Genomic DNA, 57,671 nt, shown 5'->3' on the forward strand with positions numbered 1-57,671 from the left:
CAATGTAAACCCCTTTGTGACAAATTAATGAAATTAATTCCTAACCACAGCCAAACAACTCAGCGCAAAACCAGTACTGACGCGGGGTTGTTGATAAATGGGGTTGCTCAGGAAATTTTCAAGCGCCGGCCCTGGCTGCAGGCCGGGGTCAGGTGTTCAGACTTTTTGTAGGCTTTGCATCTGTTGATAAGCCATTGGCAAGGCATACTGCATGCCAGACATGCCATCAACAAAGCGACCGGCCAACAACTCGCCCCGGGCTTCCAAGCGCTGCAATTCAAATGACACCTGGCGCCACTTGATCGGCATCTCTTCCCAATTCCAAATGTCGTAACTCAAGACCCCATAACGGTTGATCATCATGGTCAGGTAATCTTGGGTACTGGCGTCTTTCTGCGGTATCACGCTCCAGCGCCCCATCATCTCCAAGTAGCCGAGGTTGCCAGCATGCTTTTTGGCCTTCAGCAATTGCCGGCGTCGCTCGGCCGGAGACAGCACAAAAACCCGCAAGGCTTGAAAACCATCGGCCACCACCAACCCTTGTTTGATCAATTGAATCAACACCTGTTCCAGCTCCACCGGCAAGAGGCCGGTGGCTTGCAACAACTCGCGGAAAAATTGTGCCCCACCGGCCTGCATGGTTTGCAACACATGTTGAGACTTGGGGTTCAACATGGCAGCTTCGATGGTGGCTGGGAACAGATGGGCTTGCCGGTTCTCCAAAAAAGTGAAAGCAGTTTTTTGGATGGTCATTTGGTTCAAATCGCTGGACACGTATTTGTCTTTGGCCCGCTTCCAAATGAACTGACCGCTTTGGCACAACATGTCCAGCATCATGCCATGGTAATCTTGCACCCGTGGTTGCAGCACCTCCTGCTCCCACTGGGGGGCCAAGGTGGCATAGCCTTGCCATTGTTGCAACACCCGGGACAAGCCTTCCACCCCACTGACCGGCGCCGTCAAAAATTGCCAATCGGCCAGAAAATCACCATAGGCATCGGCCGACAAGGTCTTGACTGCACGCCGCAGCCCGCGTTGTTGGGTTTGGCGCAAGCGGGCCAGGTGGTGACGCTCAATCCAATGGTCGGCATACACCCCATCATCAGTCCAGTGGAACGCCACCCCTTGTACTTCCAACAGCATCAAGGTCTGTTGTAACAGACTGGCCCCCAAAGGCAGGCGTTGGCGCAATTGTTCAAAGCCAATCAAGCCACTGATGCTCAAGCGGTGGCTGACCAAACTGGCCCAATCTTCGGGGCCCAACTGGGCTGGATCGGCTTGCCAGCGGTCCAATAGATCTTGGTGGCGTGGGCTGTGAATCACGGTTTGGTCTTCGATGGTGCGGCTGACCAGCCGTCCGGCCGCCAACAATTGTTCGAGGTCGTGGGCATGGGGCTCGGCCTCGTCAGGCCACACCAAGCCATGGAAATAAGCCCATTCTTGTAATTCGTCCAAATCCCGCACCGGTGGCATGGCGGTGGCGTTGAATTGTTGCAAATCGGCATCGTGCATGCGGGTGGGTGCAAAGGACTGATCCAATGACTGGCTGTGGATGGCCAGTGTGCGGCGCTCTTCTGCGGGCGCCTCGTCCAGAAAGGCGTAGTTGCGGGCATTGATGATGGCCAGTGAAGTGGGTGATGGCGTGTGGCTGTCGACAAAGTGCATGTTGACCCGACCCGCCTCAATGTCGGCCAACAGCTGGGCCAATCCGGTTATGTCCATGATGCCTTCGGTGCAGTCCCATAAGGTTTGTTCCACCAACGGGTGGTCAGGCACTGTTCGATTACCAGCAATGTTTTCAGCGCAAGCAATTTGCTCAGGAAAAATTTCAGCCACCAAGTCCTCCGCTGCATTGCGTTGGAATTGGGGCAACACCTTTTTGTCTCCGCGGCGGCGTTTAACGGCCAAGGCCACCGACGCATTCCAACGCCATTGGGTGACAAAAAAGGGGGTGTCCAACAGGGCCTGGATCAAAGTTTCTTTGACGGTATCCGGCTGCAAGTATGATTGCACGGTGGGTAATTCAAAACTGTGCGTTGAACTTAATGACAGAATCAAAGCATCTTCCAGGGCCGCCGCTTGCAATTCAAAATTAAACTGACGGCAGAATTTTTTGCGCAGCGACAAGCCCCAAGCCCGGTTAATCCGTGAACCATAGACCGAATGGATCACCAAATGCATGTCGTTGTTGCCGTCAAAGAACCGCTCCACCACAATGTCTTGCTGGGATGGGAACAGGCCCAATACGTCGGCTGTCTTGGCGGCGTAATTGTGCAATTGAGCCACGCCGGACTCATTGACTGGTAAGTCTTGCCACCAGTTCTGGTCATCGGACGACTGATTGCACTCCTGGCGCAAATCAGACACCGCCTGACTCAATTCATCTGAGCGCCACATTTGCACCCCAAACCAAAAGGGGATGTTGGGCGGTTGCCCGGCGGCGTCTTCCACAAACACGGTGCCGGTTTGTACTTTGAGGATGCGGTAAGAATGGTTGCCCAATTGAAAGATGTCACCGGGGATGCTCTCGAAGGAAAAGTCTTCATTCAAAGTACCGATTTTCAAATCCTCAGGTAACAGCCGCACATCGTAGTCAAACTGATCCGGGATGGTGCCGCCATTGAGCAAGGCTGTTAATGCTGCCGCTTTGCGGGGGCGGATTTCTGCCAATGTCTCATCATAAAACAGCAAGGCCCGCTGAAAAGTGGCGCGACCCGAATACCCCTGATCCAACATGGTCACCACTTGCATGAATTTGTCTTCGCTCAATTCGCGGTACAAAGAAGCGGTTTTGAACAAGTGATACAGTCGTTTGACCGGCCAAGGTCGTTGCGAAACTTCGGCCACGATCTGTTGTGCCAAGACATCCAAGGGTTGATGCGGAAATTCAGTGTGTTCCAATTGATCGCGGTCAATGGCCCGCCGCATGGCCGTGGCCTCCAACAAATCATCGATGGTCAACGGATACAAACGCCCTTCGGGCACCCGATTCACGCCATGGCCTGAACGCCCCACCCGCTGCAAAAAGGCTTGAATGCTGCCGGGCGATCCCAATTGACAGACCAAATCCACATCACCGATGTCGATACCCAATTCCAAGGAAGCGGTGGCCACTATGGCTTTGAGCTGGCCGGCTTTGAGGGCCTGCTCGGCTTGCAACCGGTGTTCTTTGGCCAAGGAGCCATGGTGGGCCGTGACGGCCTCTTCACCGAGCCGCTCGGCCAGGTGCTTGGCCACCCGTTCGGCCAGTCGGCGGTTGTTAACGAACACCAAGGTGGTGCGGCGCTGGGCAATGACCTCAGCCAGCATCTGGTAAATTTCTCCCCACTGTTCATTGGACATGATGGGGGCCAATGGACTGGCCGGCAACTCGATGGACAATTGCATCTCACGCTTGTGGCCCATATTAACGATGGCCGCATGCTCCGCATGAAGAATGTAATCCCGCATTCGTTCCAACGGTCGCTGGGTGGCCGAAATGGCGATGCGTTGTGGCCGTCGAATACTGAGTGCTTCCAAGCGCATCAAACTCAACAACAAATGGGCCCCGCGCTTGTTGGGCGCCAAGGCATGCACCTCGTCAATGATGACCGTTTGTACCGGTGGCATCATCGCCCGACCGGCTTTGGAAGTGAGGATGTTATATAAGGACTCCGGTGTGGTGACCAGGATGTGTGGTGGTTGCCGTTTGATTTTTTCCCGTTCGTGGCTGGGGGTGTCGCCAGTCCACACCGCCGAAGTGATGGCGCCACCGACCTGTTCATTGATCGCGGCCAAGGGTTGCTGCAGGTTGAGGTTGATGTCATTGGACAAGGCTTTCAGCGGTGACACGTAGATCACTTGCAAACCCAGGTCAGCACCACCACCCAATTCCAAAACCTGGTTGATGGCTGACAAAAAAGCCGCCAAGGTTTTGCCCGAACCGGTGGGGGCTGAAATCAACACATCCAAGCCTTGACCGATTTCCTGCCAAGCGGCTGCTTGGACGGGCGTGGGCTCTTTGAATTGAGCCGCTAACCACTGGTTGATGATTGGATTAAACATTTGGCAAAGCGGGCCTTAACAATTATAATGCGGCGGTTGAACGTTAATTAGCATACACAGGATAATTCATGAGTGATCAAGATTCGATATTTTTCAGAAACTTTTCCATTTTGCTGGCCGCTTTGGTGGTCTTCACCATCTTGCTGATTTGGTTTGGGGTGGCGATGCAAAATAATCTGGTGGCCAATGTGCAAGGCCAAGCCGATCGCAGCTCGATCCAAGAATTGATCAAACCCGTGGCCGCTGTGAACACCGACCCCAATGCCGTTGCTGCTGCACCGGTTGAGGCAGTCATCGCCTTCGATGGTTCATTGGATGGCGAAATGATTTACAACAACGTCTGTATGGCTTGCCACACCACCGGTGCTGGCGGCGCCCCCAAATTGGTGGCTGCCGAATGGGAAACCCGTTTGGACAAAGGCATGGATGCGGTGATTGCCCAAGCCATCAACGGCTTCATGGGTGAAGCGGGCTTGATGCCAGCCAAAGGCGGTCGTGCCGACCTCAGCGATGAGCAAGTCAAAGTCGCGGTCGAATTCATGACCTCACATCTGGAATGATGCCATTCAAACACAGATCTGAAAAAAGCGGGTTCTCCCGCTTTTTTTGTGCCCATTCACGTCAGCTTGTACCCAGCTGACACCTCTGTTCAGGCCATTTGAGGCTGAGAACCAATCATTGCTCTCATCGCCAGGCAACTGGCCGATGCTTTTTATCCCCACCCGCCAGATTGTGGTAACATGAATGAACAAAGGGGGTGGCTGGTTGATTCTGTTGCGACCAAAGACAATCACCACCTGTGTGTGAAACATCGATGTTGGTTGGGTGGCCATGCGGCTAATGACTGAAACAGACCGGGTGCGAAAAGCTGCCGCCATGCCAGCGGCCAGTCGCCGTCAGCGGCCGTCATGGCAAGTTTGGTGGCTGTTGTGTTTGACTGGTTTGTTAACCGGCTGTGGCTTGGATTACCACAGTGATGTCAAAGTGCCTTTGCAGATTGAAATGGCCTGGTTACCGGCCGCCGCGCAACACCATGACCGCTCATTGAGCCCATCTTCTTTGGACACGATGTCATTCACCGCGTTCAATGCCGACCAGTTGTTGCCATTCAGCACGGATCGCTCCCAAGTGCTGCTCAAGATCACCCCATTGTCATCACCGCCAGGGGTCACTGAGTACACGCTGTCGGCCTACCCCAAGTACCTCAGTCAAGTCGACCATTTCTACCAGACAATAACCGGTGAACGCTCTGAGCGCCACACGCAGTTCCGCAATCGCCACACCGACAGCCGCCATTTTTCGAGTCAAAAGTTTGCTTTCAGCATCGACGACTCGGCTTTGGAAAACACCCACTACTTGTTGATTCAATCGGAAAATCCGCGTTATGTCAAAGTTGAATTGAGCGACGCCCCCTCCTACATCCAGGCCGATTCTCAATGGGCCCAACTCACCACCTTCTTGTACAGCATCATGGTGGCGATGATCTTGTTCAATGCCATTTTCTATCTCTACAACAAAGACCGCTCGTATTTGTTATACACCTTATATATGTCCACAGCGTTGTTGGCTTTGCTGTGGCAAGAAGGCAAAATCAATGAATACAGTTGGTTCGCTTGGGAGCTGATGGGACCGCGCAGTGGTTTGATTTATTTGGCCTTGGCTGACTTGACCGCCAACGCCTTCTTCTATCGTTTCATGCGCCTGGATTGGCGGCGCAGTTGGCTGGTCAAAGGCGTGCTGTTGTGCGTGCTGTTGCGGCTGGCTTTGGTGACATACGCCCTGGTGCAATACCATGGCATGGGCGAGTTAAATTACCCATCGGTCAGCGCCTGGTTCAACGTCAGCATCCTGCTGTCCAGTTTGCTGGTGTGGATCATCATGCTGCGTCACACGCTGGCTGGTCAACCTCAGGTGAAGTATTTGTTTGTGGCCTGGACCGTGTTGATCGCGGCCGTCAGTTTGCGCATTTGGTTCTCCACCAACCCCCACCCCGACTTGATTTGGATGGCCCACAGCTATGAATGGGCGGTGATGTTGGAGGGCTTGATTTTGGCTTTCGCCATGGCCAACCGAACCTTGAAGGTGCGTGAACAAAGGGACCAGGCTGTGAGCCAAAAAAACCAGGCCGAACGGTCCATACAGCAACACGAAATGATCACCCAATTCCAGCGTGAAATACAGGAATTGGTGAAAAACCCCACCTTGGAGGCCGATGAGGTGACAGAAAAGATCAACATCAAATTTCACCTGTTGATCAACCGAGCCTTCCCGGTGAAAAATTCTTTGTTGCACGTGGATCAAACCCTGCAAGGATTCTGTACCACCGGCTTAAGCAACCAAGATTTGGCGTTGCTGGCTTTCAAATTCAATCAGGTGTTCACCACCAATGACCGCAACCAAATCAGACAACACGTCATCATGAGCCACAAACAACAGAAGATGATGCTGCTGTACCTGCCTTTGGACCCCAGCAAATATGCCGACACCCGCTTTGTGTTTGGCCTGAAGAAAAACATGCCAATCAGCGCGGTGATGATACAAGACCTGCAATCCTTTTGTGAGGATGCTTATGCGGTTTTGATGCAAGCCAAGGAAATGCACGATGTGGCCTTGGCCGCGAACCTCGACAGCATGACGGGTTGTCACAACAGCAGCAGTGTGAAGAAAATCATCAATGAGTCATTGCGCCATGCCAGTCGCACCACCCTGGCCTACATCGATCTGGACAATTTGAAATCGATCAACGACCAGCACAGCCATGCGGTGGGTGATGAATGCATCATTGACTTTGTGGGCTTGTTGCGTTTCCATTTGCACGAAAAAGCCAAGCTTGGACGCACCGGCGGCGATGAATTTGTGGCCATTTTCTCAGATGTGGCGTTCGAAAGCTGCGAACAAATCATGGAAGACTTCATCACCCAACTGGCTGCAGAGCCACTGAGCGACCACGATCTGCAGGCCACCTGCAGTGTGGGTTTGGCCGAATCCAGGTTACACGACACCCAAGAATCCTTGTTGCACAAAGCCGATACCGCCATGTATCAAGCCAAACAACAAGGGCGCAATCAGGTTTGTGTGTACGAGGCAACGATGGAACAACCGACCGCACAAAAGGCCTGAGCCAGTTGCTCAATCACAGGGCTGTGGTCCAACCATGCAAATCTGGGCTGAGCCCATGTTGAATGCCGGTCAAAGCATCACGCAACTGCATCGACCGGTTGCCGACCCCGCCATCACCCACTTGATGGGGTTGCCCTTGATAGACCAAAGTACCAACCGGCGACAGCACCGCAGCGGTGCCCGACAAGAAGGCTTCGCTGTCTGGGGCCCAAGACAACAACTCGGCAACTGTGTAGTCAATTTCATGCACCACCAAACCCAGATCCTGGGCCAGTTGCAAGATGGAATTTCGGGTGATGCCTGGCAAAATTGAACCGTCGAGTTTTTTGGTGATCAAGTCGTTGCCTTTGATCAAGATGAAATTGGCTGCACCGGTTTCTTGCACTTGGCCACCCGGACAAAACAACACCTGGTCCGCCCCATGCTCAGCCCGGGCACGGATGACCGAACCCAAAGAAGCGGCGTAATTGCCCCCGGTTTTGACTTGGCCAAACTTGGGTGTCGACCGCATGTTCTCATCGTCAATCAACAATTTCAGCGGCCGCACCCCACCGGCAAAGTAATCACCGACAGGTGAGGTGATGACATACAACAACGCCTCTTTCGACCCGCGGCCAGCGGCGCCAATGTGACTTTCGGTGCCAATCAAAGTGGGTCGAATGTACAGGGCTCCAGGCAAGGCTGGGATGTCATCGGTCACCGCCTGAACGGCGGCCAAAATGGCCGATTCCAACAACTCGGCACTGGGCACCGGCAAGCACAAGGCTTGGGCGCTGTTGCGCAGGCGTTGGATGTTGTCCTGATGGCGGAACAAGTGGATTGAACCATCAGCCCAACGGTAGGCCTTCAAGCCCTCAAAGCAGGTGCTGGAATAATGCAACACATGGGTGGCTGGGTGCAAACTGAATGGACCCAGCGGCTGGACTGCCACTTCGCTCCATTGCTCATGGGTAAATCGTGATACCGCCATTTGGTCGGTGAAAGTTTGTCCAAACTCAGCCATGGGAAAGTGTCCAGTTCAAAGAGAAGGGGTATTGTACCTGAAGCGTTTTCTGGTTGGAACTGTAGACCAGGCAGATTCACCCACGGTGGCCGCAATCGTCCACATATCCGATTATTTTGAAATCAGTTTTTGCCGTATTTGTTGATCAATTGAATCCATTTTCCTGACAGTTTTGAAATTTTATGACCGCCATTTAAGCATGCCTAATCATCATCGAAGTTGTCTGCTTCAAGCAGCACACAGTGCAACTTTTCATATTCCATGACCTTTCGCTGATTGAGTTGAAAATCATCACAGGTTGTTTGGTCTCGCTCTTAATAAACAAAAGTTCTGGCGACTTCTAATTCAGTTTCATGCCGGTCATGATGGATTTCAAAACCGATCACTTGGTTGCTGTACGGAACAGTCGAAGTTTTGACGCCGTCAATCACCAAATCCATGATTTGTTGATGACCCAATCCGGCGGCATCTGGTACCGACACTTCATGACAACTGGCCACCTCAATTTCGATCAAATGATCCACTGGTTCACAGCACATGCAAAGCAATCGCTCGGCTTTAACTGTGCCTGAACCAACGAGCAACAACAAGCCACTGTACACCAGATACTGCACCGATTTTAGCCATTCAAACATGTCTGTCCTTGCTGGTCGCCAGGGTGAATCTTGGCCTCAAGCCGCGTGCTCGAAGTTTTCTTTTTGGTGGGTCTCGGCGTTTTTCAAACTGCTGATTTGGTTTTGACTGTCAACAAACACCAAGTTGGGTTGGTGGGTCTTGGCGGCTTCGGCATCCATCGAGCAGTAAGCGGCCAGGATCACCAGGTCACCGGCTTGGTTGTGACGGGCGGCGGCACCGTTCAGACAAATTTCACCCGGACCCCCTTCGATCACATAGGTGGTCAGTCGCGAGCCTGAGTTGCAATTGAGCACGTCGATTTGTTGGTTGATCAACAAGCCTGCGGCTTTGATTAATTGTGGACAAATTGACACCGAACCCTCGTAGTTGAGGTTGGCATCGGTCACCGTGGCGCGGTGAATTTTGCTGTGCAACATGGTCAAGTTCATGAATTTTTCTCCTGATTGATTTTGGCTGCCAGATAGAGGCCTTTGAGCACCAGATCTGGAATGATTTCGTTGAATATGTCGGCATTGCGGAACACAGAGGTGAAGCCACCGGTGCCGATGATGAGTGGTTTTTTGCCTTTGAATGATTGGGCCGATAAACCGGCGATGATTTCGCGCATGGCCCCTTGGGCCCCGAAAAACAAACCCGACTGGATGCTTTCATGGGTTGACCGCCCCAACACCTCATGGCGCTGGACGATTTCCACCGCACTCAATTTCGAGGCCCCAGACTCCAGCGCTTTCATCGACATTTTCATGCCGGGCAAGATCACCCCGCCCATGTACTGGCGCTCGACCGAGACGGCACAAAAGGTGGTGGCGGTGCCCAGGTCGATGATGATCACATCCTGACCCGGGAACAAATGCGTCACCGCTATGGCGTTGGCGATGCGGTCGGCGCCCACTTCCAAAGGATTGCGGTAGCCGATTTGCAAGCCGGTTTTGACCCCGGCTTGCAAGATAAAGGGTTCCAAATTGAAATATTTTTGGCAACAGGCATTGATTGGGTACTGCACTTCGGGCACCACCGAACACAAAGCGATCGATTCGATCTGCTGATGGTCAATGTCGTTCTCACGCAACACGCTGCGCAAAAACACCCCGTATTCGTCGGAAGAGGCGCCGGTTTTGGAAGCCATTCTGAATTGCACCAACAATTCATCGTTGTCGAACACCCCGCCGTGCATGTGGCTGTTGCCAATGTCCAAACACAGCATCATGCCACTGCCTCCAATTGCTGCAAGACCACATCGGCCAACGCGCGGATGTCCACGCAAGAGGTGTGCTCACTGGATTTTTGGTGCAAACAGAACCCGTGTTCACAATCGTTAAACTCATTCAAATCATTGTGTGCCACCAGATCAATCACCGCTTGACCCAACAATTTGTCGATGGCTTTTTGGCGCACCGCTGGGTCCAAAGAGTTGGTCAACTTAAAGGCCACCACCAGTGTGTTGGGGTTCTTGGACCAGTGTTTGATCTGTGAAACCAATTTCGGTTGTTTCTTCAATTGCAGCTGCATGGTGTCGGCGGTGGGCAATTTGACGTCACGTCCGGCGGCCAATTGTTGACCGTCCAGAATCACGGCATCGACTTTGAAATCACTGACGGCGGCGGCTTGGAACACCGCATCGTAATGCTCGTTGGCCAAGGCTTGTTGCATCGCTGCAGACAAATCATCAAAGGTTTCGTAAGGCACCCGTTTGCATTCACGCATCGGCTGGATGGCGTTGCGGGCACCAATCCACGTCACCTGATGGCCCAACTGGGACAAATAATCCACCAGTTCAGCGCCGGTGCGGCCGCTGGAGCAGTTGCCGATGTAGCGCACCCCATCGATGTATTCTTTGGTGCCACCGGCTGTGACCAGTATGTTCATTGCAATGTCTCCATGAATTGGATGATGTCCGCCACTTCAGGCAGACGCCCTTCACCTTGTTCGCCACAGGCCAAATCGCCGGCAACCGGCGGCATCATTTTGACCCCCCAAGTCTGCAGCTTTTGGACCGCCGCTTGGGTGGCCGGATACTGCCACATCATGGCGTTCATGGCCGGCACCAGCACCATCGGTTTGCCCAGGCTGTGGGCCGCGACCCACACCGTACTGACCGCATCATCGGCAATGCCAGCAGCCAGTTTGTTGATGGCGTTGGCGGTGGCCGGACACAACACGATTTGATCGGCCCAACGACTGACGTGGATGTGATCCATCATGGCCCCGGCTTCGTATACTTGGGTCATCACGGTTTGGCCGCTGAGGCCTTCCAGCGTGGCCAAACCAACAAAATTCAGGGTGCCTGGGGTACACACCACTTTTACCTGATCACCTTGTTTCACCCATTCGGAGATCAAACCGGAGGCCTTGGCACAGGCAATCGAACCAGTCATCAACAGCAAACGATTCATGCGCCTGCTCCTGCCAGGAAAGGCACGTTGTCGATCAAACGGATCTCGCCCAATTTGGCCGCCACCAACAGGCGGTCCTGATACACTTCCAGGTAATCCAGGTCAAAGCCCAAATCGGCCAAGCGCTGTCTTTTGTCAGCCAGTGAGGTGTCGGCGGTTAAGGTGGCATACAGCTGTGGGGCAATTTTGCGTTCAATCGGCGACAGCCTGAGGTTGCGGGAACTCATGGCCAAGCCATCACTTTCACGGACCACTGGGCAAGGCACGATTTCAATCGGCAGGAAAAAGGCCTGCACCATGCCTTGGATCAAGGTCAGTTGTTGGAAGTCTTTTTCACCAAAGTAAGCCCGCGTGGGTTGCACCAGGTTGAACAGCTTCATGACCACCGACAAGACCCCATCAAAATGGCCGGCGCGGTGGGCACCGCAATACAAGCGACTCAATTCATTTTCAGCGACTTGGTAACGGTAATCATCGGGATACATGGTCTCTTGGTTGGGCAACAACACCGCCGTCACTCCGACATCTGCCAACTGTTGCAAGTCTTGTGCCAACGTGTTGGGGTAATGGGCCAAATCGCTGGCTTGGTCAAATTGGGTTGGGTTGACAAAAATGCTGACCACCACTTGGTCGTTGTTGGCCAAAGCGGCTTCCACCAAAGTCAGGTGCCCGCGATGCAAGGCCCCCATGGTGGGCACAAAGCCCACAGTGCCTTTGGCGTCTTGGCGCCAAGCTTGTAGGGCTGAAATGTCAGTCAATCGTTGCATCTGTGGGATCCTCAGTATTGTTCCTCAGGGCCCGGAAACTGCTGTCCTTTGACGTCCTTGGCATAGGCATTGAAGGCATGCAAAAACAACTGTTCGGTGTCTAGGTAGCGGCGCAAAAACTTGGGACTGAATTGCGATGAAAACCCCAGCATGTCCTGCAGCACCAAGACCTGACCATCAACCGCGGCCCCGGCACCGATGCCGATGGTGATCAGCTCGGTGTGTTTGACCAGTTCCCGGGTCAAGGCATCGGGCACGCATTCCAGCACCACCGCAAAACAACCCAATTGTTCCAGGGTTTGGGCTTCTTGAATGATGCGCGCCTGGTCATCGGCCGATTTGCCCTGGACTTTGAAACCACCGAATTGGTTCACCGACTGCGGGGTCAAACCAATGTGGCCCATCACCGGAATGCCAGAATTAACGATGTGTTCAATCAACGCTTCATTGCCTTTGACCCCTTCCAGTTTGATGGCATGGGCACCGGCTTTCATCAGCGCTTCGACCGCCCGCATGTTTTCATCCAATGATTTGCGATAGGACAGAAATGGCAAATCACCAATGATGAATTTATCGGGGGCTCCTTTGGCCACGGCGCGCACGTGTTGGGCCATGGTCTGATAATCAATTGGCAAAGTGGAATTTTCACCGTGCATCACCATGGCCGCCGAATCACCAACCAAGATCATTTCCACCGCTGACTGGTTCATGATGCGGGCGGTGGAGAAGTCATAACAGGTCAGCATGGAGAGTTTCTCACCGGCCTGTTGCTTGGCGATCAATTGCTTGATGTTGCTCATGACTGCCACCGTTGTTGCTCACTGGGTAACTGATGCCAGTCGTAAAATGATTGGTAAATGTCGCCCAAGGGGTGGCCTTTGAGGGCTTGCAGGTGTTTGTTGATGGTGTCGACATCACCACGGACAAAGGGGCCGGTGGCCGAATGCACCGGATCATTGATGAAGTTTTCGGTGTTTTGCCGCAGATAGGCCGACATCAGATCTGCTGGCAAATCGATGGCTGGCAAGGCTTCGCCGATGTGTTTCCACAACATTTGGCTGAAGTTTCCGGCCATCACACAATAGGCATGATAGATGGCTTTGTGTATCGGCTGGATGCTGTGTACGGGGTTATTGAATTTGGGGAACACGGCTTTGAACTCGACCCCTTGGTCCACCACAAAGGGAATGGCTTGATACACCGACAAATCATAGGGTTTGGCGCCAAAGGTCATCAATGGATGAATGCCCTGGGCCAGGGTGGTGACCAAAGATCCGGAAAAATGCACACATCGTTTGTGTTGTAAGCAGGGGTTGTTGCGGATGAACGATTCGATTTGGTCATCTGGCAACAAAACCACCACCGTGCGAACATCTTCGACCACCGCAGCCAAGCTGCGTTTGGGTTGGGTTTGGATCAATGCTTTGAGTTTGCGCTTAAAATTGGCCAGGCGTGAGGCCGGCTGGAAGCCAGACCGTGGGGCGGACGCCGAGCGGCGCCATTGAATGTACGGCTGCTTCACCAATTGGCAATAATGCATCAGGTGACGCGCCATTTTGCCATCCCCGATGATGGCGATTGTTTCAGGTACCTGTCGATTCACAGATCAAGTCCTCATGTGTTGGGCGATCAAGTTGGCACCCGGTGCCGCTCAATCGAAAAGTTCAGTCACTGTTCACCAAGAATCAGTGCTGTGCTTATTATATGTGCCCGAAGCTGAATATCAAGTGAATCACAACCGAAGTGGTCGCCCTGATCAGGCCACCGAAGCCAAAAACTCGCGGATCGCATCCAAAAACATCTGCACCGCAATGGCAATCAAAATCATGCCCATCAAACGCTCGATGGCAATCATGCCATTTTTACCCAAATATTTTTGCATGGCGGTGGCCGAGAACAAGATGACGGCTGAGATCAACCAAGCAATGAACAAGGCAACGGCCAACACATCGAATTGGTCCGGGTGTTTGCTGGCCAGCAGGATCAAGGTGGCGAGGATCGAAGGTCCAGCCACCAAAGGAATGGCCATAGGCACCAAAAACGGCGCCTCATCCACCGCCTCTTCTTCACCGTATTGTTTGCTGGCGGGGAAAATCATGCGCAAAGCAATGATGAACAGGATGATGGCCCCGGCCAAGGACACCGACACCTGCTCCAAATGCAGAAAATCAAGCATCTGTTTGCCAAAAAACAAAAACAGGAACAAGATGACCAGGGCCAACAACAACTCACGGGCCAAGACCCGGTAACGGTGCTCGACTTTTTCCAATTGCGACAAAAAGATGGGGATGTTGCCCAATGGGTCCAAAATCAAAAACAACAATATGGTGGCAGATAATATGTCCATCATTGACTCCATTAAATAAAAAGACCGGTTGCCAACAAGTCAGCAACCGGTCGTGTCAGGTGTTGCTGATCGGCGGTATCAGAAGGGCCAGAGGTCACGCCACTTCAGCACATCGGTTTCCAGGTCAATCTTCCCGTTTTGTAAGTAGCTGTGATTGGGGAAATTGGTGCTGAGCATGGCATAACTTTGATTCGCCAGCTCGCTTTCATCCATCTTTTTATAGGACTCCACCATCAAAGCCAGGGCATTGCCCACAGCTGGGGTGTCCTGGAAAGATTCCAACACAAACTTGGCACGATTCACTGCCGCAATCGGCGCACCACGGCGCAGATAATATGACGCCACCTGTACCTCATAGGCCGCCAATTGGTTCTTCAAATAAACCATGCGCTTGCGGGCATCGGGGGCGTATGAACTTTCTGGGTAACGTTCAATGAAGTTTTTGAACGCGGTGAAGGCATTGCGGATGTTGTCCTGGTTGCGGTCTGCAGCTTTGTCTGGATTGACCCGCTGCATGTAACCCCGGTCACTGTCAAAATAAATCAGACCTTTTAAATAATAGGCATAATCCAAATTCTTGTGGGCTGGGTAGTTCTTGACAAAGCGATCCACGGTCGAGACGGCTTGCTCCATCTGATACATTTTGTATTGGGCATAAGCCAATTCCAGATAGCCTTGTTCGGTGTAATGTCCGAATGGGTAATGCGAACGCAAGGCTTTGTACTTATCGGCTGCCGTTGACCAAACCCCGGCATCCAAGGCGCGTTTGGCCCCCAGGTACATTTCCAAAGCGGACAATTTGGTCACTTCCACTTCTCTGACGTCGTCTTTTTTGCCACAACCTTGCAGCACCAACAAAGCCAACATCAACACAGCGGTGAATTTCATAAAACGTCTTTTGTTGTGATCCAACATATCGATTCCTCTTTCCAGCACGGGCCCGATGGGGCCAGCGCAAAACGGACACCTTATCCGTCAGTGGTTTAAATAAATGTTAAAACGCAAAAATTTTCTTGGTTTAACTGAATTGGGTCAAGTTAAAATAGCGCCATGGATGACACAGACCACAAAGTGCAGCGGCAGTTTCATGTCACGGCCGAATCTACAGGATTGCGACTTGATCAATTTTTGACCCAACAATTCCCCGATCACTCCAGAGCACACATACAACAATGGATCAAACAAGGCGGGGTTAAAATCAACGGCCATAATACCAAAAGCAAAACCCTTTTGAAAGGTTTTGAAGTGATCGACCTGGAAGTCGTGTTGGAGCCAGCGGTCAACGATCAGCCAGAAGCCATGGCTTTGGACATCGTGTATGAGGATCCGCACCTGTTGATTGTAAACAAACCAGCCGGCTTGGTGGTGCATCCTGGCAGCGGCAATCCCAATGGCACCTTACTCAATGGTTTGTTGGCTTTGGGTGAACAACAGGCCATGCTGACCCGTGCTGGGATCGTGCATCGACTGGACAAAGACACCTCCGGCTTGATGGTGGTGGCGAAAACGTCTGAATGTCAATTGAAACTGATTGAGCTGCTGAAAACCCATGACATCAAACGCCAATACTTTTGTGTGGCCAAAGGCCGCATCAAACAAGGTGGAACGGTGCACAATCAACTGGGCCGCCACCCATCACAACGCATCAAAATGGCGGTGGTGCTGAATGGCAAAGAAGCCATCACCCATTATGCACCCCATGAGCAGTTTGATCATTACACCAGTTTACAAGTGAACTTAGAGACCGGTCGCACCCACCAGATCAGGGTCCACATGCACCACTTGGGTCATCCATTGGTGGGCGATCCCTTGTATGGCAACCCCAAACGGGTGGATGCCGAAGTCGATGCCGAGCTGAAAACCCTGATTCGCGAATTCCCACGCCAAGCCCTGCATGCCGAGCGGCTGGAGTTTGTACATCCCATCACAAATAAGCCCATTGAGGCCCATGCCGAATTACCTGACGATTTGTGTCAACTGATCGATGATTTGGCATTTTTAGACCAAAAACACTCAGATTTTGACGAATTTGAGGTGGAATACGTCGAATAATTGAATAAATGTGAGCATTTGCTCGCATTTTCCGCTAATATTTACTTATTGGAAAATTATCTAACGGGGTCAATTATTCAATTCCTAGATACTTGTGGCTTTACTCCCTCTTCCACATAACTACTTCGATTGGCCCTTTCTTTTTCACCCCGACCTGACAGTTCACCGACCATTCTGATGACTGATTTGATTGAACCTTGGTCACGTCCAGCGCACGTGGCGGCCCTGCAAACCACCCGCACGTGGCAGCAGAACCCAAATTTCAGCGCACACCCTAAGCACAGCCAAGCCTCAGATTTGCAACGATTGGTCGAGCAATTCGCATTGCCCCATGAACCGCGGTATCTGCACCAAGTCCACGGCCACCAAGTCATCGAATACAGCCAACCACAACAACAATCTTTGGCCATCCAGGCCGATGCCTGTTTCACCCGCGAATATGGGGTGGTGTGTGCGGTGATGACGGCCGATTGTTTGCCAGTGCTGTTGACCGACACCGAAGGCTCTTTTGTGGCGGCGGTGCATTGTGGCTGGCGCAGTTTGTACGCCCAAATTTTGACCAACACTTTGGCTCAGATCCAACCACCAGCTGACGTTTTGGCTTGGTTGGGCCCTTGTATCCAACGACCCCAATATCAAGTGGACCTGGATTTTGTGGCACACTTTTTGCAACGGCACCCCCATGCTGAAGCCGCCTTTGACCCACCTGACTCACTGGGCAAATGCCGGGCAGACTTGGTGGCATTGGCCCGCATGGAATTGCAGGCATTGGGCGTGCGACAAATCACCCAGGACCCAACCTGCACTTTCCTGAGCCCCAAGCACCATTCCTGGCGGCGGGACCAAGCGCCCGAACGCATGGCCAGCCTGATCTGGCTCAACCACCCCAGTGGTTAGGCGCTGTGACTTTCGGCACAGACAATGTGTGGTGGTGATTGATACAATTTAATCATTGTACCTGCCCTGAGATGTCCTCATGAAACTGACAGAAGCCTCCTTATCCAATCGCGTAGCAGTGATGGTGGCCATCATCCTGGTGGTCATCTTTGGTGGCATCAGTTTGTCCCGCTTACCGGTCCAAATGGCCCCCAATGTGGAACGTCCCACCATCAGCATCACCACCACCTGGCCAGGCGCCGCGCCTGAAGAGGTGGAATCTGAAATCCTCGAACTGCAAGAAAATGTGTTTCGTGGCATGCCAGGGGTCGAACGCATGTCGGCCACTGCCAGTTATTCTTCGGCCAACATCAACATGGAGTTTGATGCCGATGTGGACATGCAGCGTTCCTTGTTGGAAGTGATCAATCGGCTCAACCAAGTACCCGCCTACCCTGTGGATGCCAATGAACCGACCTTGCAAATCGGCGGCAATAACTTTGAGAAAGTGATTGCATGGTTTGCCATTCGGCCCAATGCGGATAACAGCCGTGACATTGTGACCTATCAGGATTTCATCAATGACAATGTGCTGCCCAAGTTTGAACAGATCAACGGTGTGTCATCGGCCAATGCCTTTGGTGGCCGGGCCTATGAAGTGCGCATCGAATACGACCCCTATCAAGCGGCGGCCTTGGGTGTGGACCTGACCCGCCTGAATGCCGTCGGCGGCAATTTCAGCAACACCTCAATGGGCACCAAAGACGTGGGTAAGCGCAAATACACCATGCGGTTTGAAAGCAAATACGATTACCAAGCCCTGGCCGATTATGTGATCGAGTGGCGCGATGGTTTGCCCATCTATCTGAAGGACATCGCTGAAATCAAATTTCAATTACAAGACCCCAGTGGTTTGATCATCCAAAACGGTGGACCCTCAATCGCCGCCAACATCATTCCCGAAGCCGGGGTTAATTTGTTGGACTTGATGGAAGACATCAAAATCAAAGTGGCCGAGGTCCAAGAATCGGTGTTGACCCCGGCGGGTTTGAACATCAAACAAGTATACGATGAATCGATCTACACCAAAGGCTCGGTGAGCATGGTCAGGAACAACCTGATTCTGGGCATGTTGTTGGCCATCTTCATCCTCTGGGCTTTCTTGCGCAAAACCACCCCGGCCTTAATTGTGGCCGTGGCCATCCCGATCTGTTTGATGGGTGCCTTCATCTTGTTGGATGCCTTTGGCCGCACTTTGAACATCATTTCATTGGCCGGCTTGGCTTTTGCCACCGGTATGGTGTTGGATGCCGCCATCGTGGTGTTGGAAAACATCATTCGCCATCGCGAAATGGGTAAACCCGCCAACGAAGCAGCACAGATTGGGGCGCAGCAAGTCTGGGGCGCCTTGTTGGCTTCCACCGCCACCACGGTGGCGATCTTTCTGCCGGTGGTGTTCCTCAAAGACGAAGCCGGTCAGTTGTTTACCGACCTGGCCTTAACCATTTCCATTTCGGTGATCTTTTCCTTATTGGTGGCCATCACGGTGTTGCCAGCAGCCACCGTGAAGTTGATCCACCGCAGTGACTTTGATGACAAACACACCACCTTATGGCGGACCATCACCAACTTCCTTGACCGCATGACCGGCACCCGCAGTCGGCAAATCGGTTGGGTGGCTGGTTTGGTGCTGGTGCCCTTAACCGTGGCCTATTTCATTCGACCACCGGCCGATTATCTGCCCGAGGGCAAACGCAATTTTTCGTTTGGCGGCATCCAAGCCCCGCCCGGCATGTCTTATGCCGTGGCGCGCGATGAATTGGCCGGGGTCGTGGCCGAGCGTTTGATGCCCTATTACGAGGGCACCCAATCCCCCAAAATTGAAAACTTTTTCTTTGGCGTGTTTGGGGGCGGTGGCTTCATGGGCTTCAAAATGGAAGACCCGGCTGAAGTGGACAACATGCTCAGAATCGTCAACTTTCAATTGCTGACCGGCATCCCGGATGCCCGTGGCTTCGCCGGCAGGGCTGGGGTCTTTGGTGGCGGCTCGAGGACCGGGCGCAGCATCAGTGTGGACATCCAAAGCGATGATTTCGACCTGTTATTGTCAGTCGGTCAAGAAGCCTATGACAAAGTGCAGCAGATGATCCCCCAAGTGCGCTTGAACACCACCCCGGGGCTTGAATTGGGCGCCCCTGAAATCAACATCAAACCCGATGACCGGGCCATTGCCGAAGCCGGCTGGTCGCGCAACCAACTCAATGCCGTGCTCAGGTCCTTGGGCACCGGGGCATTTGTCGGTGAATACTTTGACGGCAACAAACGCATGAACGTGGTGCTCAGGGCCGATCACTGGGACACCCCGGAAGAACTGGCCGCCACGCCCTTGTACACCGCCAATGGTGATGTGGTGCCGTTGGATGAATTGACTTTGATTCAACGCACCGCCGGCCCCACCCAAATCTTGCGCGTGGACCGAGCCCGGACCCTGACCCTACAAGTTACACCACCGTCTGACATGCCGTTGGAGTCAGCCATTGCCATGCTGAAACAAGAACTCACCCCATTCATTTTGGATCGCTTACCCAGTGGCAGCAGCGTGTCGTACCGCGGCACGGCCGAGGCCTTGGATGAGGCCTTGTCCAGTTTGTCCGGTTCTTTCTTGTTGGCCATTGTGATCTTGTACCTGTTGATCAGCGCCATGTTCCAATCTTTCAAAGACGCTTTGTTGGTGGTCACCACCCTGCCCATGGCCACCATCGGTGGTTTGTTGGGATTGCGCACCTTGGACTGGTCATTGCGCACCTTTGCCGAGTCCAGCCAATCGATGGATTTATTGACCATGATCGGCTTTGTGATCTTGTTGGGTTTGGTGGTCAACAATGCGATTTTGTTGGTGCTGCGGGCCCGTGACGCCGAAAAAATGGGCATGAGCACCGAAGAAGCCGTGGCCAATGCCGTGCGCTTGCGCCTCCGGCCCATCTTCATGAGCACCTTCACCAGCATCTTTGGTATGCTGCCGTTGTTGCTGATGCCCGGTGCCGGCACCGAGTTGTATCGCGGCTTGGCGGCGGTGATCGTGGGTGGTATGCTGATCAGCACTTTGTTCACTTTGTTGCTGTTACCCAGCTTACTGAAATTAACCGGCCAAAACAAACAGGAGCCTCAACTTGTTAACACGTAAATGCAAAACTGTCTGGACCGTACTGGCCTGTGCCACCGTGGTATTCAGTGCCTGGGCCCAACAGGGACCACCGACTTTTGTCAAAACCACCACTGCGGTGGCCATGGAAATGGCCCCCACCCGACTGGTAGCGGCTTACTCCAAAGCCCGTTTCATCACCACCATTCAAGCCGAATCCAGTGGTCGGGTGATTGAATTGGCTGACACCGGTGAAAGCCTGTTACAGGGTGAAGCCATGGGTTTGATTGCAGACGAAGCCTATGCCTTGCGATTGAGTGAACTGAGGGGCTCGATGGCCAGCCAGCAAGCCCAAGTCGATTTCCTCAAATCCGAATCGGTACGGCTCAAATCCTTGGAGAACCAAAACCTCACATCCGGCACAGCACTGGACCAAAACAAGGCCGATCTGAAAACCGCCCAAGCCGACTTGGAACAAGCCCAGTCTCGGTTCAAGCAACTGGAAAGTGACATCAGCAAGCTCACGCCCAAAGCCCCGTTTAACGCTTTTGTGACCCGACAAATTGCCCAGCCTGGCCAATTCCTGTCCAAAGGTGCTGACCTGTTGGAAATCATGTCGGCCGATGAAGTGGAAATCCTGGCGCAGTTACCATTCAAACTCAAATCGGTGATTCAAGTGGGCGACGTATGGCAATACATCGATGAAGCCGGAAACCCTCACCAAGCCCAAGTGGATCGCTTCATTCCTGCTGCCACCAGCAACAGCCGGCAAATCCAAGTGCATTTGGCCGATTTGTCAGGCGACTTATTGCCGGGCGAACCGATTCAATTGATGGTGCCAGAAAGCCTGCCCCAACCCGTCACTGCCGTACCCCGCGATGCCTTGGTTTTGCGCCGTGGTGGGGCCCATATTTTCACCATCAATGATGCCGGCCTGGCCACCAAAGTCTCCGTCAACACCGGTTTGGCCCAAGGCGATTTGATCGCGGTCGAAGGGGCCGTGGCTGCTGGCGACCAAGTGGTGATCCGGGGCAATGAACGGTTGCGCGACCAACAAACGGTGCAGGTGATGAATGGCGGGGCCCAAGCACCGGGTCAATGAGCCAGGGCCTGTTAACACCAATCAATACAGATTGATTTTACCTTCCATCGCTTGGATCACGGTGTCACCGAGCATTTTGAATTCTTTGCTGCGCGTGCTGCCTTTGCGCCAAGCCAATCCGATTTCTCGATAGGCATCAAATTCCAAGGCATCCACTTGGATCTCTTCGCGGTTGAACAGCGGTATTTTCAAAGCCATCTCAGGAATGAAACTGACACCCAAGTCTTGTTTCACCATTTCCACCAAGGTCAACAAACTGCTGGCAGAGAAGTGGCTGACTTTTTCGACGTTTTTGATGTGACAAGCACTGATCGCATGGTCGCGCAAACAATGACCATCATCCAACAACAGCACCGAACCTTCGCCGACGTCGTCGATGTCAAATTTTCTCCCATGTAACCATTTGTTGTTGGGCGATGAAATCAAACGAAAACGGTCTTTGAATAAGGTCAGTGTTTCGACACTGCGCATTTCATAGGGCAAGGCCAACAGAATCACGTCCAACTGACCACGCATCAAGCGGTCATAGATGTCAGATGATTTGCCCTCATGTATTTCCAGGTCCAAATCGGGGTAGTTGCGGGTCAGTTCTGGCAGCCAATCGGGCATCACAAAGGGACCAATGGTGGGGATCATGCCGACCGACAATTGACCGGATAATGGCAACAAATTGCCTTGGGCCAAGTCCAAAAGCTTCTTCATCTCGGCCATCACCGCTTGCGATTGTTGATAAATTTCATGCCCCAGATTGGTCACGGTGACGCTTTTGTTGGTGCGATCGACCAAACGACCACCCAAGGCATTTTCCAACTCTTTGATGGCCACGCTGAACGCCGATTGTGAAACAAAACAGCTGTCTGCGGCTTTGCCAAAATGATTGTGTTCGACCAAAGCGTTGAAGTATTTGAGTTGTTTGATGGTTGGTAAGTGCATGGTTCAGCCACTGGTTGGGTTCGAAGACTGGGTGAAGGTTTGCGCAATCATTGGATGTTCAATGGGTCGTTTGCAAGGCCCGGTCGACGATCTCATACACATTGGCAGACAAGGACACCACCCCATGGATGCGTTGCAATTCTTGCCGCATGCGCTGTTGGGTGTCCAGGTCGTGTTGTCGGTAATCATTGAACAAACTGACCAACCGGGCCGCTATTTGCGGATTGATGGCATCCAACGCAATCACCTGATCGGCCAAAAACGCATAGCCACTGCCATCCCGGGCATGAAACTGGGTGATGTTGCCGGCACAAAAAGCCCCGATCAAGCTGCGCACCACATTGGGGTTCTTCAGCGAGAAAACCGGTAACTCCATCAGTTGTTTAACGCGTTCCAAGGTGTCTGCCGCAGGGATGGTGGCTTGAATTGACAACCATTTGTTGATCACCAAGGCGTTGTCTTGCCACTGGGTGTAGTGCGCTCCTAACAGGTCCTCAAATCCATCAACTTGCTGGTGGGTCAAGGCGCTCAGGGCGCTGATTTTATCGGTGTAATTGTTGGCTTGGTGATATTGTTCTTTGGCCAAGCCGGCCAACTCGTTGACGCCGGGTGCCGGTGCCTGCAACAAATACCACAGGCATTGGTTTTTCAACCGGCGCTGCCCCACCTGTTCAGGGTTGACTTGGTAGTCTGCCGGCAAATGGTTTTGGTGATAAACACTGAGGAACTCCACTTGAAAGCGCTCTGCCAACAAGCGGATCATCCACTCTTTGGCTTGGTACAACTGGATCACATCCACTTCTTTCATGGACAGCATCAAAGCCTTCAATGAGGGCAAGGTGATCGCTTCAGCAATCAAAGCCGGATCCGATGAAGTGTCCAACAACACATGGCGGAATGAATCCAACAGTTGTTGGGGACATTGATATTCATCGGACTGCTGCAAAGCCTGGTAGCGGTTGACGATGACCTCCCCTTGCATGCGCTGCGCGGCGTCCCAGCGATTGAATGGGTCGGCATCGTATTTCATCAAAAAAGCCAATTGATCCAAACTCAATTGGCGTTGCACCACCACCGGTGCTGAAAAACCCTGAAACAAGGAACTGACCGGTTCATGGTCGATCTGATCATAGACCCAGGTTTGGGTCTGTTGTTTGAGTTGCACCACCTGACTGGTGCTGCCCTGGTCATCCAAAGCAAAGGGCACACCATCCTTGCCATACAAGGAAAACTTGACCGGGATGTGCATGGGTTGCCAGTCCTCATCGCCTTGATAACTGTCTGGTGCCTGTTGACTGAGGGTCAATTGATGTTGTCCTTGCTCGGCATCATATTGTTCTGTGACCGTCACCACTGGCGTGCCGTTTTGGGCGTACCACAGTTCAAATTGGCTGAGGTCAGTTTCATTGGCATCGGCCATGGCATGGCGAAAATCATCACAAGTGACGGCTTGGCCATCGTGCCGTTGAAAATACAGCTGCATGCCCCGTTGAAAACCGGCCTCACCCAACAAGGTGTGGTACATGCGCACCACTTCGGCCCCTTTTTCATAAACTGTCAAGGTATAAAAGTTGTTGATCTCCATGTACGAATCGGGTCGCACTGAATGGGACATGGGTGAGGCGTCTTCGGCAAATTGGGCAGCCCGCAAATACCGCACATCCTCGATGCGCTTGATGGCCCTGGATTGTAAATCTGAGGTGAATTCTTGATCACGAAACACCGTCAACCCTTCTTTCAAAGACAACTGAAACCAATCGCGGCAAGTGACCCGGTTGCCGGTCCAGTTGTGAAAGTATTCATGGCCAATCACCGCCTGAATGTTGATGAAATCTTGGTCTGTGGCGGTTTCAGTCTGGCCCAAAACATATTTTGAATTGAAGATGTTCAAGCCTTTGTTTTCCATCGCTCCCATGTTGAAGTCATCGGTGGCCACGATGTTGTAAACTGCCAGGTCATAAGCCAAATCAAAGCGCGTTTCATCCCACTTCATTGATTGTTTCAATGATTGCATGGCGAAATCACAGGCCGCGATGTTGTTGGGCTCGGTGTAAATGTTTAAAGCCACCTGATCGCCGGTTTGGGTGGTGAATTGATCGGTCACCACTGCCAGATCACCGGCCACCATGGCAAACAAATAACTCGGCTTGGGATGCGGATCCAACCATTTGGCATAGTGCCTACCCTGACCCAAATCACCGTTGGCCACTGGGTTGCCATTGGACAACAAGATGGGGTAGTGCTGTTTGTCCGCCACCACCGTCACCATGAATGGGGCCAACACATCGGGTCGGTCCAAATAGTAGGTGATTTTGCGGAAGCCCTCGGCCTCACACTGGGTCAGAAAAAACTGCCCCGACTGATACAAGCCTTCCAATGCGGTGTTTTTATGCGGATAAATGCGCACCGTGGTTTTCAATTCAAATGCGTCTGGTAACTGCTGCAAGGTCAAACCCACCGAAGACAATTCATAATCCCCTTCGGCCAATGGCTCGTCATCAATGGCAATCGACTCCAAGGTCAAATCCACCCCATCCAGGAACAGGTCACGACCCGGCTGGTCAGGGTTTTTGCTGAAATTGATGCGGGCTTTCACCAGGGTGTGATCCGGTGATACCATGAAAGCCAGATCAACAGACTTCACCCAAAAGTTGGGCGCCTGATAATCGCGGCGATGGATGACTTGTTTTTTGGCACTCATATCAGTTTGCTTGGTTTGCTGTGGCAGCTGAGTCCATCAACCTGCCTCGGTTTTTTTGTTTTTCTTGCGCAGCGCTTTGCCCATGAACAGACCGAATTCAAACAAAATCCACATGGGTATGGCCAACAGCACTTGAGAGCTTGGATCTGGCGGGGTGATCAACATGGCAACCACCAAGATCCCAATGATCACATAGGGTCTGGCGGTGGCCAGTTTGTCCGCTGTGGTCACCCCCATTGAAATCAACAGGATTACGGCGATGGGTATTTCAAAGGCCAAACCAAAAGCAAAAAACAAGCGCACCACGGTGTCCAGGAAGTTGGTGATGTCTGGCATGTAGGTCACCCCTTCAGGTGCCACACTGGGCAGAAACACAAACAAGATGGGGAACACCACAAAATAGGCGAAGGCACAGCCCAAATAAAACAGGATGATGCTGGAGATCAAAATCGGTAAAGCCACCCGCTTTTCTGATTTGTACAGACCGGGCGCGACAAAGGCCCAGATTTGATAAATGATGATCGGCATGCTGATGATGACCGCCAGAATGATGATCATCTTAAAAGGGGTCAAAAACGGTGCCAGCACCCCGGTGGCAATCATTTCAGTGCCTTGGCTGAGGTTGTCCAACACGGGCTTGGCAATTAAGGTGAAGATTTTGCCGGCAAACGGGAACATGGCCACAATCAACAGCAGCACAGCAAGCACGGCTTTGAGTAAGCGACTCCTCAATTCCACCAAGTGGGATACCAAAGGCTGTTCCTGATCTTGCATTTACGGCTTGTTGTTGGCTGTGTTGGTTGGGTCTGTTTTGGCTGACTCACTGGGCTTGGACTCACCAATGGTGTTTGCCATCGTTGCTTTCAACTCTTTGGCTTCAGCCAGCAGGGCATTTTCTTTCAGTTGGGCTTTGACGGCCTCAATTTCCAGTTCTTGTTCCACTTCGTTTTTGATCGATTGGAATGATCGGCGCATTTTGCCGATGTATAAACCAATCTTGCGGGCCACTCCAGGCAGGCGTTCTGGTCCCACGACCAACAATGCGACCACAAAAATGACCAGCAATTCGGTGAAACCAATGTCAAACATTATTTTTCGACGGGGTCTTTTTTGTTGGGGTTGGCTTGGGCCACTTCATCGGTGGTCGTTTTGTTTTGCAATTCTTGGGTGTCCTCGTCGGCAATGCCTTTTTTAAAGCCTTTGACGGCACTGCCCAAGTCGCTGCCGATGTTTCTGAGTTTTTTGGTGCCAAAGATGAGTGCCACCACCAATAAGATGATGAGCAATTGCGGCATACTGATTCCCATGACGGATTCTCCAAACAATTAATGAATAAAGCCTATTATAACTTGAATTATCGACGGTGAGTTACCCAGCCATTCAAGAAACCTGAACAATATAGAAGATCAAAGATTAAATATCCGTAAAGACCCACGACCAGGGTCCACATCTGTGATGCAGCCCAAAAAATAGGGGATCAATGTCTTGCTCAGAAAGTTCGGCGCAAAGCCATTAAGCCCACGCCCAACAGCAACAACAGCATCAAAGATTGGGTCAAGGTGTTGCTGGCTGGCACCAAGACTGGTGTGCCCTGGGGCGCATTACAGCCACCGGGACCCGCAATGGCCAAGGATTCGATGCCCACCAAGGTTTCAGACACCAGGCTGGCTTCACCGGTGTCGGTGTTGATGCTGAAAATTCGGGAGGGAAATGGATTCAGCGGATCGGACAAACGCAGGTTAACAGCCATCCACAGATCGCCGTCCTCATCAAAGGCCAAGCCTGATCCGGCCAATTCGATGTCGCCGCCCAAATCACCCAACGAGCCAACCACGGTGGCTGCTGCGGTGCTCGGATCGACTTGATACAGATTGAAATCACCCGAGGCCACGGCAAACAAGTCATTGCCCCAAGCAGCCAAAGAGGTGAAATTGTGACCGGTGTTACCAATCAAAGTGGCGGCCCCCGTGACGGTATTGACTTGGAACAACTCTTGGGTGTGTTTCACCACCATGTACAGGTTGTTGTCACAAGCAAAACTCATGCCAAAATCATAACTGTCTGGAATCGAGCCAAAGCCCAGGTTTTGGTTGGCATTGGCCACTGGAAAGGCGCGTCCTTCACTGGGATTGATTTGCACCAAGGTTTTGGTGTTGTCATCAGCGCCGTACAAGGTGCCATTGGCAGAAATGGCCAAACCTTCCAAAGCGATGTAAGGATCGGCAATTTGGCCCATGCTCTGATATTCACCGGTGGTCAAATCAATTTGTACCAAGTGATCAGGCATTTCGAAATTATCATCGGCCACAGAATAAGCCATCACTGCTGCATAGGAAGAGGAGCAGATCGCCGTCAGCATTGTTGTTATTATCAGGCGCAGCATGGCATTATTATCAGTATCAGGCTAATTTATTATCGTATGTCAGCAGATGTTAGCAAATAAAGCCCCATTAAACAATAAACTTTTGATGACAATTTTGCTGCACGATCAGTGGTTTGTGCTGTGAGGAATCAGCTGCGAAGCCACATACTGGGCATAGTTTTCAATGTTTTCTGAATCTTTGAACTTACCGTGCAAGGTTTTGGCCATGTGCAGGTATCCGACATACACCGAATAGGCCAACAAAGCCTGTTGTTTGGCACTGGCTTCTTCATAGCCAATGCCTTGGTAAGATTTTTGTAAGTACGCCAGTCGCTCTAAAGTCACTTCCTTCAACACTTTGGCCACAAAATCATGTTGTCTGTCGGCCAACAAAGTGGCGTAAATCAAGTGACTTTGCAAGGGTTCTGCACTCAAGGAAAACCAGGCTTTGAGACGCTCGTGGGGATCCGGAATGGACCAAATTTTTTCTTTAATCACCGCCCGATCATCTTCCTGCCAACGTTTCAATGCCGACACGATCAAATCCTTGCGATTGGCAAAGTGCCAATAAAAACTGCCTTTGGTCACACCCAGTTCTTTGGCCAGATTTTCCACCGCCACCGCACTGACCCCTTGGTGCGCAATCACATTCAGGGTGGCCAGCTCCCAGTCAGCGGGGTTCAATGATTTTCTTTTTGGACTGTTTTTCATCTTGAGTTCATGCCGTTTGCGCTATTATCATACCTTTATCTGGTGCCGGGTCAAACAGAATTTAACACTTTCCATACGCAAGCGTATTGACATTTATTGAAACCGGCACCATACTATACCGTATGTTAATGCATTTCAGGAAACAACCATGACATTTTTGACCCTATTGGCCGTGATTTTGGCCGCCACCCTGGTGGCTGGTTACTTCAGAATGAGTGTGACCAGCTGGACCGCCATGACTGGTGTGGCCTTGATCGCTGGCATCGCCTATTTTGATGCCGGATTTTTTGCTTCATTCTTTGCCATTCTGCTGTTCGCCGCCCCAGCGGTGTTCTTGAACTCCAAAGGCCTGCGCCAGCAGTATTTCACCAAGGGCTTTTTGAAATTTTATCGCAAAGCTTTGCCCGAGCTGTCGGAAACCGAAAAGGTGGCCTTGGAAGCCGGCACAGTCTACTGGGATGCTGAATTGTTCAGCGGCAAACCCGATTTCAAGAAGCTGCACGCCATCGCCCAACCCGAGTTGAGCAGCGATGAAAAAGAATTCCTGGCCGGCCCGGTGGCCGAATTGTGCGCCATGTTGAATGAGCATGAATACAACCACGACAAAGGCGACATGCCCGAGCACGTGTGGGAATTCATCATGAAGAACAAATTTTTCGCGATGATCATCCCCAAGCAGTACGGTGGCCTGGGTTTCTCAGCCTTGGGTCATTCTGCGGTGTTGCAAAAAGTCTCTTCACGCAGCGCCGTGGCGGCAGCCACCCTGGCGGTACCGAATTCTTTGGGCCCCGCAGAATTGTTGTTGGAATATGGCACCGAAGAACAAAAGAACCATTATCTGCCGCGCCTGGCACAAGGCAAGGAGATCCCTTGTTTTGGCTTGACCGGTCCTTCAGCCGGTTCTGACGCCACCTCCATTCCCGATACCGGGGTGGTCTGTAAAAAGAAAATCAATGGCAAAGAGGTGCTGGGCATCAATCTGAATTTTGACAAACGCTACATCACTTTGGCCCCGGTGGCCACGGTGGTGGGTTTGGCCTTTCAGATGATGGACCCCGATAATTTATTGGGTGACAAAAAACAATTGGGCATCACCTTGGCCCTGATCCCTCGCGACACCGCCGGCATGGAAATCGGACGCCGGCACCTGCCTTTGGATGTGATGTTCATGAACGGACCCATCCGCGGCAAAGACGTGTTCATACCGATGGATTACATCATCGGTGGCCAAGACATGATAGGTCATGGCTGGCGCATGTTGGTCGAGTGTTTGTCGGTGGGCCGGGCCATTTCCCTGCCCTCATGCTCCACTGGTGGGGCCAAGATGGTGGCCTTTGCCACCGGCGCCTATGCCCGCATCCGCAAGCAATTCAATTTACCCATCGGTCGCTTTGAAGGCATTGAAGAAGCGCTGTGTCGCATCGCCGGCAAAACTTATACATTGGCCGCCACCTCCACCATGACGGCCCTGGCCGTTGACCGTGGCGAACGCCCGGCGGTGCCATCGGCGATTGCCAAAATGCACACCACCGACATGGCCCGCAGCATGATTTCAGATGCCATGGACATCCATGGCGGCAAAGGCATCATCTTGGGCCCCAGTAACTATTTGGGCCGGGCCTGGATGGGTGCCCCGATCTGGATCACGGTGGAAGGTGCCAACATCCTGACCCGCAGCATGATCATCTTTGGCCAAGGCGCCATTCGCTGCCACCCATACGTGTTGAAAGAAATGGAAGCGGCCTACCTGACCGATCAAGAAGAGTCGCTGCAACAGTTTGATAAGCTGCTGTTTCAACACATGGGTTATTCGTTCCAAAATGGCGTGCGTTCATTCTTCCAAGGATTGGGCACCTGGCGCTTGGAGCGCAGCCCCGGCGACAAATTCACCAAACAGTTTTACTCCAAAATCACCCGTTACAGCGCGGCCTTTGGCTTCGCCGCTGACGTGTCCATGCTGACCTTGGGTGGTTCGTTGAAGAAACGCGAAAAAACATCGGCCCGCCTGGGCGATGTCCTGAGTCACTTGTACATGGCCTCAGCGGTGTTGAAACGCTACTTGGATCAAGGTGAACAAAGTGCCGACCAACCGATTGTGGCCTGGGCCATGCACCACCACTTTTATGAAATTGAGCAGGCGTTGAAAATGTTGTCCTACAACTTCCCCAGCAAAGGCGTTGGTTTCTTCCTGCGTCGGGTGATCTTCCCCTTGGGTACGCATGAACTGCCGCCAGGTGATCGCTTGGGTCACAAAGCCGCCAGCTTGTTGCTGTCACCCAACGAGACCAGACAGCGTCTGACCGATGGCATCGACAAAGATGAGTCGGAACACCATTTTGTGGCCAAGATGAACCACGTGCTGGCCAAAGTGATCGACACCGAACCACTGGAACGCCGTGTGCTGAAAGCCATCAAGAGCGGTGAGATCGATGAGATTGATCCTGTCAAGCAACTGGCCCAAGCCCTGGACAAAGAAATCATCAGCAAGAGTGAATTCAACTCGCTGACCAAAGTCCGGGCCCAAGTGGCCGAAATCATCGCCACCGACGATTTCCCCTTCGACGCTTTCGATCGCACCATCGCCCAAGGCGAGGACGAGCACAGCAAAGTGGCCTGAGGGGCCTGTTGACCGCGAGAACCAGACCCGGTTGGTCAGCCAACCGGGTCTTTTTTTGGCCGCCAATAAAGAAGCTGAGACGGATCCAATAAGCCCAGGTCGAGCAACTGCTGCTGTAAAGTTGACAGGTCTCTGGAGTGCATCAATTCGGGGTGTTGTTGGCTGTGATTCAGCACCCCGCCCAACACGGCAAATTCGGCTTGGTGGGCTTTACGGGTCTGGTCATCGGCGCCGGCTGCCAGGGCCAACTTGGCTGCCATGTTTTGCAAGTCCTGATCAACCGCCAGCGGCTCCCGATCCTGCTGCAACACCCGTTGCCGCAATGCTTCAAACCAGGCTTGCTGTTCGGCCGTACCCACCAGGGTTCTGGCTTTGACCAAAGCCGCATGTTCCCAAGTCCACGCTTGTTGGGTCTGGTAGTGTTCGAATTGCTGGCGGGTGGTGACCAACGGACCGGAGTTGCCGTTGGGTCGCAATTGCATGTCCAAAGCATACAACGCCCCATGATACAGGGAGCTGGTCAGGTGATGGATGATGCGTTTGACCCACTTTTGGGTGAACACCGCCGCATCAGGATTCGCCAATGAATCATCCACCACAAACACCAAATCCAAATCCGACTGGGTGTTCATTTGTCCGGTCGCGGCTGAGCCATAGGCAATCACCACCAAAGCCTCACGATCTATGGCAGTCGCGGGCGCTTTGGCTTGGATTTCACGCCAGGCAAATGGCACCACGGCTTGCAACACGCATTGGGCTAACCAGGTCAAACGCTGTCCCAATTCGGCGTTGGACACGGTTTGTTCAGTCCAGGCCCGCACCAGATTGAACTGCTGCACCAACTTAAAGTACCGCAAATCTTCCATCCATTGTTCCACGTCCTCGACTGATGGCCGTACCGACTGCCATTGCTGTTGCATCTGGGCAGCCGTTGCTGGCAGGTCTTGGGCTTCAAACAACTGCTCCAGCAGCACCGGATAAGCCTGCAAACTGGCCCCAAAATACGGGTGCCTTTGAAACAACTGCAACACCATCGACAACAAATTGCGTTCTTTTTGCAGCATCAACAAATAGCTGGGACGGGTGAGGATTTTTTTCAGCAATTCGGCCAAGGTTTCGACCACAGACACCGGAACCAACTGCAGCGCCCGCCCCAACAATGCCATTACCTGCTCACGGCGGTTGGCGGGCATCCGCGCCACCGGGAAACCAGCCATCAGCTCCGACAGCGCGTCTTTTTGTGGCGGCGCCAGGGCACTGGGCGCATCCTCGATCACAAACACCTCATCCAACAAGGCCACCACCGTCTGGCGATGCCCGTGCAATCGCTGACACAGTTGTGGCCAATCACTTTGCCCCATGGCCGTCACCAACACCGCTTGTACCGCGGGATCTTGAGGCAGTTCATGGGTCGCTTGCTCGGCCACCATTTGTGCCATATTTTCAATTTTGCGCAACCACAACCAGGCTTCATGCAAGGCGGCGCCTTTGGCTTCAGACAATTTACCGGCGGCCACCAAAGCATGGATCTGAGGCGCTATGGATTGGCCTTGTAATGAAGCGTGGCGACCACCAAACACCAATTGCATGCTTTGCACAATGAACTCCACGGCCCGAATGCCGCCGGTTCCCAGTTTCAAGTCATCGGCTTGGCGGGAAACTTGTTGCGCAATTTCGGCTTTGATTTGGGCCAAAGCCCCAAACACCGCGTAGTCCAAATGGCGGCGATATAAAAAGGGCTGGATGCCAGCCATCACCTCTGTACCAGCCGTTGCAGGCCCCGCCACCAGACGCGCACGCATCCAGGCAAAACGCTCCCAGTCACGCCCTTCGACCACCAAATACTGCTGGAATGCGGCGACGGAACAGGCCAACGGCGCGGCCGAACCAAATGGACGCAAGCGCATGTCCACCCGATAGACCTGGCCATCGGCGGTGTAGTGATCCAAATATTTGATCAACTTTTGGCCCATGCGGGTGAAGTAAGACAGGGCATCCAAGGGGCGCGGACCATCCGATTGACCTTCGGCCTCATACAAAAACACCAAGTCCACATCCGATGCATAATTCAACTCACTGGTGCCCAATTTACCCAACGCAAAGACCATCAGTTCCACCACTTGTTGGTTGGCGTCACGCAACTGTCCGTGGCGGGTTTGCATCTCTTCACTGGCCAAGGCATGGGCTTGTTGAATCATCAAATCGGCCAGATCAGCCACCCGCTGCATGGTCATGGTGTGCGCGCTCAGTGGCAAGGACAAGTCCAGATACGCCATATAGGCCAGACGCGAGCGTTTGAACCGGCGCAAACAGGTAAATGGGTCGGGGGTGGGATGGGCTTGCGCAAAGGCGTGGCTGAACTGCCGCCAGTCTTGCTGCAAATCGTGGTCCGCCAGTGCTGGCTGCGCTTGGACCAAGGTTTCGATGTCAGCCCATTGCGAGACCAGGTATGGGAAAGCCGTCAGCCGAGCGGGCGGCTCACTCATCGGGCCTGCAGGTATGCCAACTCAGAGATGTTGAGCCAATTTTTGGTCTGGGCTGCAAACGATTGATAGGACTGGTAAATTTCGGCCGACAAGGCACTGTGCTCACTGAGCTCCTGCAACACCTCAGTGGCATAACCTTTGAATTCAGTCAGCACTTCCGCTGGAAATTGCCGGATTTCCACCTGATGCTCTTTTTGCAAGGTATCCAGCGCCCGTTGGTTGTTGGCCACGAATTCTGACAACATGTGCTGATTGGCGGCCATGGCGGCCATTTCAACCACGGTTTGTAAGTCTTCCGGCAATTGTTCAAAAGCCGCTTGATTGACCATGGCTTCGATGCAAGCAGTCGGTTCATGCCAACCGGGGTAGTAGTAAAACTGCGCTGCTTGATACAAGCCGAAGGCCAGGTCATTGTAAGGTCCCACCCATTCGGTGGCATCAATGGTGCCGGTTTGCAAGGCGGTGAACAGTTCGGCACCGGGCAGCGCCTGAGGCGTGCCACCGGCTCTGGACAACACTTCGCCCCCCATCCCCGGGATGCGCATGACCAAGCCTTTGATGTCCGCTTTGCTGTTGATTTCTTTGTTGAACCAGCCACCCATTTGCACCCCGGACTGACCCGCTGGAAAGGGTTTCAAACCAAATGGCGCATAGGATTTTTGCCACAGTTCCAGGCCGCCACCGTGGTACAGCCAGGCATTCATTTCATTGGCATTCATACCAAAGGGCACGGCGCCGAAAAACTGTGCCTCAGGCAATTTGCCTTTCCAGTAATAAGCCGCACTGTGGCCCATTTCGGCGGTACCTGCTGACACCGCATCAAACACCTCGAAAGCCGGGACCAGTTCACCACTGCCATAGACTTTGACTTCCAAACGGCCGCCAGACATGTTGGTGATGGCATCAGCCAGGAATTGTGCCCCGGTACCCAAGCCGGGAAAATTTTTCGGCCAGGCCGTGACCATTTTCCACCGAATCTTGGCCGCCTTTGTGGTGCCAGTCTGGCTGCTGTTGCCGGCTTCAGATGGGTTGCGACAGGCACCCAAGCCAACGGCTGCCGCCGACGCCATGGCGGCGGTTTTGATGATCTTTCTTCGGTCCATGCGCTGCCTGCCGTTTATTGACAATAACGCCGGATGGCTTGTTGCGCGGTTTTCATGGCATTGACCCGCTCATCATCGGTCATGCGCACGATTTCGCCCTCGGCGTTTTTGCGGGTGACCCGTACAGTGGCATTCAAAGCCGCCAGGTTTTGTCGGGCCAAATCACATTGCTTGCGGCGGTTAATGCGATCGGCTTCAGCCAATTGCTCGCGGGCTGCCGCTTCATCGGCCGCATCTTGGGCATCTTGGGCTGCCAGTTGCTCCTCAACCGACGGCACCTGATCAGCCGCCTCTGGTGCTGGCTCGGCAGGCGGTGGCAGTTTGGGACCTTTCCTGATTTTCACCGTCTCAGCCGCTTGATTGGGGGGCTTTTGAGCTGAATAGTGGATTTGCCCGTTTTCATCGACCCATTTGTAGATTTTTTCAGCCCATGCCAGGCTGGTAAACAACAACAGGATCGTCAAAGCGAATGACTTAGACATGATATTCTCCGACGTTTTGGCATCATGATAGAAATTTTACCACCAAATATCAAGCGACTGTTAATCCAAATCAAGTACAATGAAGCGGACTGATAACCACAAGAAATGATGACCAAACTGGACACCGCCAAACGCAAAGGCATTTATTTACTGCCCAATCTGTTCACCACTGGAGCCTTGTTTGCGGGCTTTTATTCCATCATTGCCGGGATTCAAGGCAAATATGAGATGGCTTGCTTTTGCATCTTCATTGCCGCCCTGTTGGACGCCTTGGATGGTCGCGTGGCCCGCTTGACCAACACCCAATCGGAATTCGGCGAACAGTATGACTCATTGTCAGACCTGGTGTCTTTCGGGGTGGCACCCGGCTTGTTGATGTACAACTGGTCGTTGCTTTACCTCTCCCCAGTGCATCCCGTGCTGGGCAAGATTGGCTGGTTGGCCGCCTTCATTTACACCGTCAGTGGCGCCTTGCGACTGGCCCGCTTCAACACCCAAATTGGGGTCATTGACAAAGCCTATTTCCAAGGCCTGCCTTCACCGGCTGCGGCCGCGGTGGTCACCTCATTTGTCTGGATCAGTGTTGATCTGGAACTCAATGGGGCGGATTTGAAGTACATCGCGCTGCCGCTGACCATCATCACCGGCTTGCTGATGGTCTCACGCATCCGTTATTATTCATTCAAAACCATTCCTTTCAAAGAGAATGTGTCGTTCATCTGGATCTTGTTGTTGGTCTTGGTGTTTGTGTTGTTGACCATCAAAACGGCCTGGGTGCTGTTTGTGGTGTTCACCGGTTATGCCTTGTCTGGCATCATTTGGACCATGGTCAGCGTCAAACGCAAACGGGCGCTGCGCAAAAAGACCGACAAAACCGCCAAACCAGCCACAGACGAAACCCCAGAAGCCCGTGATGAAGACTGAAAGTAACTATTTCCCACAGACCCAAATCGACCCCACCCAAGAGTCGGCCGGCACCCTGGAACAACTGTCGCTGCTGGCTGATTTGAGCCAGGACTTTGTGAAGTCGATGGACATCAATGACATCCTGCGCCGGGCAGTCAAACGCATCAAAAGCTACATGGACGCCGAAGCGGCCAGCATCTTTTTGGTCGATGCCAACAAACAAAACCTGATTTGTCGCGCCAGTGCCGGACCGGTGGACGTCACCGACATGGCGATTCAGGTGGACAACGGCATCATCGGCCGCACCTTCACCAGCGGTGAAAGTCAAATCATCATCGATGCCAGAAAAGACGCCGACTTTGTCTGTCACGTCGACACCCTTACCGGCTTTCAAACCCGCTCGGTGCTGTGCACCCCCTTGATCACTCAAGGCGATACCATCGGCGTGTTGCAGGTGCTGAACAAACAAGATGAACAGCTGTTCAAAACCCGCGATTCCGACATCCTGCGCTTGTTGGCCACACCGATTGCTTTGGCCGTAGAAAATGCCCGCTTCACCTTGAATTTTGTCGAGCAGCGGCGCATCAAAAAAGAATTGACCCTGGCCAGAAAACTGCAACGCTCACTGTTACCGGGCCGCTTGAAACCGCCGTTTCCGGTGGTGGGCTCCAACATATCAGCCAATGAAGTGTCGGGGGATTTTTACGATTACTTCGAATTGAGCGATGGCACCGTGGGCTTTTTGATCGGAGACGTGTCGGGCAAAGGCATCGATGCCTCCATGCTGATGGTGCGGGCCAGCAGCCTGCTGCGCTGGATTGGCAAAGACCACTTGCCCCCTGGCCAATGGTTGGCCAAAGCCAACAAAGAACTGTGCGAAAAAGCCTCCCGCGGGCTGTTCGTCTGTGCCGCGGTGGGCTATTACAACCCCAAAACCGACATCGCGGTATGGTCCAATGCCGGACTGCCACCGGTGATCTACAAATGCCCCCAGTGCACCATCAAAACCTGGACTGCCGATGCCCCACCCTTGGGCATCAAAGCCAGTGATTTGTCATTCGACCAACAAACCATGAAGCTCAACAGCGGTGGTTTGTACTTCCTCACCGACGGCTTGACCGATGCCCGCAACGAACACAACGAAAGGCGGGAGCTGGACGGCATCATCGAAGCCATCAAACACACCGAATCCGAATCGCCGGAGGTGCGCATCGGCAAAATGATCACCTCGGCCAGGCGGCATAAGCTGAACGACGATGCCACGGTGTTGCTGATTGAAAAACGCGATCATTTGCAGGAAAACACCCTGTTGGCCGAACAGTTCAAAGCCAGCCCATGTCAGCTGAAAATGATCCGCCACAAAATCCTCGACGTGTCCAAACAGGTCGGTTTTGACGATGATTGTTGCCAACAAATCATCCTGTCTCTGGATGAGGCCATCACCAACATCATCCGCCATGCCTACAAAGACGTGGTCGATGGTGAGATTGAAATCGAAATCAAAACCCAAAACAAAACCCTGGTGTTTTATTTGCGTGATTTTGCCCCCGAGGTCTATGACAGCTCCATCAAGCCGCGCGACCTGTCCAAACCCCTGCCCGGACAAATGGGCATCAACTTCATCGACAGCGTGATGGACTCTTGGGAGTTTGCCACCCCCAAAGACGGCTACGGCAACCTGCTGATCATGAAGAAAGAGATTGCATAACCCCCCATTCATTGCATAAAATCACTGGTCTTAATTTCCGAGGCGGTGCATTTGAGCGTATGGACCACCTCACCCTCCGGTTCAATCGCGGTCACCACACAGCGCTTGGACTCAACCACAATTTGATCAGGAACCATCATGAAATACATTGCCATGCTATTGCTTGCTTTCTCAATGACTGCAGCAAGCAAACCCGCACCCATTGAACACTTTGCTGCCAAAGCGGCCTTCGTCAACATGAAGATCTCCCCCGACGGCAAACACTTGGCCTTCACTTATGAAGATGAAGACCAAGTCAAACTCGGTGTCATGAACATGAAAACCAAGAAAGGGGTTTACTCATTCAGCATGGGCCCCAATCGTGAAGCGGCTCAGTTTTGGTGGGTCAACAACAAACGCCTGATGATCCAAAGTCAACGCATCACTGGCTGGCTGGACGGTCAACAACCCTACCCCGAATTGTTCACGGTCAATTACGATGGCAAGAAACGGGAGTTGATGTGGGATTTTCAACGGGCTTACATCAGACCCGTGTCCTTGTTGGATGATGATCCCGATCATGTGTTGGTCACCAAGCACCATTTCACTGATAATTTTTCCGGTAAATTGCAACGATTGAACATCAACAACGGCAAAATGAATTACATGGAAGACACCCCCAAAATGAAAGGTGGCTCAAAATCCAGAATCACATTCATTGGCGTGGATAACAACGACGTGCCGAAGTTGGCGGTCGAGCGCGACCCCATGGACGAAGATGATTTCTATGATGACGTGTCCTATCTGCATTACAAAAACCAGCAAGGCGAATGGGCCCATTTGAGCCTGCCTAAAATCAGAAAGGATCGACCCACCTTGAGCCCGCATGGTTTCAGCTTGGACAACAACAAGTTCTTCTTTTCCAGCAACCACGACTTGGACCACAATGGCAACACCGGATTTTTTGAATTCGACTTCAAAACCAATGAAATCAAGTTGCTGTTCCGACACCCTGATGTTGACATCGCCGGCACCATTTATGGCAAGGACGGCGAAGTCATCGGCGCCACTTATGAGCCTGGCTACCCCGAATATTACTACATTGAAGACGAAGTGGCGCAGCCAGAAATCACCTTACACAAACAATTGCGCTCCAGTTTCAAAGGACAAGAAGTGCGGGTTGGCTCGTACACCAAGAACAAAAAAATGACCACTTTGTACGTCTACAGCGATCAAAATCCAGGCACTTTTTACCTGTTTGACCGCAGCAATAATAACGTGGAATTCATTTCCAAGCGCATGCCAGACATCGAGCCCAGCCAAATGGCCAAAGTGGAGCCCTTCACCCTGGAGGCCAGAGACGGGCTGAAAATGTATGGGCAAATGACCATCCCACCGGGCAAAGAGCTGAAAAACCTGCCCTTGATCATTTACCCCCATGGCGGACCCTATGGTGCGATCGATACATGGGGCTGGGAAAGCCGTCCGCAATTGTTTGCCAGTCGCGGTTACTTGGTGCTTCAATTAAATTACAGGGGATCTGGCGGTTATGGCGAGGACTTCCAAGAAGCCGGTCACACCGAGTGGGGCGCCAAGATGCAAGATGACTTGACTGACGCCACCCTGTGGGCCATCAACCAAGGTTATGCCGACAAAGACCGCGTGTGTATTCATGGGGTCAGTTATGGTGGCTATGCCGCCATGCATGCCGTGGTTCATGAGCCTGACTTATACAAGTGTTCGATTCCTGATGCCGGGATTTATGAGGTTGAATTGCAGTGGAAAAAAGCCGACTCGTTCAAAGGCAACCCCAAAGCCCGCAAAAAATACTTTGACATCATGTTCGGCACCCATGAGGATGAAGCGGTGCTGAACGCCCGATCACCAGCCATGAATGCCGATAAAGTCAAAGCCGCTTTGTTGTTGGTGCATGGCACCGAAGATGTGCGGGTGCCCATTGACAACGCCTACTTCCTGGAAGAAAAGTTGCAAGAAGCCGGCAAGCCTTACGACAAGATTTACAAAAAAGACGGGCACGGTTTCCAAAAAATCCCTTACCGCATTGAGCTGTATGAAAAAATGCTGGCCTTCCTGGACGAACACATCGGTCAATAAAACACACGGCCCCGTTGGCTAACAGCGGGGCTTTATTAATGGTTTATGTACTCTCTATCCTGGCCGGTTTAACGGTCATGCGCTTCACCTTTCGTTGGTTCTTTGACGATTGGCAGGACCTGGCCGAAAACCTCCGACACTGGTTCACCCCAGAAGTCATCAGCGTGATGCGCGGTGAATGGGGAGACAGCCTGTGGGCAGAATTGCGGCTGTTCATTTGGCTCGGTCTGGGCGTCTTGGGCGGCTATGGTTGTTACCGCTTTTTGCTCAGCTAAACACCTGATTTTGTTCCCCTTTGGCACCGGTCTCGTGCTTGACAAGCATGGACGTCAGCGGGGTCCCATGAGATAATAGAGCGCTTTGAACTGAATCGCGTCATCACATGGAACCTAGCCACGAAACGAAACGCCAAATCATGATCACTTCGGCCCTCCCCTATGCCAGTGGTTCACTGCATTTGGGGCATTTTGTCGAACACACCCAATCGGACATCTGGGCCCGCCTGTTGCGCGCCCGTGGGCATGAAGTGAAATTCCTCTGTGCCGATGATGCCCATGGCACCCCGATCATGCTGAACGCCGAAAAACAGGGCATGACGCCCGAAGCCATGGTCGATGGCATCCGCGAAGAGCATTGGCGTGATTTGCAGGCTTTTGGGGTATCTTATGACCATTACCATTCGACCCACTCTCCAGAAAACCAACAGCTGGTCAGCGAGATCTACCTCAAACTGAAAGCCGCCGGTCACATCGAATCCAAAGTGGTGGAACAATACTACGATCCGGAAAAAGGCATGTTCCTGCCCGACCGGTTTGTCAAAGGCACCTGCCCCAAATGTGGCACTGAGGACCAATACAGCGACGGTTGCGAGTCTTGCGGTTCGACTTATGATGCCACCGAAATCATCAACCCCAAGTCGGTGGTCAGCGGAGCCACGCCGGTGATGAAGGCATCCAAGCACCTGTTCGTGAACCTCAAAAACTTTGAGTCCATGCTCAAAGAATGGGCTGCTTCCGGGTCTTTACAAGACGAGGTCAACAACAAACTGGCTGAATGGTTTGAAGCCGGACTGCAAGCCTGGGACATTTCGCGCGATGCGCCTTATTTTGGCTTTGAAATCCCCGAAGAAGACGGCAAATACTTCTATGTGTGGATGGACGCTCCGGTGGGTTACTTGGCGTGTTTGAAGCACGTCTGTGACCAACTCGGCGAAGATTTTGCCCCGTGGATTGATCCTGACACCAGTCACGAGATGTACCATTTCATCGGCAAGGACATCCTCTACTTCCACTCTTTGTTTTGGCCAGCGATGCTGTATGGCGCGGGCATGAAACTGCCGAATGCGGTGTATGTACACGGCTTTTTGACCGTCAATGGCACCAAAATGAGCAAATCAAGGGGCACCTTCATCAAAGCCTCGACCTATCTGCAGCACCTGAATCCGGATTACTTGCGCTACTATTTCGCCGCCAAATTGTCTGACAACCTGGTCGACATCGACCTCAACATGGACGATTTCCGCCAACGGGTGAACTCTGACCTGGTCGGTAAAGTGGTCAACATCGCTTCACGCTGTGCCGGGTTCATCAAGAAGAAATTCGACGCCACCTTGGCTGCCGAGCTGCACAACCCAGCCTTGTATACCGAATTCGTGAGTCACTCCGCTGGCATTGCCGAGTTGTTTGAAGGCAGAAAATACAACGCCGCCATCCGCCAAATCATGGCCCTGGCCGACAAAGCCAACCAATACATCGCCGACATGGCCCCCTGGGTGGCAGTCAAAGACGAGGCGAAACACACCGAAGTGCATCAGGTGTGCTCCACCGGCATCAATTTGTTTCGGGTGTTGATGACCTGGTTGGCCCCGGTGATTCCCTTCACCGCGCGCAAAGCCGAAGCCTTTTTGAACAGCGATTTGAATCAATGGCACGCCATTGAACAGCCCTTATTGGACCACCAAATCGAAAAATTCAAACCGCTGATCGGCCGCATCGAGGCCGAAACCCTGGAGACCATCATCGAACAAAGTAAACAAGACTTGGCAGCGGCAGCCGAATCAAAGCCTGCCGTCAGCGGACCTTTGGCCGATGATCCCATCAGCGCTGAAATCAATTTCGATGCCTTTGCCCAAGTGGACCTTCGGGTGGCCTTGATTGCCGATGCACAGCACGTCGATGGCGCCGATAAATTGCTGCAGTTGACCTTGGACCTGGGCGGCGAAACCCGCAATGTGTTTGCTGGCATCAAATCGGCGTATCAACCCGAGGACCTGATTGGCAAGCACACCGTGATGGTGGCCAATTTGGCCCCCAGAAAAATGCGCTTTGGCCTGTCTGAAGGCATGGTGTTGGCGGCTGGACCGGGTGGTAAAGACCTGTTTATTTTGGAACCGGATCAGGGGGCCCAACCCGGCATGCGGGTGAAATGATGTGTAGATGAGTGAAATCTTCCTGATTTTTATTGGCGCGGCCTTTGTCAACAACTTCGTGTTGGTGCGCTTCTTGGGGCTGTGTCCATTCATGGGCGTCTCCACCCAATACAAATCGGCCCTCGGTATGGCCTTTGCCACCGCTTTTGTCTTGACCCTGTCTTCGATTGCCAGTTACCTGGTCAATGCCTACTTGCTGGAACCCTTCGGTTTGACCTATCTGAAGACCCTCAGCTTCATCCTGGTGATCGCGGTGACCGTGCAAATCACCGAAATGGTGCTGCACAAAACCTCACCGCTGTTGTACCAGGTGTTGGGCCTGTTTTTGCCACTGATCACCACCAACTGTGCGGTGTTGGGGGTGGCTTTGCTCAATGTACAAAAACAAAACAGTTTGTTGGAATCGGCCTTTTTTGGCTTTGGTGCAGCCTTCGGCTTTGGCTTGGTGTTGGTGTTGTTCGCCACCATCCGCGAACGGCTGGAGATGGCCAACATCCCTGACAGCTTTCGGGGATTGCCCATCGCTTTGATGACCGCTGGCATCATGTCATTGGCGTTTATGGGCTTTGCCGGGATGACCCCAACGTGAGCGCCCCCACAGTCAATGCTCTCAATTGGCTCATGGCCCTGGGCGGCATGGTGTTGCTGGCTGCGGTGTTTGGGGTATTGATCGCTTGGGTCGCCCGCCGCTGCAAAGTCGAAGGCAATCCGATTGTCGAACAAATCAACGCCATCTTGCCCCAAACCCAATGTGGCCAATGTAATTACCCCGGTTGTAAACCCTATGCCGAGGCCATTGCCAATGGCGAGGCGCCGATCAACCAATGCCCTCCCGGTGGCCAAGAGGGCATCAAAAAATTGGCCGACCTGTTGGATCTCGAAGTGCTGGAGTTGAACCCCGAAAACGGCACCGAAACCGCCGATCAAGTGGTGGAAATTGTGGAACCCGATTGCATTGGTTGTACCAAGTGCATCCAAGTCTGCCCGGTGGATGCCATTGTGGGTGCCGCCAAACAAATGCACACCGTGATCTTGCATGAATGCACCGGCTGCGACCTGTGCATCCCCGCTTGCCCAGTGGACTGCATCATCAAGATCCCGGCACCGATGGATGCCAGCTTGCAACGACACCGCAAACCGGCATTGTATGACACCCTGGCCCAAGCCCTGGGGCACTGGCAGGAAGCCTCATGAGCGGGCGTTTGTCGCATTTTCATGGCGGTCTGGTGCTGCGCCACCACAAGCAATCCTCCTGCCAACCCGAGTGCCAATCGGCGGGCATTCCAGAGCAATTGATGCTGGCCTTGAGCACCCCCCGAGGCAGCCAATCGAAAGCCCTGGTCCAAGTCGGTGAGCGGGTCCTCAAAGGCCAGGTCATGGCCCATCCCGATGGCCACTTTGGCATGGTGGTTCATGCCCCCACTTCTGGCCACATCAGCGCCATCACCGAAGCCGCCACGGCGCGGGCCGACGCCCCCTCGGGTCCCTGCATATTGTTGCAACCGGATGGTCAAGATGAATGGTTGGAAACCACCCCCAGCCCACTGCCCACCGATCCCGCAGCGATCATCGAGCGGATCCAGGCTGCGGGCATCATCGGTATGGGTGGCGCCGGGTTTCCCACCCACATCAAATACCAACAGCTCCAAGTGGGACCAACCACCTTGATCATCAATGGCGCCGAATGTGAACCCTACATCTCGTGTGATGAACGACTGATGTTGGACCACCCCAGTGAAATCATCAACGGCACCCGTTGGTTGCTGCAAGCGGCGCAAGCGGACCGTGCCATCATCGCCATCGAAGACAACATCGGCGGGGTCAAATCGCAATTGGATGCCGCCATCAAAGCCCAACAACTGGCCGACATTGAAGTCGTCAAAGTGCCCACCATCTACCCCACCGGTGGCGAAAAACAACTGATCAAAGTGCTCACCGGCCGCGAAGTCCCCAGCGGCCAGACCCCACTGGCGCTCGGCCTGATCATGCAAAACGTGGCCACCGCCAAAGCGGTTCACGATGCCATCGAGCATGGCAGGCCCTTGTTGGAACGGGTGGTGACGGTGACCGGTGACAGTGTGGCCGAGCCGCGCAACTACTGGGCTTTGATTGGCACACCGATGCGGCATTTGTTGGATTTGGCCGGTTGTGACTGGGCGCAAACCGACAAATTGATCGTCGGCGGCCCGATGATGGGTTATGCCATGCCCGATGCCGACATCGGCATTGAAAAAACCACCAACTGCTTGTTGGCTTTGCCCACAGCCTGCACCAAACCAGAGTTGCAGGCGATGCCCTGTATCCGCTGTGGCGATTGCGTGCAGGTGTGTCCGCAGGAATTGTTGCCGCAACAACTGTTCTGGTACATCAATGGCAATGACCAAACCAATGACCTGGAAAAAGCCCGTGAACACCACCTGTTTGATTGCATTGAATGCGGCGCCTGTTCTTGGGTTTGTCCCAGCCACATCAATTTGGTTGATTTCTACCGCTATGCCAAATCAGAAATCACCTACCTGGACCAGAAGAAACAAAAAGCCAATTTGGCCAAACAACGGCATGACGACCGCGAGGCCCGGCTGGCCCGCATCAAAGCCGAACGCCAGGCCAAGCGGCGCCAAAAAACTGCTAAATTGACCGACAAATCCAGTGCCAAACAAGAAATATCGGCGGTGCTGGCGCGGATCAAGCAACAAAGCAAAGAGGCGGCCGATGACTGAGGCACTGAACACCCGCGGTGCCCCACACCTGCCTTCGCGCATCAGCGTGCAGCGGGTGATGCGCTGGGTCTGTCTGGCGCTGGTGCCGGCGACCTTGGCCCACCTGTATTATTTCGGCCTGGGCATCCTGATTCAAATGATATTGGCCACCGGCAGTGCCTATTTGTTCGAATGGTGGTGCCTGCGCTGGCGCCAACAACCGCTGCGCCCCTTCCTCACCGACCTCAGCGCTTTGGTCACTGCCTGGCTGTTTGTGCTGTGCATTTCTCCGGTGGCGCCCTGGTATGTGGCAGTGGTGGGCATGTTTTTTGCCATTGTGGTGGCCAAACACCTGTATGGCGGACTGGGTAACAACATTTTCAATCCAGCCATGGTCGGTTTTGCGGTGATTTTGATCGCCTTTCCCCAAGCCATGTCTTTGTGGTTACCGCCCAGTGGCTTGATGGAAGCCAACCCCTCTTTGGGGCTGGGCGAATTGATGTCCTGGATTTTCATGGGGGCACCCACTGCGGGGATTGATGCGGTCACCGCTGCCACCCCTTTGTCGGCGATCCTCACCGGTCTGCAACAAGGTTTCGCCCTCAGCGAGATCGTGACCCAACCCATCTTTGGCGATTTTGGGGGTCAAGGCTGGGAGTGGATTGCCAATTGGTTGTTTCTGGGCGGCTTGGTGCTGTGGTACAAAGGCATCATCACCTGGCATGTGCCGGCGGCGGTGCTGATGACCACCATCGCTGCGGCCACGCCTTTTTATCTGTTCAATGGCGACCTGTATTTGGCACCACAACAACACATCTTCGCCGGTGGCACCATGCTGGCGGCTTTTTTCATCGCCACCGACCCCACTTCAGGTTGTTCCAGTGACCGCGGGAAAATCATCTTTGGGGCCGGGGTGGCCATCCTCACGGTGCTGATTCGAAATTTCGGTTCATACCCCGACGCCATTGCCTTCGCCGTGCTGTTGATGAACATGGCCGCACCGATGATTGACCGCCTGACCATTCCCCAACCGTATGGCAAAAAACCACAGGATCCGCATCATGGCTGACACCCCTGGATGGAAATTGCCGCTGATTCTGGCCACCACCACCGCCTTGGCCTGTGGTTTGTTGATGCTCAGTCATTACTTGACCGCCGACACCATTGAACAACAATTGTTGGAAGCCAAGTTGGCTTCATTAAAGCGTTTGATGCCGGCTACCATGACCGACAATGACGTCATCACCGATGCCATCACGGTGTTTGAACCCGAACGACTGGGTCACCGACAGGCCACCACCCTGTATCTTGGCACCTTGAAAGGCGACCCCAGCGTCATGGCCATTCCAGTGACTGCCCGTAATGGCTACTCTGGCGACATCGAATTGTTGGTTGGGGTGCAACACAATGGTCAGATCACGGCAGTGGAAATCATCGCCCACAAAGAAACCCCAGGCCTGGGTGATTTGATTGAACGCAACAAAAGTGATTGGTTACAACAATTTCCTGGCACCGCTTGGGGCCAACCGCCGGCAGACCAGTGGCGGGTGCAAAAAGACGGTGGTCAATTCGACCAAATCACCGCCGCCACCATCACCCCACGGGCGGTGGTCGGTGCCATCAAGCAAGCCTTGCAATACCACCAATCGATGACCACCCAAGCGCATCAGCAACCGGAGTCGAAACATGAGTGAATTCATCCGCAGCCGGTTGCTTGACAACAATGCCGCGCTGGTGCAAATGCTCGGTTTGTGCCCCTTGTTGGCCGTCTCCAACACCGCCATCAATGCCCTGGGCATGGGCTTGGCCACCATCTTTGTGGTGGTGGTGACCAACAGCTTGGTGTCGTTGATTCGCCCCATCACCAAACAAGAAATCAGAATCCCGTTGTTCGTGTTGCTGATTGCCAGTGTGGTGACCACCCTGGAAATGGTCATGAATGCCTTTTTCCATGAATTGTATTTAACCTTGGGCATCTTCATTCCATTGATCGTGACCAATTGCCTGATCATGGCCCGCGCCGAAGCTTTTGCTTCCCGCAATGGTTTGTGGGTCTCCATCAAGGATGGATTTTTTGTCGGTTTGGGCTTTGCCTTGGTGTTGTTCACCATCGGGGTGATGCGCGAAGTCATCGGCCAGGGCACGCTGTTCACCCAGGCCCATTTGTTGTTTGGCGACTGGGGCCAGCATTTGGAATGGACCTTGGTGCCGGGCTATGGGGGCTTTTTGGTGGCCATTTTACCGCCAGGGGCGTTCTTTGCCTTGGCCATCCTGGTGGCCATCAAAAACAAGCGCGATGCGCGCTTGCAAGCCGTTCAGAAAGCCGTTCAGAAGGCCACTGAGACCACCGACATGGCGCCAGCCAAACCCAGCTCCAGCGGCTCATGACTGCGACCAAAACCTATCACCTTTATCTGTTGTTGTGTGACGATTCGGTGCTGTACACCGGCATCGCCCTGGACCCCATTGCCAGGCTGGCACAACACCGCCAAGGCAAAGGCGCCAAAGCCATCCGCCGATTTCAACAGCTCAAGCTGGTGTATCAAGTGGAGGTCGGCGACAAAGGCCTGGCCCAACAGTTGGAATACCGCATCAAGCAATGGCCCAAATCGCAAAAACAAGCCTTGGTCGATCAGCCATTGGCCTTGAACGCCTTGTTAGAGGCCACTGAACTGGCAGAATGAGCCCTCAATCAATGGGCTTTTGGGTGTGGTAATCGCTGTTGTCGATGATGTTGTTGATCAGCGCATTGAGGTCGATGTCTTGGCAATACACATCCACCACAATCTGTAATACGGTGACCGAATCGGTGCCATGCACGATGATGGTGTCCACCGACATGTCTTGGTCTTCCATGATCAAACGATTTTTACCCAAGTAGGAGAATGAATTGGGTGCCGGAGGTTGTTTCGGTTGGGGCGCATTGACTGAAGTAAACAAAAAGGCCGACCATTGTTGGCAATTGAACAAGCGGCTGCGGAACCGCTCTGCCGACATGTTCAACTGGGTTTCGATTTTGATGCTGTTACCAACCACCACGTTCATCATGTATTCATGATAACCCCTGGCTGCGCGCCTCGGCGGTCGATTTTGTCAACATTGGTTACAAAACCACTGCCAGGTTTCAGTAACCCAAGGAGATGCGTTGTCTGATCAGGGCTTTGGGTGCTTGGTCATTGAAGCGGATCCGCCCGTAGGCGTTGCGTTCGATGCCCAGCTCGCGCAACAAATCGGCATATTCCATGAAGGGTGCCCGCTTCACTTCTTGCTCATACAGGCGGGTGAACACGGTGGAGGCTGAAATGCGGTCCATTTCTTGAAACAATGAGCGGGCGGTCCAGCTGCGACCGGTGTCCAAACAACAGTCCTGTAACCCAGCCAAGGTTTTTGACAAACTCATGCGACCCCCGCTTTGTTGCTGCAAAGCGACATCGGCTTTCAAGGCAAACACGGCCCCACCCCAATACATTTGCATGTTGTGGCGGCGCCCGGCTTCCTTCAACACCGGAGCCGAGCGCTGTTGGGCGGTGCGCTGGCCCCGTTCGAAGCCTGCAATCAATTTACTCCAGGCCGTTGGCTCGTCCAACAAGCCAACCCGCATGCGGGTGATGTTTTGGTGGTAGCTGGCAAAACCTTCAGACAACCAGCGGTCATAAGGGGTGTAAGGCATCAACAAATGGCTGAATTCATGGGCCGCTGTCCAATCCGCAAACAACGACGCTCTGCTTGACTCTGGATTCACCACCAACAACACCCCTTGGCCACCAGCCCGATTGACCTGACCCCACGGCACTGGCCCCTGCGACCCGGTCATCAACACCACCAGCACCTGTACTTCGGGCAGAGGAAAAGATTCGCCCACCCGGGCCACGGAAGCGGCCATCTGTTTGACCCAATCGCTGAGTAGATCACTGTGTTCAGTGTGGTTGCCGGCCATGATGGCCAAACGCAAGCGCGACTCACCCAATGCCAGGGTGCGCAATTGCATCGGGCCCATGGCCAAAAATCCATTGGCATATGAAGGGCTGGGTTTCATTTGGTAATGGGTTTGCCTGGCGCTGCGTTTGAGCAATTGCCAGGGCGCTGAGACTTGCACATCAGCTGGGTGGTTGATGGTCACCTGCGGCCATTGACGTTGGCTTTGGTCACTGGCTTGCCACTGCCAGTCATCGACTGACAACAACAAGCTGTCTGGGTGTTGGGCCCGAAAGCGGCTGGACCGTTGGTTGTGGTTGCCAGCTCTGGGCTTGACGGTATACTGCAAACAACCGGCCTCCCCTGCTGGCAGCGCCAAGCGCCGTCCACGGGGGGTCAATGACCGCCCTTGCCATTGCCAATCTGCGGTCAGGGTCAAAGTGGCTTCTCCATGCGCTTGCATCTGCGCCGGGGCCTGTTGAAAACAATGCCTAAGCTGCCAAGCTTGGTGGCTGCCTGGGTAATCGATTTGGATGTCATTGGCCAACGAAGCCGTGCTCAGCAGGCCCAATGACAACGCCCATGTGATGATGTGTCTTTGCATATGCGGTTGTCCGGTTCACCGCCCCCAACGATCAATAAAGACCATCATATGAACGATTAATTCAAATTATTGTGAAAATTGAATCAGGGACAGGAAAAGGCGTCGAAATACCAGATGTGTACAATCAACTGGTCTTTGACCTGATAAATGGATTGGCTGCATTGGGCTTTGGGCTGGCCCTGGGCATCGGTCCAAATGGCCCGCTCCAATTGTTGAATGAACGGTCCTTGTTGGGCCGAGCTGAGCACTTGTGAATGGGCCGCCGGTGTGTTGACGAAATACCGTCCCAAAAACGCTTCCAGGGCGGCCTTGTCATGGGTTTCGGTGTGCAGCTGGTCACCACTGATGAACATGTATTTCAATTCTGAGTGGACCAAGGCCAGCATGCCTTGAACGTTATGTTGGTTGTAGGCTGCGACGAACTGTTCGGCCAAATTAGGGGCCGTGTTGGACAGCTTGGCAACCGGCTTGGTGACAGGCTGCTGCGGCTGGCAAGCCACCAAGCACAGCAGCCCACTCAATACCAAGCAAATGCGCCACATGGTATTAATCGGTGTATTCAAAGATTTTCACCACCCGTTCCACCCCACGCAAGTGCCGGATGCGTTCAACCACGGCTTCCGCTTCTTCACGGCTGACGATGCCCATCAGATAAACTTCCCGGTTGGCGGTGGTCAGTTTGACCCGGGTGGGGTTGAAATCAGGCAAGTCTATTTTTAACAACGAGGCCTTGGCTTTGGAATTGATGTAAGAATCTTTGGAGCGTCGACCAAATTTAGAGATTTCCGAGACCAGCTTCAATTCGTTGACCACTGAGATCACACCATCCTTGATGGCGGCCGCGTCTTCGGCCTTAACCCGGTCACTGTCGGTTTTGACTTCACCGGCCAACAACACCACACCGTTGTATGAATCGACTTTAACCCGACTGTCGTCTTCCAGGGTTTTGCGGATCTCATTTTTGACACTGGCGGTGATGATTTTGTCATCCATCACTTGCCCCGCCGTGCGGCGGTCATTGGCCACATTGACTCCTGTCACCAAAGCGCCACCGACGATGACTGGCACACAAGCCGACAAGCCGATGCTGAACAAGCCACACAGCAGACATGTTTTCAATACCTTCATTTGTTTCATGATGATCCTCTTTCTGTTAATGAGCAGGGTGCGTCATTTCTGACTGCAGCCGCCGATAAAAATTCATTCAAATGCGTGTTGAACCCACTTAAACTGATTGCAACCATCCACGCAATCAATACCCAACACATCAAACCGACAAGCCAATACCTGATGCTGCCGATGGCGTTGCAGATACTGTTTGGCCGCTTTGATGATCCGTTGTTGCTTGGCCCAAGTGACTGTTTCCAACGCACTGGCCCAATCGGTTTGCTGGCGGTATTTCACTTCGATGAAAACCAGATGTTCACCTTGTCGCATGATCAAATCAATTTCACCCATGGGCGTGTTGAAATTCCGCTCGAGGGTGGATAAGCCCTGCCGCCGCAAATACAGTTCTGCCGCCCGTTCTGCTTGCTGCCCCGAGGTGATGGCCCACTGAGACAGGTCTTGAGCAGAGCGGCCCCAACGGCTGCTTATTTGGGCAAGGCAATCACGGAGCCATCGATGTATTGTGCCCATTCCAGTTCTCGATCGAAATCGCCATCAAAACCCAAACTGATCCGTCCTGACAAACCCTCGATGATGCCGGTGTTGACCCGGCTCATCCACTCCAGGCGCGCGATCAGTTGATACGCATCGAACCCAAAAGCAAATAACTTGGCATCGGTTTGTACCCGCTGCAAGGAAAATGGCAGGGTTTCACTCAAGCGACTGCTTTGCAATTCAATCGGACTGACGGCAAACCGCAGGTTTTGCAAATCGCGGTTGTGTTGTTCATTGAGCAAACCGGCGAACACGTGCGAAGTGGCATAAACCGGTAAGCCGGCGGCGTGATGGAATTTCAGCTGCGGCACCATCAACCGGGCAAACGATGGCCGGGCAGCGAGAAAAATGGCGTCCACATCGGACCGCACCACCTCTTCAGCCGCCAGATTCAACTTCAAAAACTGCTGCAGGTTGCGGGCCCTGAGCTGGCTTTCCACCAGGCCCAAAGTTTGCCGCAACTGGGCTGAATAATCGTTTTGCTCAGCCTGGTAGTAACTGTTGTCGATGATTTGCCCCCCCAAATCATAGAAGGCTTGGGCAAATGCCTGGGTCATGCGTTCACCCCATGGCTCATTGAGGGCCAGGATCAACACCCGTTTGTGTCCGTCCTGGATCATGCGTTTGGCCACTTGCACCGCTTCGCCCTCCGGCGACAAGGTGAATTGAAAATACGGGCTTTCTGCCTGGTTCAACAGCACCACCGGCATGGTGGCGGCTGGCAATTTTACGGCGGCTTCAATGGAGGTTTTGTCCAACGGTCCAATGATCAGGTCTGAGCCGTTCTCCTGGGCCGAGAACCACGAGGCCGCGAGGTTTTCTCCTTGGCTGCCGGTGTCGTAGAACACCAGTTTGTTTTGGTTACCAAAATCGCTGGTGGCGGCCGTCAATAACCCAGTTTGGATGGCTTTGGCGACATCTGCAAAGCGACCTGAAAAGGGCAACAACACCGCCACGGTTTGTTTTCGATTGATGCGATTGAGGTCCAAAAAATATTGACTGGCGGGGTGATCTGACCACTGCATCAACCAGTTTTGGCCAGACACGCCATCGGCACCAAAATTCACATAAGCCGCTTCTATCCAACCTTGGGCCGTGGGACTGTATTGCGGATCACCCAAAGCCAAGATCAATGCCGCATCATCCACTTGCAGCAAGTTTCTGACAATGCGGTCATGGATGCCCTGCAGCCCAGGCATCTGATCAGGTTTGGTGTCAGTAATGGCCTCAGGCACAACCCCGACCGGCTCGTTTTCCGGGGTCAATTCAGCCACAGCGATCCAAGCCAAAGCGGCGGCAAAGTAGGCCCTTTGCTGCTCTTGGCAAGTGGCCTGCAATTGCCAATAACGCGGCTGCCAAAAGGCCAACAAGGCCTCGATACCGATGTCAGCAGTCATGCTCAAAGCCTGTTCACATTGACCATTGAGCTGTGACAATTCGGCTTGAATCACACGGGTTTCCGGCGTTTCCAATGGGGTCTCATGCAGTAACTTCCAAATCGGCAAAGACTCCCCCAATTGCAACCAGGAATCCAACAAGGCCACCAACACTTCGGGGTCATTGGGGTTGTTGTCCCAGGCTTGGGTCAACCATTCGGTGGCGGCAAAGTAATTCTGTGCTTGATACAGCTCCAGGCCATTGCGTTTGGCGGCGTCACTGCTGGGTCGGGTGTTTTGCTGACCGGCGCCACAGGCGGTCAATAAAACCAACACCCAAAGCACCGCGACAGATTTCAATAATTTGCGAGTCATGATTGGGATTTTACCTCAGAAATCATTAAAATACTGTTCGATGAATGAATCTTCCGACAAGGCCACAGGCACTTTGTTTGTGGTGGCCACACCCATAGGCAACCTCAAAGACATCACCTTGCGCGCCATTGAGGTGTTGCAAGCTTGTGACTGGGTGGCCTGCGAAGACACCCGCCACAGTCAGCGCCTGTTTCAGGCCCATGGCATCGACAGCAAAACCCTGGCCTTACACCAACACAATGAGAATCAACAAGCCCAAAGCATCATCGACCGCTTGTTACAGGGACACAACGTGGCACTGGTGTCAGATGCCGGCACCCCATTGATCAGCGACCCCGGTTTTCCACTGATTCAATTGGCCCATGAGCAGCAGCTGTCGGTGGTGCCCATTCCCGGTCCTTCGGCCTTGATCGCCTTGCTGTCGGTGGCCGGCTTGAACACCAATCCATTCACATTTCATGGCTTCTTGCCGGCCAAATCACAACAACGGATCAAGGCCCTGGAAGCCTGGTTGCCGTTGTCTGGCACCCACGTGTTTTATGAGTCAGCACACCGCATCGTGGCCTGTGTGGATGATTTGTTGGCGGTGTTTGGTGCCACCACCCCGGTGGCCATGGGGCGTGAATTGACCAAAACCTTTGAACAGGTGTTTCGTGGTTCTCTCAATGAGTTGACTGATTTGATTGTGGCTGACAGAAACCACCAAAAAGGGGAGTTTGTGTTGGCCATCCAAGGACAGAAAGCCGATACCGATGAACAATTGACACCAGAACAGCGCCAACTGGCGAGCCAACTACAACAACACCTGCCGCCGAAAACCGCGGCCAAGGTGGTGGCCGATCATTACGGCATCAACAAAAAACAGGTGTATCAATTCATGCTGGATGCGAAAGCACCTTGATCAAGGCATGTTCCCACCGCGGCCGGTGTTTGCGAAAGTAGCGCCGCAGGCCTTGCTTTTTCCAAGCTTTAATCACCGCCGATCGCTGTTCGGAATGGCCTTGCAAATGGGTCACGGCCACCGCGGGTTCGTACCACAATTGCCCTTGATTTTGTTGTAGGCGGACAAACAGGTCCAAATCCTCAAAGTGCAATGGGAATCCCTCATCAAAACCGCCAATGGCTTCAAACGCAGCCCGTTGCACCACAAAGCAAGCCCCATTAACGGCCTCCACCGGCTGGGCTTGCTGTGGCGGGGCTGTTTCACGGATGTTGATGCCACGAAAGCCAGGCAAGCGCGACAAACCGGTGATGTGGCAGAGCACCCGCCACAAAGTTGGTAAGCGCCGACGCGAAGCGGGTTGCAGGCTGCCATCTTGATTCAACACCTGACAACCGACCAGCACCGCACCTGGGGTGGCGTCCAAGGTGGTCGACAGCTGCTGTAATTGTTGGGCTTGAATGAAGCAGTCGGGGTTGATGAATGCCACGGTTGGGGCCTGCCCTGTTTGCGCGCCTTGATTGCAGGCGGTGGCAAAACCCAAGTTTTGGGTATTGTTGATGACTGTGATGCGCTCATCGTTGGGTATCAGGGCACGCGAATCATCGGTGGATGCATTGTCAACCAAACATATGCGGATGGCGGCAGCAGCTGGTTGCAACAAAGCGGCCAAACAGTCCTGCAGCACAGCACCCGAGTTGTGACTGACGACGACCACGTCAATGGCAGGCTCGGGTTGCGCAGTGGTTGGTTTCATTGCCCCAGACAGAAGGCCCACAATTTGGGCCACACCGCCATGGCTTCAACCACTTCTTTTAAATCGTGACGGGCTTTGGCCACACAGGCTTCGGTGTCCATCGACTCGTCCCAATCGGTCAGCACGGGCGCTTGTGTGGTTTTCACGGCTTTGCCGTTGGCTTGAATGATTTCCCGCACATCGGCTTGCCAATAAATCGGCGCGTCTGGCACCTCATCCATGATGTTCTGCAAAGACAACACCAGGTTTGACCGGGTTTTGGTCATGTATTCATTCAAGCGATTGGCCAAGGCCTGATCATCACAGGTGCGCAAGTCATCGATCGCCGAGCGGATGTGTTCATAACGGCTGATGACGTCACTGGAATGGATGTGGCCCAAAATAGAAAACACATAGTCGGCCACAAAATTATTGAAATTGGGGCGGCGGGCAATGTGGTTCATGCCACTGCGTTCTCTATTGCTGGTTTGTATGTGCCCCATCATCAACGGAAAATGCAAGGACACTTGATTGGGATAACAACCCATCATCATGCAATTGAAAAAATGGTCTTCATTTTTGTTGATCGGCATGACAAAGGGGGTCAGGCTGCTGTTGTCTATGGCCGACGGGGCAAAATTGGCACAAGACAAGGCCTGGTAATTGGGTGAGTAGTGCAACAAATGCGAGGCCTCGATGTTGTCCAAATAGGTCTCGCGGTCCTGCCAAAAGGCTTCGCGCTGTTCTCCTTTCAACAAATACAACCAATAGTTGCTCTCAGCCCGCGGGCTGCCCCAGGTACCGTTGCCGGTGGATTTGATCAGGGAATGGGCGTTGAGGCGCTCCAGATCCATCAAGCGCCAACCATACAAACTGGACGTTTGGGCCCCGTCTTGTTGACTTAACCACCAGCCAAAAGGTTCACCACAAGCATCCACCATGTGTTGCAACACGTCGCTTTCCAGCTTTTGGCTTTTGGCCTTGATGTCTCGTATGTTCAAACCAAAACCGACATTCAAAGTGGCTTCATCGGATAAATTCACCTGGCTCAAATCGTACTGTTCGGCTTGGCGTGGTTGGATCAGGTAGTCATCATCATAAAACACAAACTTTTTACCTGCCAAGGCCAACAAAGCCAGGTTCCACACCCGGCCGCCGGTGAATCCGGCTTGTTCACTGAGCAGCCAGTCGATTTGGCGGTGGTCTGCAGGAAACTCGTCTTTCAGCATGCCAATGAATTGATTTTGCCACGACTGACCGTGGTATTTCACATTCACTTTGGCCGCCTGACAGACTTTTTGATTGGCTTCTTGTGATTTGCTGTCGGGCGAGTCGTCAAACACCAACACCACATCCAAACTGCCGTGTTTTTGGCAATACAGTTCAAACGAGTCCAGCAAGCGCTGTAAATTGTCTGGTCGTTGACAGGTCCTGATCACCATGCCGGCATGGGGAATGTCACGGCGTTGCTGGTGCTGTTGAATTCGATCCAGCCATTGCTGTTCACTGATCATCAGCGACTTGTCTTTCAAGAACCCCAATACCTTGTCAATGGCGGCGGCCTGCCCCTTCAGTTCAGGGATGTTGGCTTCAATCACTTGAATGTGTTCATGCATGGGCTTGAACTGCTGGGTCAAGCCCATGGCTTGTAACACCTGCATGGTCATCACGTGGTTGACCCCATTGTGGTGCTCCATGAACACCAACTCTTCTTTAGACAATTGTTGTACCGTGCCAGATACCGAAGCATACAAGGTGGGGTCTTGTGGTTGGGGTTTACTGATTTGGTGTTCACCAAAATTAAATTCAAATTCCATTGTTCACTCCTTGCCAAACCATTTGATGCATCGCCCAATGATGGGATGATCCAGCCATTTTTGTTGTTTGGCTTGTAATTGTAGACAGTCTTGTTCGGCTTTGATGTGGGCCCGAATGACCGCATTGTAATGGCCGTATACCTGTTCGGCTTGTTCCGTAAAACTGAACATGTGGGGATGTTGGTTGGGATTGATGGGCTGCTGACTGGCCACCACCACATAATAAACGGGATTGAACAGGGGTTGGTCTGCCAATCGCTCATCGGTGCCCATGCAATCATGTTGCATGGTTTTGGGCGCTTGTTGCAACTGCCACAAGTTGGAAGAAAACATCAACTTTTGCCCATACCACAGGGTGTGATCAAAAAAATCAGCCAACAAATTGGCAAATTCATCGGCATAGAGTTCTTTGACATGATACTCATTGTTGAAGCCGGTTTTGTCTGAATATTCTTTTTTGTCAGGGGTTGATATCAGCAACACCCCATCGACTTTGAGCACCCGTTTGAATTCTGCCAGCAACTGTTCATGCTCAGCCAAATGTTCCAGGGTTTCAAATGAAACCACCACATCCATGCTGTCATCAGCCACTGGCAGTTGCAAGGCATTGCCTTCCACGAATTTCAAGCGCTCATGGGGATAGGTTCTTTGGGCATGTTCAACAGCGGCTGCTGACACATCCACTCCCAACACCGAGGCGGCCTCTGTGGCCAATAAATGACTGCCATAGCCTTCACCACAAGCCACATCCAACACCTGTTTGTCTTTGACCCAGTGCAAAGCCATGGCATAACGGTGGTAATGCTCATACCAGATTTCTCTTTCACACTCGGGTAAAAACCGCTCGCCGGTGAATGTCAAGCCTGAATCAGCCATGGGGCCCCTGATTAAAAAGCAGCTATTTTATCAACGATTGATTCGCGTAACTGCCTTAACGGGTCATTTTCAATGAATTTTTCCACCAGCGAGCCATATTCTGGGTGTTTTTGTAACAAGCGCTGCATGGTTTGTGCATTGGGCCGGAGGTTGCGCTCACCAAATGACTGATTGCCGACGTGGGCGACATAACAGTTGTCCACCAGCACATTCTTCAAGCCGGCTTGTGCAACCCGCAATGAATAATCATTTTCCTCGCCATAACCCAAACCAAAGGTGGCCTCATCGAAATAACCCACCGTTTGTTTGGCGGCGGCCGTGACCAACATACAAAAACCGACGGCAGTGGGCAACTCGGGATAGGAGGGTCGGTGTTTTTCATGCAGCTGATGCGCCACAGCAGTGAGGTCTGTTGGCACCGAGTTGTTGTACAAAGTCTTTGGAATGGAACAGATCTCGGCGTTGTTTGACCATGGTGTGGCGGTACCCAGTTGGTCCACCCCATCAATCGCTTCTGCCATGCGTTGCAGCCAACCGGCGCTGACCAAGGTGTCTGAATTCAACAACACGCTGTGACCGGTATTGTGACGCAAACCGGCGTTGGCGGTTTTGACAAAGCCTTGATTGTGCGTGTGGTGCAGCTGCTGCCAATGACTGG

General features: G+C 53.0%; 53 protein-coding genes (1 of these 53 running past the window's edge). 20 read left to right on the forward strand and 33 right to left on the reverse strand.

From position 1 onward, the window contains the following. Nucleotides 1-156 precede the first annotated feature (156 nt). Entirely contained in the window at nucleotides 157-4,044 is a 3,888-nt protein-coding gene (locus K7G70_RS02435; protein WP_223787008.1) for a DEAD/DEAH box helicase, read from the reverse strand. 68 nt (nucleotides 4,045-4,112) lie between these two features. On the opposite strand from K7G70_RS02435, the gene K7G70_RS02440 reads away from it, so the two are divergent. Together K7G70_RS02440 and K7G70_RS02445 are read left to right on the forward strand one after the other, a co-directional pair. After that, a complete protein-coding gene (locus tag K7G70_RS02440) occupies nucleotides 4,113-4,604 on the forward strand; it encodes a c-type cytochrome (protein ID WP_223787009.1) in 492 nt (163 codons plus the stop codon). A gap of 280 nt (nucleotides 4,605-4,884) precedes the next feature. After that, nucleotides 4,885-7,164 carry a diguanylate cyclase gene (locus K7G70_RS02445; RefSeq protein WP_223787010.1) on the forward strand — a complete coding sequence of 760 codons (2,280 nt, stop codon included), beginning with the start codon at nucleotides 4,885-4,887 and terminating at the stop codon, nucleotides 7,162-7,164. Nucleotides 7,165-7,177: 13 nt separating this feature from the next. Here the strand turns inward: K7G70_RS02445 and K7G70_RS02450 are convergent, their stop codons facing one another. From K7G70_RS02450 to K7G70_RS02500, 11 genes are all read right to left on the reverse strand, one after another. After that, entirely contained in the window at nucleotides 7,178-8,167 is a 990-nt protein-coding gene (locus K7G70_RS02450; RefSeq protein ID WP_223787011.1) for a branched-chain amino acid aminotransferase, read from the reverse strand. A gap of 314 nt (nucleotides 8,168-8,481) precedes the next feature. After that, on the reverse strand, nucleotides 8,482-8,802 hold the full coding sequence (locus tag K7G70_RS02455) for a hypothetical protein (protein ID WP_223787012.1): 321 nt from the start codon (nucleotides 8,800-8,802) through the stop codon (nucleotides 8,482-8,484). Between the two features lie 36 nt (nucleotides 8,803-8,838). Further along, the gene (panD, locus tag K7G70_RS02460; protein WP_223787013.1) at nucleotides 8,839-9,231 is read right to left on the reverse strand and encodes an aspartate 1-decarboxylase; all 393 of its coding nucleotides are present in this window, start codon (nucleotides 9,229-9,231) and stop codon (nucleotides 8,839-8,841) included. Further along, nucleotides 9,228-10,010: a type III pantothenate kinase gene (locus K7G70_RS02465; protein WP_223787014.1), complete on the reverse strand. Its 783-nt coding sequence runs from the start codon at nucleotides 10,008-10,010 to the stop codon at nucleotides 9,228-9,230. The genes panD and K7G70_RS02465 overlap by 4 nt, the downstream gene beginning before the upstream one ends. Then, nucleotides 10,007-10,669, reverse strand: a complete 663-nt coding sequence (locus K7G70_RS02470; RefSeq protein ID WP_223787015.1) for a phosphopantothenoylcysteine decarboxylase — start codon at nucleotides 10,667-10,669, stop codon at nucleotides 10,007-10,009. Before K7G70_RS02470 ends, K7G70_RS02465 begins: the two co-directional genes overlap by 4 nt. Then, nucleotides 10,666-11,196: a flavoprotein gene (locus K7G70_RS02475; protein WP_223787016.1), complete on the reverse strand. Its 531-nt coding sequence runs from the start codon at nucleotides 11,194-11,196 to the stop codon at nucleotides 10,666-10,668. The genes K7G70_RS02470 and K7G70_RS02475 overlap by 4 nt, the downstream gene beginning before the upstream one ends. Further along, complete coding sequence (gene panC / locus K7G70_RS02480) at nucleotides 11,193-11,963, reverse strand: pantoate--beta-alanine ligase (RefSeq protein ID WP_223787017.1); 771 nt, start codon at nucleotides 11,961-11,963, stop codon at nucleotides 11,193-11,195. Before panC ends, K7G70_RS02475 begins: the two co-directional genes overlap by 4 nt. Before the next feature lie 11 nt (nucleotides 11,964-11,974). Further along, nucleotides 11,975-12,763 carry a 3-methyl-2-oxobutanoate hydroxymethyltransferase gene (gene panB, locus K7G70_RS02485; RefSeq protein ID WP_223787018.1) on the reverse strand — a complete coding sequence of 263 codons (789 nt, stop codon included), beginning with the start codon at nucleotides 12,761-12,763 and terminating at the stop codon, nucleotides 11,975-11,977. Next, nucleotides 12,760-13,485 (reverse strand): DUF2520 domain-containing protein, encoded by a 726-nt coding sequence (locus K7G70_RS18040; protein WP_223787019.1) that lies wholly within the window; start codon nucleotides 13,483-13,485, stop codon nucleotides 12,760-12,762. Before K7G70_RS18040 ends, panB begins: the two co-directional genes overlap by 4 nt. A gap of 234 nt (nucleotides 13,486-13,719) precedes the next feature. After that, the gene (locus K7G70_RS02495; RefSeq protein ID WP_255589822.1) at nucleotides 13,720-14,310 is read right to left on the reverse strand and encodes a YhgN family NAAT transporter; all 591 of its coding nucleotides are present in this window, start codon (nucleotides 14,308-14,310) and stop codon (nucleotides 13,720-13,722) included. Between the two features lie 78 nt (nucleotides 14,311-14,388). Then, nucleotides 14,389-15,198: an outer membrane protein assembly factor BamD gene (locus tag K7G70_RS02500; protein ID WP_223787021.1), complete on the reverse strand. Its 810-nt coding sequence runs from the start codon at nucleotides 15,196-15,198 to the stop codon at nucleotides 14,389-14,391. 162 nt (nucleotides 15,199-15,360) lie between these two features. Here K7G70_RS02500 and rluD point away from each other — a divergent pair, with 162 nt between their 5' ends. The 4 genes from rluD to K7G70_RS02520 all read left to right on the forward strand — a co-directional run bounded on the left by rluD (nucleotide 15,361) and on the right by K7G70_RS02520 (nucleotide 21,482). Then, on the forward strand, nucleotides 15,361-16,362 hold the full coding sequence (gene rluD, locus K7G70_RS02505; protein ID WP_223787022.1) for a 23S rRNA pseudouridine(1911/1915/1917) synthase RluD: 1,002 nt from the start codon (nucleotides 15,361-15,363) through the stop codon (nucleotides 16,360-16,362). 177 nt (nucleotides 16,363-16,539) lie between these two features. Beyond that, complete coding sequence (gene pgeF, locus K7G70_RS02510; RefSeq protein WP_223787023.1) at nucleotides 16,540-17,259, forward strand: peptidoglycan editing factor PgeF; 720 nt, start codon at nucleotides 16,540-16,542, stop codon at nucleotides 17,257-17,259. A gap of 79 nt (nucleotides 17,260-17,338) precedes the next feature. After that, a complete protein-coding gene (locus K7G70_RS02515) occupies nucleotides 17,339-20,422 on the forward strand; it encodes an efflux RND transporter permease subunit (RefSeq protein ID WP_223787024.1) in 3,084 nt (1,027 codons plus the stop codon). Beyond that, nucleotides 20,409-21,482, forward strand: coding sequence for an efflux RND transporter periplasmic adaptor subunit (locus K7G70_RS02520; RefSeq protein WP_223787025.1), 1,074 nt, complete (start codon nucleotides 20,409-20,411; stop codon nucleotides 21,480-21,482). Before K7G70_RS02515 ends, K7G70_RS02520 begins: the two co-directional genes overlap by 14 nt. A gap of 21 nt (nucleotides 21,483-21,503) precedes the next feature. On the opposite strand, the gene K7G70_RS02525 is transcribed toward K7G70_RS02520, so the two are convergent. From K7G70_RS02525 to K7G70_RS02555, 7 genes are all read right to left on the reverse strand, one after another. Continuing rightward, on the reverse strand, nucleotides 21,504-22,415 hold the full coding sequence (locus K7G70_RS02525; RefSeq protein ID WP_223787026.1) for a hydrogen peroxide-inducible genes activator: 912 nt from the start codon (nucleotides 22,413-22,415) through the stop codon (nucleotides 21,504-21,506). Between the two features lie 58 nt (nucleotides 22,416-22,473). After that, nucleotides 22,474-25,116 (reverse strand): aminopeptidase N, encoded by a 2,643-nt coding sequence (pepN, locus tag K7G70_RS02530; protein WP_223787027.1) that lies wholly within the window; start codon nucleotides 25,114-25,116, stop codon nucleotides 22,474-22,476. Nucleotides 25,117-25,152: 36 nt separating this feature from the next. Continuing rightward, nucleotides 25,153-25,890, reverse strand: coding sequence for a twin-arginine translocase subunit TatC (gene tatC, locus K7G70_RS02535; RefSeq protein ID WP_223787028.1), 738 nt, complete (start codon nucleotides 25,888-25,890; stop codon nucleotides 25,153-25,155). Next, nucleotides 25,891-26,205, reverse strand: a complete 315-nt coding sequence (gene tatB, locus K7G70_RS02540) for a Sec-independent protein translocase protein TatB (protein ID WP_223787029.1) — start codon at nucleotides 26,203-26,205, stop codon at nucleotides 25,891-25,893. Next, nucleotides 26,205-26,423 carry a twin-arginine translocase TatA/TatE family subunit gene (tatA, locus tag K7G70_RS02545; protein ID WP_223787030.1) on the reverse strand — a complete coding sequence of 73 codons (219 nt, stop codon included), beginning with the start codon at nucleotides 26,421-26,423 and terminating at the stop codon, nucleotides 26,205-26,207. The genes tatB and tatA overlap by 1 nt, the downstream gene beginning before the upstream one ends. Before the next feature lie 182 nt (nucleotides 26,424-26,605). Then, nucleotides 26,606-27,475: a DUF6923 family protein gene (locus K7G70_RS02550; protein ID WP_223787031.1), complete on the reverse strand. Its 870-nt coding sequence runs from the start codon at nucleotides 27,473-27,475 to the stop codon at nucleotides 26,606-26,608. A gap of 129 nt (nucleotides 27,476-27,604) precedes the next feature. Then, complete coding sequence (locus K7G70_RS02555) at nucleotides 27,605-28,189, reverse strand: TetR/AcrR family transcriptional regulator (protein WP_223787032.1); 585 nt, start codon at nucleotides 28,187-28,189, stop codon at nucleotides 27,605-27,607. A 148-nt stretch (nucleotides 28,190-28,337) separates the two neighbouring features. Between K7G70_RS02555 and K7G70_RS02560 the strand changes: the two genes are divergently transcribed. Continuing rightward, nucleotides 28,338-30,806 carry an acyl-CoA dehydrogenase gene (locus K7G70_RS02560; RefSeq protein ID WP_223787033.1) on the forward strand — a complete coding sequence of 823 codons (2,469 nt, stop codon included), beginning with the start codon at nucleotides 28,338-28,340 and terminating at the stop codon, nucleotides 30,804-30,806. Between the two features lie 35 nt (nucleotides 30,807-30,841). Here the strand turns inward: K7G70_RS02560 and K7G70_RS02565 are convergent, their stop codons facing one another. The 3 genes from K7G70_RS02565 to K7G70_RS02575 are packed head-to-tail and all read right to left on the reverse strand — an operon-like array spanning nucleotide 30,842 to nucleotide 34,877. Continuing rightward, nucleotides 30,842-33,292 (reverse strand): [protein-PII] uridylyltransferase family protein, encoded by a 2,451-nt coding sequence (locus K7G70_RS02565; RefSeq protein ID WP_223787034.1) that lies wholly within the window; start codon nucleotides 33,290-33,292, stop codon nucleotides 30,842-30,844. After that, nucleotides 33,289-34,395, reverse strand: a complete 1,107-nt coding sequence (locus tag K7G70_RS02570) for a TRAP transporter substrate-binding protein (RefSeq protein WP_223787035.1) — start codon at nucleotides 34,393-34,395, stop codon at nucleotides 33,289-33,291. The genes K7G70_RS02565 and K7G70_RS02570 overlap by 4 nt, the downstream gene beginning before the upstream one ends. A 14-nt stretch (nucleotides 34,396-34,409) precedes the next feature. Next, complete coding sequence (locus K7G70_RS02575; RefSeq protein WP_223787036.1) at nucleotides 34,410-34,877, reverse strand: DUF4124 domain-containing protein; 468 nt, start codon at nucleotides 34,875-34,877, stop codon at nucleotides 34,410-34,412. Nucleotides 34,878-34,982: 105 nt separating this feature from the next. On the opposite strand from K7G70_RS02575, the gene pssA reads away from it, so the two are divergent. Next, on the forward strand, nucleotides 34,983-35,801 hold the full coding sequence (gene pssA / locus K7G70_RS02580) for a CDP-diacylglycerol--serine O-phosphatidyltransferase (protein ID WP_223787037.1): 819 nt from the start codon (nucleotides 34,983-34,985) through the stop codon (nucleotides 35,799-35,801). After that, nucleotides 35,791-37,491 (forward strand): SpoIIE family protein phosphatase, encoded by a 1,701-nt coding sequence (locus K7G70_RS02585; protein WP_223787038.1) that lies wholly within the window; start codon nucleotides 35,791-35,793, stop codon nucleotides 37,489-37,491. Before pssA ends, K7G70_RS02585 begins: the two co-directional genes overlap by 11 nt. Nucleotides 37,492-37,499: 8 nt before the next feature. Here the strand turns inward: K7G70_RS02585 and K7G70_RS02590 are convergent, their stop codons facing one another. Then, nucleotides 37,500-37,730: a hypothetical protein gene (locus K7G70_RS02590; protein WP_223787039.1), complete on the reverse strand. Its 231-nt coding sequence runs from the start codon at nucleotides 37,728-37,730 to the stop codon at nucleotides 37,500-37,502. Between K7G70_RS02590 and K7G70_RS02595 the strand changes: the two genes are divergently transcribed. The 10 genes from K7G70_RS02595 to K7G70_RS02640 all read left to right on the forward strand — a co-directional run bounded on the left by K7G70_RS02595 (nucleotide 37,729) and on the right by K7G70_RS02640 (nucleotide 47,396). After that, nucleotides 37,729-39,585 (forward strand): S9 family peptidase, encoded by a 1,857-nt coding sequence (locus tag K7G70_RS02595; protein WP_223787040.1) that lies wholly within the window; start codon nucleotides 37,729-37,731, stop codon nucleotides 39,583-39,585. The genes K7G70_RS02590 and K7G70_RS02595 overlap by 2 nt on opposite strands. Nucleotides 39,586-39,623: 38 nt before the next feature. Next, nucleotides 39,624-39,860: a hypothetical protein gene (locus tag K7G70_RS02600; protein ID WP_223787041.1), complete on the forward strand. Its 237-nt coding sequence runs from the start codon at nucleotides 39,624-39,626 to the stop codon at nucleotides 39,858-39,860. 107 nt (nucleotides 39,861-39,967) lie between these two features. Then, nucleotides 39,968-42,013: a methionine--tRNA ligase gene (metG, locus tag K7G70_RS02605; RefSeq protein WP_223787042.1), complete on the forward strand. Its 2,046-nt coding sequence runs from the start codon at nucleotides 39,968-39,970 to the stop codon at nucleotides 42,011-42,013. Between the two features lie 7 nt (nucleotides 42,014-42,020). Further along, the gene (rsxA, locus tag K7G70_RS02610; protein ID WP_223787043.1) at nucleotides 42,021-42,602 is read left to right on the forward strand and encodes an electron transport complex subunit RsxA; all 582 of its coding nucleotides are present in this window, start codon (nucleotides 42,021-42,023) and stop codon (nucleotides 42,600-42,602) included. Then, the gene (rsxB, locus tag K7G70_RS02615) at nucleotides 42,599-43,207 is read left to right on the forward strand and encodes an electron transport complex subunit RsxB (RefSeq protein ID WP_488801369.1); all 609 of its coding nucleotides are present in this window, start codon (nucleotides 42,599-42,601) and stop codon (nucleotides 43,205-43,207) included. Before rsxA ends, rsxB begins: the two co-directional genes overlap by 4 nt. Then, nucleotides 43,204-44,733: an electron transport complex subunit RsxC gene (rsxC, locus tag K7G70_RS02620; RefSeq protein ID WP_223787044.1), complete on the forward strand. Its 1,530-nt coding sequence runs from the start codon at nucleotides 43,204-43,206 to the stop codon at nucleotides 44,731-44,733. The genes rsxB and rsxC overlap by 4 nt, the downstream gene beginning before the upstream one ends. Further along, nucleotides 44,726-45,781 (forward strand): RnfABCDGE type electron transport complex subunit D, encoded by a 1,056-nt coding sequence (locus K7G70_RS02625; protein WP_223787045.1) that lies wholly within the window; start codon nucleotides 44,726-44,728, stop codon nucleotides 45,779-45,781. Before rsxC ends, K7G70_RS02625 begins: the two co-directional genes overlap by 8 nt. Continuing rightward, nucleotides 45,774-46,406, forward strand: a complete 633-nt coding sequence (rsxG, locus tag K7G70_RS02630) for an electron transport complex subunit RsxG (protein ID WP_223787046.1) — start codon at nucleotides 45,774-45,776, stop codon at nucleotides 46,404-46,406. The genes K7G70_RS02625 and rsxG overlap by 8 nt, the downstream gene beginning before the upstream one ends. Beyond that, nucleotides 46,399-47,100, forward strand: a complete 702-nt coding sequence (locus tag K7G70_RS02635; RefSeq protein WP_223787047.1) for an electron transport complex subunit E — start codon at nucleotides 46,399-46,401, stop codon at nucleotides 47,098-47,100. The genes rsxG and K7G70_RS02635 overlap by 8 nt, the downstream gene beginning before the upstream one ends. Beyond that, entirely contained in the window at nucleotides 47,097-47,396 is a 300-nt protein-coding gene (locus tag K7G70_RS02640) for a GIY-YIG nuclease family protein (protein WP_223787048.1), read from the forward strand. Before K7G70_RS02635 ends, K7G70_RS02640 begins: the two co-directional genes overlap by 4 nt. 4 nt (nucleotides 47,397-47,400) lie before the next feature. Here the strand turns inward: K7G70_RS02640 and K7G70_RS02645 are convergent, their stop codons facing one another. The 6 genes from K7G70_RS02645 to K7G70_RS02670 form a co-directional block, all read right to left on the reverse strand. Continuing rightward, a complete protein-coding gene (locus K7G70_RS02645; RefSeq protein WP_223787049.1) occupies nucleotides 47,401-47,760 on the reverse strand; it encodes a hypothetical protein in 360 nt (119 codons plus the stop codon). Nucleotides 47,761-47,836: 76 nt separating this feature from the next. Next, complete coding sequence (locus K7G70_RS02650) at nucleotides 47,837-49,231, reverse strand: hypothetical protein (protein WP_223787050.1); 1,395 nt, start codon at nucleotides 49,229-49,231, stop codon at nucleotides 47,837-47,839. Between the two features lie 83 nt (nucleotides 49,232-49,314). Beyond that, entirely contained in the window at nucleotides 49,315-49,773 is a 459-nt protein-coding gene (locus K7G70_RS02655) for a nuclear transport factor 2 family protein (RefSeq protein ID WP_223787051.1), read from the reverse strand. A 4-nt stretch (nucleotides 49,774-49,777) separates the two neighbouring features. Then, entirely contained in the window at nucleotides 49,778-50,368 is a 591-nt protein-coding gene (locus K7G70_RS02660) for a BON domain-containing protein (RefSeq protein ID WP_223787052.1), read from the reverse strand. Nucleotides 50,369-50,431: 63 nt separating this feature from the next. After that, a complete protein-coding gene (locus tag K7G70_RS02665) occupies nucleotides 50,432-50,869 on the reverse strand; it encodes a YraN family protein (RefSeq protein WP_223787053.1) in 438 nt (145 codons plus the stop codon). Continuing rightward, nucleotides 50,824-52,644, reverse strand: coding sequence for a penicillin-binding protein activator (locus K7G70_RS02670; protein ID WP_223787054.1), 1,821 nt, complete (start codon nucleotides 52,642-52,644; stop codon nucleotides 50,824-50,826). The genes K7G70_RS02665 and K7G70_RS02670 overlap by 46 nt, the downstream gene beginning before the upstream one ends. Before the next feature lie 40 nt (nucleotides 52,645-52,684). Here K7G70_RS02670 and rsmI point away from each other — a divergent pair, with 40 nt between their 5' ends. Then, nucleotides 52,685-53,545, forward strand: a complete 861-nt coding sequence (rsmI, locus tag K7G70_RS02675) for a 16S rRNA (cytidine(1402)-2'-O)-methyltransferase (protein ID WP_223787055.1) — start codon at nucleotides 52,685-52,687, stop codon at nucleotides 53,543-53,545. On the opposite strand, the gene K7G70_RS02680 is transcribed toward rsmI, so the two are convergent. The 4 genes in view from K7G70_RS02680 to K7G70_RS02695 are tightly spaced (at most 11 nt apart) and all read right to left on the reverse strand, a layout consistent with a single transcriptional unit that may run on beyond the window. After that, nucleotides 53,520-54,341 (reverse strand): glycosyltransferase family 2 protein, encoded by an 822-nt coding sequence (locus tag K7G70_RS02680; RefSeq protein WP_223787056.1) that lies wholly within the window; start codon nucleotides 54,339-54,341, stop codon nucleotides 53,520-53,522. The two genes, rsmI and K7G70_RS02680, sit on opposite strands and share 26 nt — an antisense overlap. Next, nucleotides 54,338-56,137 carry a hypothetical protein gene (locus K7G70_RS02685; protein ID WP_223787057.1) on the reverse strand — a complete coding sequence of 600 codons (1,800 nt, stop codon included), beginning with the start codon at nucleotides 56,135-56,137 and terminating at the stop codon, nucleotides 54,338-54,340. Before K7G70_RS02685 ends, K7G70_RS02680 begins: the two co-directional genes overlap by 4 nt. 3 nt (nucleotides 56,138-56,140) lie before the next feature. Further along, the gene (locus K7G70_RS02690) at nucleotides 56,141-57,013 is read right to left on the reverse strand and encodes a class I SAM-dependent methyltransferase (protein ID WP_223787058.1); all 873 of its coding nucleotides are present in this window, start codon (nucleotides 57,011-57,013) and stop codon (nucleotides 56,141-56,143) included. An 11-nt stretch (nucleotides 57,014-57,024) separates the two neighbouring features. Beyond that, on the reverse strand, nucleotides 57,025-57,671 hold the 3' portion of the coding sequence (locus K7G70_RS02695) for a glycosyltransferase family 2 protein (RefSeq protein WP_223787059.1). It continues 154 nt past the right edge of the window; 647 of the gene's 801 nt are visible here — the last part of the coding sequence; its start codon lies off the right edge, out of view; it ends in the stop codon at nucleotides 57,025-57,027.

This window comes from Marinicella meishanensis (genome assembly GCF_019931145.1).
Classification (GTDB): Bacteria; Pseudomonadota; Gammaproteobacteria; order Xanthomonadales; family Marinicellaceae; genus Marinicella; species Marinicella meishanensis.

Excerpts from the sequence above, each read along its gene's own strand:
- K7G70_RS02435 (WP_223787008.1), bottom strand. The coding sequence starts at position 4,044 with ATGTTTAATCCAATCATCAACCAGTGGTTAGCGGCTCAATTCAAAGAG.
- K7G70_RS02440 (WP_223787009.1), top strand. The coding sequence starts at position 4,113 with ATGAGTGATCAAGATTCGATATTTTTCAGAAACTTTTCCATTTTGCTG.
- K7G70_RS02445 (WP_223787010.1), top strand. The coding sequence starts at position 4,885 with ATGACTGAAACAGACCGGGTGCGAAAAGCTGCCGCCATGCCAGCGGCC.
- K7G70_RS02450 (WP_223787011.1), bottom strand. The coding sequence starts at position 8,167 with ATGGCTGAGTTTGGACAAACTTTCACCGACCAAATGGCGGTATCACGA.
- K7G70_RS02455 (WP_223787012.1), bottom strand. The coding sequence starts at position 8,802 with ATGTTTGAATGGCTAAAATCGGTGCAGTATCTGGTGTACAGTGGCTTG.
- panD (WP_223787013.1), bottom strand. The coding sequence starts at position 9,231 with ATGAACTTGACCATGTTGCACAGCAAAATTCACCGCGCCACGGTGACC.
- K7G70_RS02465 (WP_223787014.1), bottom strand. The coding sequence starts at position 10,010 with ATGATGCTGTGTTTGGACATTGGCAACAGCCACATGCACGGCGGGGTG.
- K7G70_RS02470 (WP_223787015.1), bottom strand. The coding sequence starts at position 10,669 with ATGAACATACTGGTCACAGCCGGTGGCACCAAAGAATACATCGATGGG.
- K7G70_RS02475 (WP_223787016.1), bottom strand. The coding sequence starts at position 11,196 with ATGAATCGTTTGCTGTTGATGACTGGTTCGATTGCCTGTGCCAAGGCC.
- panC (WP_223787017.1), bottom strand. The coding sequence starts at position 11,963 with ATGCAACGATTGACTGACATTTCAGCCCTACAAGCTTGGCGCCAAGAC.
- panB (WP_223787018.1), bottom strand. The coding sequence starts at position 12,763 with ATGAGCAACATCAAGCAATTGATCGCCAAGCAACAGGCCGGTGAGAAA.
- K7G70_RS02495 (WP_255589822.1), bottom strand. The coding sequence starts at position 14,310 with ATGGACATATTATCTGCCACCATATTGTTGTTTTTGATTTTGGACCCA.
- K7G70_RS02500 (WP_223787021.1), bottom strand. The coding sequence starts at position 15,198 with ATGAAATTCACCGCTGTGTTGATGTTGGCTTTGTTGGTGCTGCAAGGT.
- rluD (WP_223787022.1), top strand. The coding sequence starts at position 15,361 with ATGGATGACACAGACCACAAAGTGCAGCGGCAGTTTCATGTCACGGCC.
- pgeF (WP_223787023.1), top strand. The coding sequence starts at position 16,540 with ATGACTGATTTGATTGAACCTTGGTCACGTCCAGCGCACGTGGCGGCC.
- K7G70_RS02515 (WP_223787024.1), top strand. The coding sequence starts at position 17,339 with ATGAAACTGACAGAAGCCTCCTTATCCAATCGCGTAGCAGTGATGGTG.
- K7G70_RS02525 (WP_223787026.1), bottom strand. The coding sequence starts at position 22,415 with ATGCACTTACCAACCATCAAACAACTCAAATACTTCAACGCTTTGGTC.
- pepN (WP_223787027.1), bottom strand. The coding sequence starts at position 25,116 with ATGAGTGCCAAAAAACAAGTCATCCATCGCCGCGATTATCAGGCGCCC.
- tatC (WP_223787028.1), bottom strand. The coding sequence starts at position 25,890 with ATGCAAGATCAGGAACAGCCTTTGGTATCCCACTTGGTGGAATTGAGG.
- tatB (WP_223787029.1), bottom strand. The coding sequence starts at position 26,205 with ATGTTTGACATTGGTTTCACCGAATTGCTGGTCATTTTTGTGGTCGCA.
- tatA (WP_223787030.1), bottom strand. The coding sequence starts at position 26,423 with ATGGGAATCAGTATGCCGCAATTGCTCATCATCTTATTGGTGGTGGCA.
- K7G70_RS02550 (WP_223787031.1), bottom strand. The coding sequence starts at position 27,475 with ATGCTGACGGCGATCTGCTCCTCTTCCTATGCAGCAGTGATGGCTTAT.
- K7G70_RS02555 (WP_223787032.1), bottom strand. The coding sequence starts at position 28,189 with ATGAAAAACAGTCCAAAAAGAAAATCATTGAACCCCGCTGACTGGGAG.
- K7G70_RS02560 (WP_223787033.1), top strand. The coding sequence starts at position 28,338 with ATGACATTTTTGACCCTATTGGCCGTGATTTTGGCCGCCACCCTGGTG.
- K7G70_RS02565 (WP_223787034.1), bottom strand. The coding sequence starts at position 33,292 with ATGAGTGAGCCGCCCGCTCGGCTGACGGCTTTCCCATACCTGGTCTCG.
- K7G70_RS02570 (WP_223787035.1), bottom strand. The coding sequence starts at position 34,395 with ATGGACCGAAGAAAGATCATCAAAACCGCCGCCATGGCGTCGGCGGCA.
- K7G70_RS02575 (WP_223787036.1), bottom strand. The coding sequence starts at position 34,877 with ATGTCTAAGTCATTCGCTTTGACGATCCTGTTGTTGTTTACCAGCCTG.
- pssA (WP_223787037.1), top strand. The coding sequence starts at position 34,983 with ATGATGACCAAACTGGACACCGCCAAACGCAAAGGCATTTATTTACTG.
- K7G70_RS02585 (WP_223787038.1), top strand. The coding sequence starts at position 35,791 with ATGAAGACTGAAAGTAACTATTTCCCACAGACCCAAATCGACCCCACC.
- K7G70_RS02595 (WP_223787040.1), top strand. The coding sequence starts at position 37,729 with ATGAAGATCTCCCCCGACGGCAAACACTTGGCCTTCACTTATGAAGAT.
- K7G70_RS02590 (WP_223787039.1), bottom strand. The coding sequence starts at position 37,730 with ATGTTGACGAAGGCCGCTTTGGCAGCAAAGTGTTCAATGGGTGCGGGT.
- K7G70_RS02600 (WP_223787041.1), top strand. The coding sequence starts at position 39,624 with ATGGTTTATGTACTCTCTATCCTGGCCGGTTTAACGGTCATGCGCTTC.
- metG (WP_223787042.1), top strand. The coding sequence starts at position 39,968 with ATGGAACCTAGCCACGAAACGAAACGCCAAATCATGATCACTTCGGCC.
- rsxA (WP_223787043.1), top strand. The coding sequence starts at position 42,021 with ATGAGTGAAATCTTCCTGATTTTTATTGGCGCGGCCTTTGTCAACAAC.
- rsxC (WP_223787044.1), top strand. The coding sequence starts at position 43,204 with ATGAGCGGGCGTTTGTCGCATTTTCATGGCGGTCTGGTGCTGCGCCAC.
- K7G70_RS02625 (WP_223787045.1), top strand. The coding sequence starts at position 44,726 with ATGACTGAGGCACTGAACACCCGCGGTGCCCCACACCTGCCTTCGCGC.
- rsxG (WP_223787046.1), top strand. The coding sequence starts at position 45,774 with ATGGCTGACACCCCTGGATGGAAATTGCCGCTGATTCTGGCCACCACC.
- K7G70_RS02635 (WP_223787047.1), top strand. The coding sequence starts at position 46,399 with ATGAGTGAATTCATCCGCAGCCGGTTGCTTGACAACAATGCCGCGCTG.
- K7G70_RS02640 (WP_223787048.1), top strand. The coding sequence starts at position 47,097 with ATGACTGCGACCAAAACCTATCACCTTTATCTGTTGTTGTGTGACGAT.
- K7G70_RS02645 (WP_223787049.1), bottom strand. The coding sequence starts at position 47,760 with ATGATGAACGTGGTGGTTGGTAACAGCATCAAAATCGAAACCCAGTTG.
- K7G70_RS02650 (WP_223787050.1), bottom strand. The coding sequence starts at position 49,231 with ATGCAAAGACACATCATCACATGGGCGTTGTCATTGGGCCTGCTGAGC.
- K7G70_RS02655 (WP_223787051.1), bottom strand. The coding sequence starts at position 49,773 with ATGTGGCGCATTTGCTTGGTATTGAGTGGGCTGCTGTGCTTGGTGGCT.
- K7G70_RS02660 (WP_223787052.1), bottom strand. The coding sequence starts at position 50,368 with ATGAAACAAATGAAGGTATTGAAAACATGTCTGCTGTGTGGCTTGTTC.
- K7G70_RS02665 (WP_223787053.1), bottom strand. The coding sequence starts at position 50,869 with ATGGGCACAATACATCGATGGCTCCGTGATTGCCTTGCCCAAATAAGC.
- K7G70_RS02670 (WP_223787054.1), bottom strand. The coding sequence starts at position 52,644 with ATGACTCGCAAATTATTGAAATCTGTCGCGGTGCTTTGGGTGTTGGTT.
- rsmI (WP_223787055.1), top strand. The coding sequence starts at position 52,685 with ATGAATGAATCTTCCGACAAGGCCACAGGCACTTTGTTTGTGGTGGCC.
- K7G70_RS02680 (WP_223787056.1), bottom strand. The coding sequence starts at position 54,341 with ATGAAACCAACCACTGCGCAACCCGAGCCTGCCATTGACGTGGTCGTC.
- K7G70_RS02685 (WP_223787057.1), bottom strand. The coding sequence starts at position 56,137 with ATGGAATTTGAATTTAATTTTGGTGAACACCAAATCAGTAAACCCCAA.
- K7G70_RS02690 (WP_223787058.1), bottom strand. The coding sequence starts at position 57,013 with ATGGCTGATTCAGGCTTGACATTCACCGGCGAGCGGTTTTTACCCGAG.